This is a genomic window from Rhodospirillales bacterium (assembly GCA_023898785.1).
Classification (GTDB): Bacteria; Pseudomonadota; Alphaproteobacteria; order Micavibrionales; family Micavibrionaceae; genus TMED27.
The window spans coordinates 1,323,648-1,381,318 of the sequence record CP060239.1 but is presented as its reverse complement, the minus strand read 5'-3'; the positions used below and the strand labels follow the sequence as shown (position 1 = coordinate 1,381,318).

Here is a 57,671-nt window from a genome sequence, read left to right as displayed (position 1 = left end):
ATTGGGCCTGTTTTGTTTTTGTAAATGGTAGACAGCGTTGAGCGCATAGCCTGCCTCTTCCAGAGCGGCAATTAACCACCGTTCTTTCCTGGTTCGCTTGTTTTCATTTTTCGCATAAAGGCGACCGAGCAAAGTTGTTAAAAGCGCCGAGGACTCGGCATAGTCTTGTTCGGATACATAGTGTGGACGCGGTCTTTCACGGGCCTGAATAAAACCGGTTTGGAGCGCGGCATGGTCCCATAAAGCCGTATTGGCAGTAATCAAAGCCCTTAGAACAGTGTTTTCGGCATCAGATAGAGCGCGCTTCTTGGATTCGTATTCAATAACCTTTATGAGGTCGTATAAATGATGCGAGAGATCATATGTCCCGACCATATCTTTGGGCATCATTTGTATTTCAAGTTCGGCACATTTCTGATCTTTCCCGCAAGCAACCTGAACATCGAAATGATATGCGCCGGCATAACCGCTTTTCCGGCATTTTTTAAGGTAATCATCTTGCTTTCCTTCGATGACGGTAATTTTATCCTGCCATGTTTCATGAAACTTTTTGGAGCCTTTCTTTTGCACAAAACGCCTGATGAAAAGCTCGTACTGTTCATAAGAGGTAAATAAAACTCTCCCCCGGTTCAGATCGTGCATATTACGATCTTCGTCGAACATTTTTTCCGCAGCCTTTTCCAGATCTTTGGGGCTGTCGAGGATAACGAAATCAGTGACGTATTTATGGCCTATAAGTCTTGCCAGATCCTCCATGTATTGAAGAAAAGTGCTCCGCGCCATGCTTGTTCGATTAAACGCCGTGGTGAGTTCTTCTCGTTTTTGTGCGGAAAGAGCATTAAAAAAGTTCTTTTGCTGTTTTTGGGGACGAAGTGCGGCAAAAAGTTCGTCCACGACCTCATGGAAGTCGTGGCGGTTGGTCATGGCGTTAAATTTTGTTTTTTCAGACATGTGCTTCACCACTGTACAAAATTTTCCATATTTGTAGAGTTGTTGTTTTGATTTTGCAACATAAAAATCCCCTCTTGCCCTTCATGGCCTGCACAGCTATAACGTGCGAACATTTTGAATTTATAGCCAAAAGGATAAAAACATGGCCACACAGCGCACATTTTCAATCATTAAGCCCGATGCGACCCGCCGCAACCTGACCGGCGCGATTAACGCCAAGCTCGAGGCAGCAGGCCTGCGCATCGTTGGCCAAAAGCGCATTCACATGACCAGACAGCAGGCCGAGGGCTTTTACGCTGTGCACAAGGAGCGCCCGTTTTTTGGTGAGCTGGTGGAATTTATGAGCTCCGAACCGGTCGTTGTGCAGGTTCTTGAAGGCGAGGATGCTGTGGCCAAGAACCGTGAGGTTATGGGCGCGACCAACCCGCAAGAAGCCGCGCCGGGCACAATCCGCAAAGAATATGCTGTATCGATTGGCGAAAACTCCGTCCACGGTTCTGACAGCCTTGAAAATGCTAAGATCGAAATTGAATATTTCTTCAAGCCGGAAGAGATTGTCGGCTAACGACAAAAGCGTAGCTCTAAGAATATGACGAAGCCCAGGCTTTTAATGCAGCCTGGGCTTTTTCATTTATATCTCCCAAACCTTCAATAGCCTTGAGAGCAGCATCCAGATCTGCATTTTTAGCACCCGCTTCAATATTGGCAGCAACCGTACTCACCCCGGTTAGTCCAAAATTAGCGGCCATACCCTTTAACTCATGCGCTCGGTCATAAATGGTCTCTACGCCCATGGCGCTCGCTTTCGCATTTTGCAGGGTTTCAACCAATTCGTCAGTTTTATCCAAAAAACTCTGCAATAACTCATCAAATTGACCTTTAGGAAGACTGTCAATTAACCCCTGTAACAGCGCTGAATCAAAAAGATTACGGTCCTCCGCATTTTCGGAAGAACTATCATATTCTTCATGATTTTGACCAGAAGAGTCATGCGCGATTTGAAAAGAATCAAAATCATCCTCCAGTTCTATCTCCGGATCAAAAGCCAGACCGGTAATCATGTCCTCTATTGGCGCGCGGTCCGAGGAGGAGGACGGGGTTTTTGGGGGTACGACGTTCAAGATAGGAGCGCGTGTCTGTCTTGCTTCGGTTTTCACAGGTACGTCTAATTCATCTTCGCTCACCTTGATGAGCAGAGCCTCCAGCGCTTTCGGATCAAGAGGCTTGGCCAGAAAACCGTTCATGTTGGCGCTAGCGTATTCCTCGCGGTCTTCGGCGCTGACATTGCCCGATAGAGCAATCACTGGCGTACAGGCATGCGCATTTATTTCGAACTGACGCAACGCGCGCGTGAAGTTCATCCCATCCATGCCGCTCAGGCGGATGTCGGTAATGACGACATCAAAGCGCTGGTCTTCAGGTGTTTTTTCAAGGATATCTAAGGCTTCTTCGGCGTTCTCTGCCATAATTATCTGATGCTTGCCTTTGTTCAAAAAGCCTTCCAGCACTCGCCGGTTCATCTCGTTATCTTCAATCACCATAATACGCAAAGGTTCAATGATGCGCTGTGGGAGGGAGCCTTGTTCCATATCATGGGCGTTCTCGCTAAAAGCTTTTTGTCCGCCCCTCATTGTCAAGACAAAGGAAAAAGTGCTGCCTTCGCCCGGTTTGCTATCAAGCTGTATTGTACTGCCCATGGACTCAATAAGACGGCGGCAAATAGCCAACCCCAAACCTGTTCCGCCGTATTTGCGTGAAGTGCTTTTTTCGGCTTGAATAAAAGGATTAAAGAGACTCTTTTGCACCTCTTCGGCTATGCCAATTCCGGTATCTCGCACGGAACAACTAATGGCATAGATGCGGCGGTTTTCTTCATCATCCTTTGGTTCAAATCCCAATTGAATGGTGATATGTCCTTGATCGGTAAATTTAACCGCATTACTGACTAAATTAAGTAAAACCTGACGCAAGCGGGTTGGGTCGCCCTTTAGGCTTTCAGGAAATCCATCCTGAATTTGGGCCTTTATCTTAATGCCTTTTCCTGCGGCGTGGCCTGACATTAACGTGACAACGTCATCAACAAGCTGCACCATGTCGAAATCAATGATTTCAAGATGCATATTGCCGCTTTCAATTTTTTCGAAGTCGAGAATATCATTGAGCAGCGCCATCATTGTATCGCCTGAATTTTGAATGGCCTGCGTATATTCAGTTTGTTCTTTCGTCATGTTCGTATCCATAAGCAGGCGCAACATACCCACAATCCCGTTCATGGGGGTACGAATTTCATGGCTAACCAATGCCAGGAAAGCAGACTTGGCGCGGTTTGCTTCATCGGCGGCCTCTTTGGCCTTACGCATCTCCTGTGTACGCTGCATTTCCCGTTCACGCAGCTCAGCCATCAATTCGCGTTCACGCTCAATCACGCGCAGTAGCCGGGCCTGATCTGCTGATTCTTGTGATTGCTTGATGCGCGCAAGCGATTGCGCCGCCCGGTTCTCTCGCGCCACATTTGAAAACTCTTCGCGTTGGTTCATTTGAATATTTTGCAGCGTAGCCAGAACAAAGAGCAAAGCTTGGGGTGCTAATAGGCCCCAATATATCGAAAGAAGAAATCCTGTGTTACCTGCTCCCATTGCCGCAAGAAACAGAGAAAGTAAGCCTGCAAAGCTGGCGGCAAAGCCAGCCGCTAAAAACAGTGCGCCGTATCGCCCCTGCTGGGCTTGCGCCATGCTCACCGCGCACAAAAAAAGCATGGTGACGAGCGAGGGCATAAGGAGTAAATATTCGTCCAGAACACTGGAGAAACCAGCCAAGAGCAGACAAAGTCCGGCTCCGACCCCGACACTGAGCGCATCAATCAGGCTCAGCAAATTAGCCAGATCTTGCCCGATATGAAGCTCTAAAAACCGCTTGGCAATAAAAACCGCCGCAATGGTAGGCAAAACCACCATTGCGTTGAGTGATGTTGCGATAAGAGCTGAAGGCGTATAAAAAGCCGACCCGTAAGCGTAAAATAAAAGCCCTCCAAAAATAAAATACGAACTGAAAAAGACAAAACCTTCACTTTTCTGCAGGCTATAAAACGCAAGGAAAAACCCGGCGACGCCAAGGAGAAAGGCCCAGAAAACCATAACCAGGAGTGAAGGGCTGACAATATGCATTTGATAGGATTTTGTGCTCATAATAGAAGGCGCAATGCTGTTCACAACGCCAGGAGCGGCTTCCAGATACAAAGTGAAAAGCTGGGTTTTCCCGGCAGGAATGTTCAGCGCAACAGTATTGGCTTGTAAACGCTCGAAATGCACTGCCTCAGTATTAGCTGTTGATGATTTAATAATCGTCTCGCCGCTGCTGGCATTATAAAGCGCAATGGAGCGGATCAGCCCAAAACGCCCGTCAAACAAATCCCCAAAATGTAAAACCCAATCATCATATCGTGATTTATTAGTCACAGAAAAAATCATCCACATAGGCTGTGGCGCCGCACCCATATGTACGACATTACTTGTCTGGCGCGTACCTTTCAGGTTGTTGATATGGCGTTTAGCCAAAGTTTCAAAGTTGAATTTTCTTTCAGGATCAGGCGTCACATATATGTTTTTGCCAATGAAAACGCGCTCATGATCATTAATCAGCTCTACCCGTGAGGAAGGGGTAATTTGCGCCTGCGCATCGTTGAAAGAGCAGTAAACTGGCACACCGAATGCCAGCGCAAAAAGCACAAAACATATCAACGCCTTAGCGGCAGTTAGTTTTAGTTTTGATGCAGCCTGAACAATGATCATATCCATCCGAAATTTTTTTAAAACCCCACCCACCAGATACTATACGTCAATTTACGCTGGAAAAGGTTAAGCTTTTGATAAAAATGCGGAATATTTTACTTCTAAGAGCTTGCAGGCACGAACGCCAGAGCCAATCCAATGATAACCAGAACAATCAGTAAAATGCTGATTTTGCTTTTGTGTAAGAAACTGCGCCATAAATCGTTAGCATGCTGCAATTGCTGGGGGTCGTCTTCTATGGGGGAATTATGATTCATACTGATCCTCTTTTAAGGCTTGTAGTCTCTTTCCTGAAAATTAGACGGGAAAATGAAATCGATTTCAAGTATGGTTTTTTAAAGTTGCTTTTCAGCAATCATCCTCACAGCTTCGGGGTATGCGATATGCTCCTGCGCAATCACGCGCGCCGCCAGCGTTTCCACGCTATCGCCTGCCTGAACCGGCACGGCCTTTTGTACAATCACCGGACCCTGATCAACCTCAGGAATGACATAGTGAATACTGCAACCGCTCTGCGGCTCGCCAGCGTCCAGAACAGCTCTATGAACATGTTCGCCATACATCCCCTTACCGCCGAATTTCGGCAGCAGGGCCGGGTGCGTATTGATGATTTTGTTCGTCCAGCGATTGACAAAACCCGCGCTTAAAATACGCATAAACCCGGCCAGACAGATCAAATCCACCGGATAATCTTTGAGCGTATCCTGGAGCGCATTTTCAAATTCGCTACGGCTCGTATAGTTTTTATGATCGATTGTAATAGCAGGGATTTCAGCCTTTTTCGCGCGCTCCAAACCATACGCTCCGGGCCGGTTCGAAACCACTAGCGCAATGCGGGCCGGAAAGTCAGGGTCCTTGCACGCATCGATCAGGGCTTGCAGATTGCTGCCATTACCGGAAATAAAAACGGCGAGATTGAGTTTATCTGCGCTCATCCTAGCCCCAGCACTCCTCAGCATTCCGCAAGACTATAGGCGCACCGCCTTTCGTAACCCGCCCAATCTCATAAACACGCTCGCCGTTCTCCTCAAAACTTGTGCGCACAGCGTCTTTATAGGCCTTTGGGACGGCCACAACCATGCCTATGCCGGCATTCAGGGTCGTGCCCATATCATTAGCATTCAGATTGCCCGCCTCCATTAACCACTTGAACACAGACGGCAATTCCCACGCTGTACAATCAATTTCCGCACACAAGCCCTTCGGCATCATCCGCGGCACATTTTCCAGCAGCCCTCCGCCTGTAATATGCGCCATCCCCTTAATCGCAGGTTTGCCCACATCATCACGGATTGTGAGCGCCGCCAAAATCGATTTCACATACAGCCGCGTCGGCGTGAGCAAGGCTTCGGCCATGGTTTGGCCCTTTGCAAACGGCGCAGACGCCTCATAATCAAACCCTTGTGTACTTTCGATAATCTTACGCACCAGCGAAAACCCGTTCGAATGCAGCCCCGAAGATGCCAACCCCAAGAGAGTGTCACCATCGCCAATATCCGCGCCGGTGATTATATCTTCACGCTCAACCGCACCCACTGTAAAACCCGCCAGATCGTAATCCCCGTCTGCATACAGACCCGGCATCTCGGCTGTCTCCCCGCCAATCAACGCGCAGCCTGAAAGCTCACAGCCCTTGGCAACGCCTTTAATCACATCTTCCGCAACGCCGGTATCAAGCTTGCCTGTTGCAAAATAATCGAGGAAAAACAGCGGCTCCGCGCCCTGCACAACAATATCATTAACGCACATTGCCACCGCATCAATCCCGATTGTGTCGTGAACACCCGAATCAATCGCGATTTTGATCTTCGTCCCGACGCCATCTGTGCCCGAAACCAAAACAGGGTCGGTATAGCCCGTATCTTTCAAATCGAACAGCGCGCCAAAACCGCCAATGCCGCTCATCACCCCGGATCTCTTGGTCTTGGCGATATGCGGCTTGATGTTTTCAACCAGCTTGGCTGCTGCTTCAATATCCACCCCGGCCTGCTTATATGCGCTTTCACTCATGACTTTATCTCTTAATACTTCCAATAATTCTTGCAGCCCGTTATAACAAAAGGCACTCTCACGTGAGAATCCCAAAATAAACAAGGGGCTTGCCCATGGTCATACTCTATAAGACTTTTGCGAAGGCTCGTACAGCCTTAAGCGTACTTGGCACATGTTTTTTTATGCTGCTCACAGTGCCTTCCACTGCGCAGGCCTTTGTTGAATCCTTGTTTGCCGTTGACAATGTGACGGTCGATATTACGGCTGAGAACGCTTTGAAAGCCCGCGAGCAAGCCTTCGAAGAGGCACAGGTTAAGGCCTTCGATATACTGGCCGCACGCATGCTCTCGGAAAACGAGCTTAAGACATTCGAGCGCCCGCCGGTTATGAGCATATCGACCATGATTAAAGATTACGAGGTCAGCAACGAAAAACTGTCCTCCAAGCGCTATATCGGGACCTATAAATTTCGCTTCGAAGATCGTAGCGTAAAGCGCTATTTCTCCGGCCAGGGCGCGCAATATACTGACGTGGTGAGCAAACCAGTGCTGATTTTACCATTTCTCGAAACCGGGCAGGGCACAATTCTCTGGTCTTATCAAAATGTTTGGATGCAGGCATGGTCTACTGTGCCGGATTTGAGCAGCGGGCTTGTGCCTCTCGTCGTGCCTCTCGGCGATCTCGGCGACGTATCCGATATTGGCGATGATGAAGCGCTGACTTATTCGCGGCGCGCGCTGGATAATATGCTCCGGCGTTATGACGCAAGTGAAGCTGTCATCGCCATTGCGAAGGCTGAAGGCACAGCGCTGAATGTTCAGCTTTATCGCACCGATCGTACGCAGCCTGAATATGTGCACCAGATTTTCGAACGGGCTTTACCAGGTCAGGATCCAAACCAGATATATATTCGCGCCGTGCAGAGTGTTAAACAAGTCCTGCGCAGTGATTGGAAGAAAAAGACAGTGGTCGATGCCCGTCAGCACGGCACGATTGAAGCGCGTGTGAGCTTTGCCTCACTGCAGGAATGGTCGGATCTTCAACGCAGGCTGCAGCGTGTCAATGGGGTTTCCAATATTGCCCTGAAGGCGCTTTCCCTCAAAGAAGCCTGTGTCGAGATTACATTTGATGGAACGATAGAACGTCTAAAGCTGGCTTTGGAACAAGCTGATCTATATCTAAATGAGCGGCGCATGCAAAATAACACCGGGAGCATGAACACAGACTATTCGCAAGGCATGCACGGTGGGTTTTTAGACGGTAATGATAAAAAGGTGCAAACGGTATACGAACTCACGACTCGACACATGCCGCAAGCTGCGCCTTATCAAGAACCCTCCTATCAAACGCCGCTACGCCCCAATACCCCTTATCCGCGCCCCGATAATAACGCTGGACAAAATCAGGGCCAGCCGTACTATCAATCGCAATTTTAAAAAGGTCGTAAAATGAACCCGCGCAATCATGCCCTGTTTTGGTCTTTGGCTTTTGCCGCATTTCTCGGCCTTGTCTTTATTTTTAAAGCGGTGCTTTTACCTTTTGTGCTCGGTCTTGCCATCGCCTATTTTCTGAACCCGCTTGTGGGTGCCTTGGGCCGTATCAAGCTGGGCCGAGGCCTCGCAGCGATGGTTATCCTGATTCTGTTTTTCATTGTCGTTGGCACCTTTTTAGCGTTGCTTGCCCCTGTTCTTTACAAACAAAGCCTGCAATTGATAGAAGATTTACCTAGCTACATTGATATGGTGCTTGTCTATCTAGAGCCGCATATGCAGCGTGTTTCTGAAGTGTTGGGGCAGGAAAACGGTGCCGACCTCAAAGCCCTGCTTAGTAAACATAGCGGTAGCGTCGCACAGGTTACAAAGCAACTCTTACAAGGAATGCTCGCCGGTGGCCAGGCGGTCCTCGACATGATCTCTGTGCTTGTGTTTACCCCGATCATTGCCTATTTCATGATGAAAGAATGGATGCATATAACCGCTTGGGTGGAGGATCTCTTGCCGCAGCAGCAAAAAAATACAATTCTCGATTTGCTCAAACAAATTGATGTCAAAATATCCGGGTTTGTACGCGGACAAATCAGCGTTGCGGTAATTTTAGGACTCTCCTACGCAATCGCCCTAACGACTGCTGGCCTCAAATATGGTTTTCTTATTGGCCTTGCCTCTGGTTTGCTCTCAATAATTCCTATGGTTGGCTCTGCTTTTGGCCTCGTAATCAGTGTTGCAGTCGCATGGTTCCAGACCGGGGACCTAACCTTTGTTGCCATCATCGCCGCAATATTCCTGATTGGGCAGATTATTGAAGGCAATATTCTTAGCCCAAAAATTGTTGGCGAAAGCGTCGGCATGCACCCGCTTTGGGTCTTTTTTGCATTGCTGGCAGGCGGCAGCCTGTTCGGCATTTTGGGTATGTTGCTGGCTGTGCCGGTTGCCGCGGTAGCAGGCGTATTGCTGGCTTTCGCCATCACGCAATACAAAACCAGCCCCTATTACGGCCAGAGCAAAGAGCCGGAAAAACAACCCGCAAAAAAGCCCAAAAAATCTTCTAAAAAGTCCTCCAAAAAGAAAGAGGCATAAATGGTCAAGAACGGCGCGGCTCAGCAAATACCGCTCGATCTGGCCTTGCGCCCTGCGCACGGCATGGAGGATTTTCTAATCGGCTCCAGCAATGCTGAGGCCATAGCCTGGATCGACCGCTGGCCTGACTGGCCAGCGCCTTTGCTGGTGATTAGCGGTCCGGCGGCAAGCGGGAAAACACACCTCGCTGCTGTGTGGGGCGAAAAAACCGGTGCAACGCTGATTAATCCCGATATGCTCGCTCGGCATAGCGCTGAAGATCTTGCCGCGAAGGGGGAGCGTCTTGTTATAGACGGCATTGACCTGTGGATCGGCGACCTGGAAGCTGAAACAACCCTGTTCCACCTTTATAACATTATCCGCGAGGAACGCCGCAGCCTACTTGTCACCAGCCGCATGAACCCGACCCAAAGCGATTTTGTGATTGCCGATTTGGCCTCGCGTTTCCGCGCTGCGCCGCTCGCCACCATTAAAGCGCCGGATGATCTGTTGCTCGGCTCTGTGCTCATAAAATTATTTAGCGATCGTCAATTGCTTGTCGGCAACGAGGTGATTAGCTATATCCTGCCGCGCATGGAACGCTCATTTCTTGCGGCAAGAGACATTGTAGAAAATGCAGACAAAATGGCATATGCACGAAAAAGAGGCGTATCCATTCCCTTGATTCGTCAGGTTCTGACGGATCTGCAAAGCGACTTGTCGTGACGTAAACGCAAGGCCCAAAAACCTATGTCCAGCGTGTCGGCCGCGCCGGGGCGTTATAATCCAGCGGATCAAGCAAATCGACAATCTGGCATTTATCCGGGTCAAGCGCCGCCCAATCATCAATCGGCGCTTCAATAATGCTTAAAGAGGCAGGTTGATACCCGTTACTAAGCCGCGCCAGCACCGCGTCATTACCAGCAGCAGCGAGCATAACAGCCAACTCATAGATTGCCGGATTGTGCCCAATAAGCATTAAGGTTGCAGGATTGTCCCTCACATTTTGGATTAGGTGAAACAAATCTCCGCGGCTGGCGCTATAAATGTCTTTGCTAAAGCTGCTGTGAATTTTGTGCTCATCGGTTTGAAATAACGACTCTTTGCAGGTTTGCTGCGTACGTTTGGCCGAAGAGCATAAAATATAATCCGGGATCAATCCGCGTTGACGAAGCGCCTGCCCTAAAGCGCGCGCATCTTCAAGCCCTTTCGGACTTAAGGCGCGATCAAAGTCTTGCCCGCCATTGGCGGGCAGCGCTTGAGCATGGCGAAGTAAAAGCAGACGTTTCAAAACGTTTCAATCCTTTATTTCAGGTCCTGACTCTAATCCCACAAATCCGTTTGCGCGTCGACCTTATATTTAACAATCTTAGAGCCTTTGAGCCCCACTGCCAACGCTCCTTTTTTAACCGCCAGAGCTTCGCGCCCAAACACCTCGTAACGCCAGCCTTTTAGCGCCGGAACGTCTGCGTCATCCTCCATTGCGATAGCCTCTAGGTCTTCAGTAGAAGATAGCAACTTTGTAGCAACATCATGCTGTGCCGCCTGAATTTTGAGCAGCATGCGCAAAATATCAACTGTTGCCGAGACTCTCGGTGGTACGGGTTTTTTCTTCTTCGGTTGCGGCCAGTTTTTAGGGTTGCTGTTAAGGGCAACATTAATAAGATATAGCAACATTTTACCATGTCGGCTTTCGGCCAGATCGCCGGGCATATTCCTGATTTTTTTCAGGTGCTTAACATCTTTTGGCATTTGTGCCGCCATATCCGCCAGCGTTTCATCGCGCATTACCCAGCTTTTCGGTAAATCCTTTTCTTGAGCGCGGCGTTCTCGCCAAGCGGCAAGCTCGCGCAGCACCGCCAATGTCTTCGGTTTTGGAGATTTCACCTTCACACGCTGCCAGGCTTCATACGGATCATTCGCATAAGTTGCCGGATCGGCCAGAATATCCTCCTCCTGAAACACCCACGCGGTGCGCCCGCGCTTCTCTAGCTCCACCGCCAGTTTTTCATACACTTCAACCAGATAGGTCACGTCGCCAAGCGCGTAAGCGATTTGCTTTTCGCTTAGCGGGCGGTTCGACCAATTGGTGTATTGCACACTCTTATCAAGACTATGTCCAGTAATGCTACGCACCAGATTTTCATAGCCGACAGAATCACCGTATCCGCATACCATCGCCGCGATTTGTGTATCAAACAAAGGCGCCACGACTGTGCCCGTCAGATTAAAAAAAATCTCCAGGTCCTGTCGTCCCGCGTGAAAAACCTTGAGAATTTTCTCATCTCTCAAGAGATCGTATACGGGGGCGAGATCAAGATCATGGTCCAGCGGATCAATCGCCGCAGCCTCCCCATTCGGATGCCCGATCTGGATCAGGCAAAGCTTCGGATAATAGGTTTTTTCGCGCAGAAATTCGGTATCGACAGTGATAAAGTCACAGGTCTTCAGGGACGCACAAAACTCTTCGAGGGGTCTTTGTTCGGTAATAAGCATGCACTGTGTTTACTACCTTCAATAAAAAATGCAATAAAACCTTTGCGTCTTCGGCATTGTAAGGTTAAAAAACGGCTGGGAATTAAAGGATTAAGACAATTATGCACCAATACAGAACACACACCTGCGCGGCTTTGCGCAAAACCAGTGTCGGCGAAACGGTTAGGCTTTCCGGCTGGATTCACCGTATCTATGACTTAGGCGGGGTTTTATTTATCATCCTGCGCGACACTTACGGCATTACGCAATGCGTAGTAGAGGAAGGCTCGCCCCTGATGGCTGAGCTTGAAAAATGGCGCGTTGAAAGCGTTATCACCATCGAAGGGGCAGTCGCCGCCCGTACGCAAGAGACCATTAATTCGAAAATGCCCACCGGTGAAATTGAAATTCGCATTGAAAAGGCGGAGTTGCAAAGCGCGGCAGATGTGCTGCCGTTTCAGGTTCACGAAGACGATGGGGCCGGTGAGGATATCCGCCTGCGCTACCGCTATATCGATTTGCGCCGCGAGAAAATGCAAAAGAATATTCGCCTGCGCAACGCCGTAACCGCCTCTATGCGCAAACGGATGTGGGATCAAGGCTTTCAGGAATTCCAAACCCCCATCCTGACCGCCTCCAGCCCCGAAGGCGCGCGCGACTATCTCGTCCCCTCACGCTTGCATCCGGGGAAATTCTACGCCTTGCCGCAAGCCCCGCAGCAGTTCAAACAGCTTCTCATGATGAGCGGCTTTGATAAATATTTCCAGATCGCCCCATGTTTCCGTGATGAAGATGGCCGCGCCGACCGTCTGGCCGAATTTTACCAGCTTGACGTGGAAATGAGCTTTGTTACGCAAGATGACGTTCATGGTGCCATCCAGCCTGTGATCGAAGGCGTGTTCGAGGAATTCGCTGATTTCACTGGTGAGAAACGTAAAGTCCAGTGGCTTCCCTCTTTGCCGTATAAAGAAGCCATGCTCAAATACGGCACCGATAAGCCCGACCTGCGCAACCCGCTCGAAATTGTCGATGTCACCGAAGTCTTCGCCCGCGATGACGTTGAGTTTAAAGCCTTCAAAGGCACGATTGCAAAAGGCGGCGTTGTCCGCGCCATCCGCGCCCCCAAAGTCGCCGACCAGCCGCGCAGCTTCTTTGACAAGCTCAATAGCTGGGCGCAGGGCCAGGGCGCACCGGGCCTCGGTTATGTCCTGTTTGAAGCCGGAGAGGGCCCCATAGAGGGTAAGGGCCCGATCGCCAAATTCATCCCCGCTGCCGCACAGGATGAGCTGCGCAAAATTGCCGGGCTGGAAGATGGCGATGCCATATTCTTTGTCTGCAACCTCGAAGGCCCGGCGGCCAAATTCGCCGGCGCCGCGCGCGATGCGATTTGCGATGCTCTGCCCGAAGGTCACGCCGCCGCACGAGAACAAGGCGTTTATAAATTCTGCTGGATCGTCGATTTCCCGATGTATGAACTTGACGAACACACCGCCAAAATTGAATTCTCGCACAACCCGTTCTCCATGCCGCAAGGGGGCTTAAAAGCGCTCAATACGCAGGACCCGCAGGACATTCTGGCCTATCAGTATGACTGTGTGTGCAACGGCTTCGAACTGGCCTCCGGCGCGATCCGCAACCACAGCCCCGAGATCATGGAAAAAGCCTTCGGCCTCGCCGGGTACGACCGCGCCTTCCTCGAAGCCAAATTCGGCGGGATGCTCGGCGCCATGCGCTACGGCGCGCCGCCACACGGCGGGCTGGCCTTTGGCCTCGATCGCATTGTCATGCTGCTGGCCGATGAACCGAACCTGCGCGAAGTTTATGCGTTTGTGATGAACGGTCAGTATGAAGACCAGATGATGGCCGCGCCATCTCCGGTTGATGAGGCCCAGCTCAAAGACTTACATCTGAAACTGGCCTTGCCGAAAAAGGCCGTCGAAGCAGACGACAAAGCGGCCTAAGCCATCGGCCCGGGATCAAAATCTTTAATATGCTGCGGGATGAGTTCCGGTTTTTCGTCAGGCTTTCCTGTCAAGTTGACATTGACCGCTAGGTCTCTGGATGGTTGCCACTGCGCAGCCAGTTTTTGTTCGTTTGCAACAATTTCCTGTTCGAGTTCTTGCAGGGTTGAATATTCGCTCAGCGTATGTTGAGGAATCTGCATATTTTCAGACGGCTTCTGCCCTTCTTCGACGAGATCATTATAATAAGATAGCCCCGCATCCCATCCCGAGGGGTCAAAATTAAAATCGAGCATTTTCTCAGGGCCAAGAGTTTGTGCTGCCGCTTCAACCAAGGACCTCAGCCCTGCATGCATGGTATTGCCATTAACATTTGCACCATCAACAGGAATGTTTCTGTCGTTGTAGTCGGTTCCGCCTTTCAGCGCGACATTATAAATCCCCATGGCTTCGCGTTTTGTCAGGTTTTGCGCAACGATTTTGGTTGCGCCTTCCCCAAACAGAAAATCATCGTCAGCGCTTTGTAGCTGACCGGCTTTTGTTTTGTGATGGTCCATGACATAGATCGGATCTTCATGGAAAGGAATAATCCCACCTGAAGCAAGAGTAAAAAGCGTTCCATCATTCTCTGTGGCGATGATCTTGTTGCCCTCGCCATCGTCGGCAATAGTAAAGCTGTGAATTCTTCTTTGAACTTCAAATTCACCATCGTCGTTCAATGTCCCAAATTCCATGTAGAGATGATTACCAAAAGCGGCGAAGCCACCGTGAAAAATGTCGTTTCCAACGTCATTAAGCTTATCAAGAGTCTCGGATCCAACCAATCTGTTGATCTTGGTGAAAACATGAGCATCAAAAGGCTCTGCGCCGTAACGAATAGCCCAGTTTTTCTCACCCTCAGCGGCGTTCGAAAACGCATCACCTGCGGAAGCGGGAGAAGAGGAAGTTTGCCGTTCTGAAGAGGTACCCATTTCCGCTTTGGCACCGGATTCACCGTTAAAACCGTTTGTCAATGCCGCAGCAGATGCGGACTGCTCAACTGGCGGCTTCGCAGCAGCCGAGATTTCGACAGTCTCAACAACAGGAGGTTCGACAAACTGTTCCTCAGAAGAAGCGGACGCTTCAGGCGCTGCTGTTTGCTCCGGCTCCGGCTCAACCTCCGGCAATTTCAGCGTATCACCTGCACGAATATAATCAGGGTTTTTTATCTCGTTGAGTTCAACCAATTCGTCAACAGTTGTGCCAAACCTGTCGGCCAACTCTGATAACGTATCGCCCCAGACAATTTCATGTATTTGATGTTCAGGTTTTCCTTCGGCCATAACACACCCTTTTTTGTTTTTCTTTATTCTAAAGAGGGTGTGTTAAAAATATGTTAATTTAAGGGGGGACGGTCTCGTCTCCGGAGGAGGGCTGATTGGGAGCGGGTTTCGACTCTTCGTCCTGAATTTCGAAGGCCGGTTCCTCTGCCGGTTGACGGCGCGCTTCATCCGCCTTGAAGTTAAACGGGATATCTTGTTCATGGCGCTCCAGAGAGCGGCGAATACTTTCTACGAGATTTTTCAGGCTGACTCTTGCGTTTTCAATCTGTTCAGGTTCTGTGGCCTGGATGCGCCTGTCATCAATAGTTTCAATATTCTGTTGTGCTTCTTGTAAGGCTTTTCGGTCCTTGCGCAGGTGTACGGCTCCGGGATCACCGCTTTCCAGAGCGTTCATTTTCTTGTCAATCACGCGCAGACTTTCGGCGATGTCGTTCTGCACACGGATAATATCCTGTCCCAGTTCAAAAGACATCTGCGCCAGCGCCTTGAGCGCCCGGTCCCTGGCCTCTCTGATTTTTCTGAATTTCTCTTCAAGCTCTTCACAGGTAAGAATATTAAGCGGCAGGGAAAAGCTCGCACGTGACAAGCCGCCCACATCGCCCATCAGGAGGATTTGTTGCAGCGTAAAGTGAAAATCGCGAACGCTAATTTTGTTCGCAAGTCCGACATGCACGGGACTCGTAGCAAAGGCGTCAGGATTATCCAAATCGATCTCCATTCTTTATTTTGATTTTTGTAAAATACCTGATTTGCGGGCTTTTTGTCAAAAAAGGAAAAGCCCGGCTCATTTTAAGGGGTACAGAGCCGGGCTTTGGGGGTGTTGCCTGCATTTTAGGGTTCACGGTTGGGGGAGGAGCTGCAGGCATTGAAAATTCAAAAATAGTTACGCACGTTTAACCTCCGCTGAATATTTTCGATTACGGTGAAGGTCGTCGCTGGCGCCTTCAAAAATGGCATCGGCACGTGCGCCTTTCTCATAACTTTTGAGGCCGAGGCTAAGGCTTAAACGAATTTCAGCCTCATCCCAAATCAGTGAAAGCCGATTAAGTCGCAGGGCCATATTTTGTAAACGGCTCAGGGCCTGACTCATTGTCGTATCTGTAAAAAGCAGGATGAACTCATCATCTTCCGTTCGCGCCGCCAGATCCATGTCACGAATTTCACTTTCTAGCGCACTGGCGATGAGTCTCACCGCCAGATCCGCCGTATGCATACCGTGCATACTGCGTATTTTTTGCAAATTCTCCAGATTAAACATGACCAACAGCCCGCCGACGCTATGCCCGCGATTTGTACGGGCGACTTCGCGGGCCAGCAGAACCGAAAAGCCTTTGCGGTTCAAAAGCCCGCTGAGTTGATCACGTTCATTCAAGCTTTGCAACGCCTGTAAGCTTCGGTCTTGCTCGGAAATCTTTTGCTCGGCACTGCGCAGCACATGTTTTGTGAGTTCCAGAAAATGAGCAGTTTCACTCAAATTTTGGTTTAACAACTCTTTGCTATTCTGATGAGAGGCCAAAATATCGAATATGTCGTGTTGACCATCCAAAAACGATTGCTCGCGCGTAAGCTCAAGCCGGTTAGCTTTACCGGCGGGCACTTTATCGCGCTGCACATATTCATTCTGGATCATATCCGAAGCCATCAAGCTCTCCTTCTGCCGTGTTGGGTCAATAAAACCGCAAATGTCATATAAATCTTATGGTTGCGAATCTTGTGCCAGTTTTGTTTCTGCTAAATTTGTTTTAAATCAATTGCTTGCGTTAAGGTCTGTTTTGAGGAAAAGCACCGGATAATAAGATTCTGTAAAAAATGGATTATTTTTCCGCCTGTCATAGGGTAGAGTTTGCCGCGCAAAAAGTGCCTGTATCACGCATGATTAGCTCTTTGCCCATACGCATCCCTTTGCTATGATTGCGCTGCACTGTCAAGAAAGCTTCCCCATGCGCATATTGTCCCTGATATTCACATTTCTGATTGTTTCCACGTCTGCCCACGCGACTGAAATCCAGGATAAGGCGCAAGCCTTAGGTTTTCAGCCGCACAAGGCACTGTACGATATTAAACTGGCAGGGGTGCGTAGCGGTTCGCAAATTCTCAACATCTCTGGTCAAATGTTTTATGAATGGCAGCCATCCTGCGATGCCTGGACCACCAACCACCGTTTTAATCTCCTTTATGAATATGCTGATAGCGCACCGATGCGCATTACCAGCAATTTTTCAACCTATGAACCCTATGATGGCGCAAGCTTGAATTTTACCTCGCAGCGCAAGCGCGATGGCAATATTTTTGAAGAAATTCGCGGAAGCGCTGAAGTGAAGGAAGATGGCATGGGCAATGCGGTCTTTACCATGCCGGAGAATCTGGAATTCAAGCTGCCGACAGGCACAGTGTTCCCAATAGCCCACAGCATGGGTTTGGCGCAGAAAATTCGTGAAGGTGCAAAATTCTATACGGCCACGATATTTGACGGCAGTGACGAGGACGGTCCGGTAAGTGTAACAGCCTTTATCGGGAAGTCCGCAGCGCCCAGTCAATTAGGAGACGAATTTCCGGCGATCGATAAAACCCTGCTGGGTTCTCCTGCACATGACGTGCGTTTGGCCTTTTTCCCGCTTCAGGATCAGGAGGAAATATCCGATTATGAAATGAATTTGGTATTCCATGAAAACAGTCTGATTAGCGATATGCTTATCGAATATGATGATTTTACCGTCTCACAGACCCTCGTAGCGGTGGAGCCTGTAACTGACACCTGCAGGCACACTAAATTCAACGACTAGGCAAGAAACAAAGCGGCTTCTCAAACACACTAAAAACCGATAGAATCCATAAGCAGATAATAATATTAATCTTTAAATTAATACTTTGGAAACAAAGAACTTCTATTCTTGAATATAGGGCACCCGCATCGCCTTGCCGATCGGGGTATAAGGGCAAAAAAACAATGAGTAAACAAGTTTTAATCGTTGAAGATAACGAGCTGAATATGAAGCTCTTTCAGGATCTTCTCGAGGCGCATGACATAGAAACACTCAAAACCAGTGATGGACATGATGTTTTGGCCCTTGCACGTAAGCACAAGCCGGATCTGATCCTTATGGACATACAGTTACCGGAAATTTCCGGTTTGGAAGTGACAAAGCAGTTAAAAAGCGATGACGAGCTTAAAGATATTCCGGTAATCGCCGTCACCGCGTTTGCCATGAAAGGCGATGAACAAAAAATCCGTGAAGGTGGCTGTGAAGATTATATTTCAAAGCCAATATCGGTTGGAAATTTCATTGAAGTCATACAAAGCTATTTATAAAAACAGGGGAAGCAATGTCCGCACGTGTGTTGGTGGTTGATGATATTTTGCCGAACGTCAAGCTTTTGGAAGCAAAACTGACGAGCGAATATTACGAAGTTCTCACAGCCATGAACGGCGAGGAAGCTCTGCGTAAAGTGGCGGAGGAAAGCCCCGATTTAGTTCTGCTTGACGTTATGATGCCGGGTATGGACGGCTTTGAGGTTTGCACCAAAATAAAGCAAAACTCAGCCAGTGCGCATATTCCCGTCGTGATGGTGACGGCGCTTACCGATGTGCACGACAAAGTCCGCGGCTTGGAAGCCGGCGCTGATGATTTCTTGAGTAAACCCATTAACGATACCGCTCTTATGGCGCGCGTACGCTCGCTTGTTCGGTTAAAAATGTCTACCGATGAATGGCGCATTCGTGAAAATACGGCCAATCAGCTCGGCGTGATGGATGAAACCACCAACGCGATGAGTGAATGTCCGGAAAAAGCAAATATACTGATCATTGAGGACAAAGATTTCGATCTGCAAAAAATGTCCGAAACACTTGAGAAAGACAGCAACACAAGTCGCGGTGTACAAAGCGGCGCACAAGCCATAGAGATGATCTCTGCCCATGATTTTGATTTGGTGATCATCAGCCTGAATCTTAAAAATGAAGATGGCTTGCGGCTATGCTCCCACTTAAAGTCGAACGAACGCACTCGCGCAGTGCCGCTTTTGATGGTTGGTGGCGACGAGGATATGGAGCGCATTGCTCACGGGCTGGAAATAGGCGCGCATGACTATATCTTGCGTCCGGTTGAACGTTCCGAACTGTTGGCGCGTGTACGCACACAAATTCGGCGCAAACGTTTCCAGGAACGCCTGCGTGCGACTTACGAAATCAGCCTTTCTATGGCTCTGACCGACAGCTTGACCGGTCTGTATAATCGTCGCTATCTGGAAGTTCATCTCGATAAGCTGCTTGAAAAAAACAAGGACAGTAAAAAATCACTGGCCGTTTTGATGCTCGATATTGACCATTTCAAACCGGTGAATGACACATACGGCCATAAGGCCGGCGATGAGACGCTCAAGATTTTTGCCAAACGCATTCAGGATAACTTGCGGAGTTTTGATCTCGTCGCACGGCTGGGCGGTGAAGAGTTTGTTGCCATTTTGCCGGATATTTCAGAGCGCCGTACCTATATAGTGGCCGAACGGCTGCGCCGCTCCATTGCTGACGAACCTTTTGACGTTGGCCTCGAAAGTGGCCCGATCAATATTACCACCTCAATCGGCGGCACGATTGTCGATTTTGAAAAACACACGGTTGAAGAAGTACTGGAACGTGCCGATAAAGCGCTTTACGAAGCCAAGGAAGGCGGGCGTAACTGCGTCGTGTTTGAGGGCAAGGGCAAGCTGATCCCCGAAGAGCACGAAAGCGAAGAGCGTAAGACGATCACATAGCCACCATTGCTACTCCGGCAAAAACCCGCCCGATTGCATCGCCCAGAGCTTCTGATAAACTCCGCCGCCGGCCAGCAATGCTCCATGCGCGCCGTCTTCGATAATCCGGCCTTCTTTCATGACCAAAAGCCGATCAAGATTCTGGATTGTCGAAAGCCGGTGGGCAATCGCGATCACAGTTTTATCCGCCATCAGATTTTGTAGCGCCGCCTGAATTTCCTGTTCGCTTTCACTATCCAGAGCGGACGTGGCCTCATCCAGAATTAAGATCGGCGCATCTTTCAAAATCGCCCGTGCAATCGCAATGCGTTGGCGCTGGCCGCCCGATAGCTTGACGCCGCGCTCCCCGACATGGGTTTCAAACCCCTCCGGCAGTTCTTCAATAAAACCATGCGCATGGGCTTTCTTCGCTGCCTCTAAAACCTCTTCATCACTGGCATCCAGCCGTCCATAGCGGATATTATCCATGATGCTGCGGTGAAACAGCGATGTATCCTGCGGAATAACAGCGATATTCCGGCGCAACGAACTTTGCGTGACGCGGGCAATATTCTGCCCATCAATCAGGATTTCACCGCTTTGAATATCGTAAAAACGCTGGATCAAATTGATCAGCGTACTTTTCCCTGCGCCGGAATGCCCGACCAGCCCAACGCGCTGCCCAGCTTTAATCTGAAGATTGAGATCGGTAAATACGGCCTTATTCTCATATTCGAAATGAACATGGCGAAATTCGATTGCGCCTTGTTCGACACACAACGCAGGCGCATCTGGCGCATCACTGACGCTGTGCGGCTTGATCAACGTCTTCAAAGAATCGTTGAGATAACCCAGCGATTCCATCACATGAATAATCCCAAAGCTTAAGTTCCACGCATTGGCGGTAAAGTTAAAACTCAGGCCCATAATGGTTGCAATATCGCCCAGCGTGATCAGCCCCTTCTGCCAGCCAAGAACGCAAGCAACCATCATTCCGCTGCCAAAGACAACCAGACTCATCCGCCGGTAATTATCCAGCAGCAAGAACGCACGCAGCATCTTATGCCACGCCTTCATCTGCGTCTCACTCACGCGGGTGTGTTCTTCCAGTTCCCGCGCCTCGTGGGCATAGGATTTGACAGAGGCCATATTGGTCAGGCTGTCAACGATCTGTCCGGAAACATCCGAGCAGCTATCGGCAAAGATACGGGACTTCTCTCGCAATTTTCCGAGTTTTAGGAATACCGGTAGCAGCAAAATAAATAAAAACGCAACGACCAGCGCGCCATAAAGCGGAGAAACTTTTAGCAAAACAAGGCCAGAGGTCCCCATGCTGACCACTGGCAGTAGAATTTGCCAGCGGATTTGCTCTTGCAAATTCAAAGCTTTCTCTATCCCTTCCGAGACTTTCCGCGCCAGCGATCCTGCAAAATGGTCCTGAAAGAAAGTATATGAATGCTGTAAAGTATACGCAAATAAATCACTGCGCAGCTCCGCGCGGGCGCGTTTCCACCAGTCGAACGCAAAATAATGCGGGATGGCATGTGTCAGCTCGCCGATAAACAGCACAGCAAACAAGGCCGCTGTATACAGCCAGACAGCATCAGGCAGGGCGCTGCCAGCAGGCAGTTCTGTAATCATGTCGATGATCAAGCCAACCAGCAAATAGGCAATCGGATAGCGGACCCCATGGATGATGTCCATCAGGATAAATACTGCCCACATCACCGGGTTACGCCGCACGACCATCCAGACATAGCCCGGCAACCGCGCCGGAATATTGGTATCCGGCGTGTAATCCAGTCTGTATTTATTGGCTTTTTTTAAAACCATTTTCATCTTTCCTTGTCATTGCGAGGAGGAACGAAGTTCCGACGCGGCAATCCAAATTTGTATGGATTGCTTCACCTGCTACGCAGGTTCGCAATGACGCATTAAACCCAAAAACAAAAAAGCGCCATAAAGGCGCTTTTCAAAAAATCTTAAAAAACAGCTCTTTATTTCTTATGCGGCGGCAGCTTTTTCTCAACAAAAAATACGTGCATACCCTTTTTCCCTGTCTCTTCATTCAGAGCCCACGGGTCATATTTTTTCTTACGAATTTTGTACTCTGCGCGCGTTGAGCGTTTTGCATAATAACGGTATCCCGTTCCTGCTTCGCTTTCCAATCTCACTTTGACGTAGCCGGCTTTTGCCATCACTCATCTCCTAAATTCTTATTCGAGAGGCGTTTATGCGTAAAATTGCCCGAAATGTCAAGCATTACGCTTGTCCTTTTTTCCTTTTTTGAAAGCTTTCGACTTTTTTCCTCTGGGGCCACGCCCTTTGGACGGCGGTTTGCGCCCCAGTCCGCCGGTTTTTGACTTGAACGTGACGCCGGGAATATCTGCGCCATTCATGCTTTCACCGCACAGCTCCAGAACCGTTGAACCTGTTAGCCCATCCGCTTCTTTTAAGCGCGCACTGACAGCGGCTCCCAGCCGATATACCTGCCCTGAGCGCCGCCCGATAAGCGCATGCTGAGCCTCATCATGGATATAAAAATCATTTTTAAGCGATTTCATCGGCACCAGCCCGTCCGCGCCGCTTTCATCCAGTGTGACGAACAGCCCAAACCGTGTCACCCCGCTGATCTTCCCCGAAAATTCAGCCCCGATCTGCTCCGACAAATACGCCGCCGTGAACCGGTCTATAGCACTGCGTTCGGCCATCATAGAATTGCGCTCTGTCGTGGAGATATGATCGGCCAGCTCATCAATGCGCGCAATTTCCTCTTCGCTAATCCCGCCCGGCCCAAGCCCATAGGCACTGATCAGGCTACGATGCACCAGAAGGTCGGCATAACGCCGGATGGGTGAGGTAAAATGCGCATATTTGTGAAGCGCCAGCCCGAAATGTCCGATATTACACGGATGATAGACAGCCTGAGCTTGTGAACGCAAAAGCACCGTCGAGATCAAATGCGAGTAGGGCAGTTTTTCCGCTCGCTTCAAAATGCCGTTAATCTGCGCGGGCCGCGTCACTTGTCCCTTGGGCAAAGACAGATCAAAGCTTTCCAGAAACTCCCGTACGCTATCAAGCTTGTCCGCACTGGGCTGGTCATGAATGCGGTAAACGCACGGGAAACGCTTCGGGTCTTTCTTATCCTCCAGAGCGCTGGCCGCCGCCACATTGGCCAGAATCATAAATTCCTCGATCATCTTATGCGCCTCGAGCCGGTCACGGATCTTTACGCCCGTCATCTCGTTCTTGTCATTAATCAGAATTTGCTTTTCCGGCAAATCAAGATCCAGCGCCCCGCGCTTTTGCCGCGCTTTATCAAGAATGGCATAAGCCTCATACAGTGGTTTGATCGCGGTGTTCATAAGCGGACCGGTCATATCATCAACCACCCCGTCTTGCGCTGCCTGCACCTGTTCGTACACTAGCCGCGCCGCTGAGCGCATCAGGCCCCGCACGAATTTATACTTCTTGAGCTGACCATGCGCATCGATCCACATATGTACGGCCATACAGGCCCGCGGCTCATGCGGACGTAAAGAGCACAGATCATTCGACAAAGCCTCAGGCAGCATCGGCACCACCCGGTCGGGGAAATAGGTTGAATTGCCCCGCCGCTGGGCTTCTGTGTCCAGTGCGCTTCCCGCACGCACGTAATAGGCCACATCCGCAATCGCTACGATCAGATGAAACCCGCCATCCTCAAGAGGCTCCGCAAAAACCGCATCGTCAAAATCCCGCGCATCGCTTCCGTCAATGGTGACCAGTGGAATATCCCGCAAATCCTCGCGGCCCTTAAGATCAGGAACCTTAAGACCTTCCGCATCCTTTAAAACCGCTTCCGGCCAGTCTTCGCGCAAGCCCGCCTCATGCAGGGAAATGATGCTGATTGCTTTCGGATCGCTCTGCTTGCCAACCACCTCAACGATCTTGACCTTCTTCCGGCGCGCCCCCCGGGCGGGCAGGATTTCACCAATCACCAGATCGCCTTCCTGCGCGCCGTTCAAATCGCCGGGCTTGATATCAAAATCGTACTTTGCCTTTTTATCCGTCGGCACCAGCGCCGGACCGTGCTTGTGATAACGCACCTGACCTAATACGCGCCCCTCATAGCTGTCCAGCGTCTTAATTGTATGCGCTTCATACAGATTGTCGCCAATGCGTTTAAGCCGCGCCAGCACCCGGTCGCCCTCTTTCGCCGCCGGATGCCCCTTGCCTCCGGGGCGCAGCTCAATACGCGGACATTCGCCTTGCAGCTCCGCGTTCCAGCTCTGAGGCCGCGCAAACACATCACCGTCAACGTCGATCTCATACACGTGCAAGACGCAAACACTCGGCAGGCCGTCAGGCACGCTATAAGCTCCGCCTGGATGTTTGGCAACCGCGCCCTCGGCCTCCAGAGTTTTGAGGATTTGTTTGAGAGTAATGCGGTTTTCCCCGCCTTTGACATTAAATGCGCGCGCAATTTCCCGCTTCGTTAACGGGGAAGGGGAGTTTTCAATAAACTCAAGAATGTCTGATTGATTTAATTCCATATTTTAAAAAACCACAGATAAACACGGATGCCCACAGATGTTTGAACATCAAAGAATAATCCGTGTATATCTGTGTCCATCTGTGGCTAGAAAATTAAGCGCTTTTCTTTTTCGCAGCTGTTTTTTTCTTCGCAGGTTTTTTCTTAGCCGCTTTCTTTTTCTTCTCAGCCGGCGCTTTCTTTTTGTCTTCGTCTCCGGCGGCTTTCGCCGCTTTTGCCGCGTCCTTGGCTGCATCACGTTCCAGCTTTTGGGCGATCAGATCAACTGCGCGGTTCATGCCGATGGTCATCACATCCTCATCCTTCGGGATTGAGGCAAATTTTCCGTCATGCTGCACAAACGGGCCAAAACGTCCAATTCCAGCCTTGATCATTTTACCGGTTTCCGGGTGCTCGCCGACATCACGAGGTAATGCTAATAGAGACAATGCCGCTTCTAGCGTCACATCGCCAACCGCCAGCCCTTTCGGCAGCCCCTGACGCTTCGGTTTCGGCGCTTTCGGCTTGGTCGGTTTTTTCGGCGCTTTCTTACCCTCTTCCTTCGTGACCTTTTTAGCCTCTTCCCAAACCTTTATCGCAGCATCATATTCCGTGTAATCCACCGCTTCTTCAGGGGCCGGGTCGATCTGCACATACGGGCCATATGGCCCGCGGCGTAAGGATACAGTGCGGCCCGTGCCCGGCTCTGTCCCTAACTCTTTCGGCTCATTCGCCAGCGCGGCCAGCTCACCGTCTTCTTCGCCATCCGGCACGACCAAAGGCTTGGTAAACTTACATTCCGGATAATTTGAACACCCGATAAACGCGCCGAACTTCCCGAGCTTTAAGCCTAAACGTCCATCACCACAGGCCTGACATTTGCGGCTTTTATCACCTTCAGGAAAGAAGTGCGGCCCCAATTCTCCGTCCAGATGGTCAATCACATTCGTAATCGTCAGCTCTTTAGTCTCATCAACGGCGGCCTTGAAATCGATCCAGAACAGACGCAAGGCCTCTTTCCAGTCCACATGCCCGCCGGCAATCGCATCCAGCTCTTCTTCCAGATTGGCGGTAAAATCATAATCAACATATTTAGTAAAGAAATTGGTCAGGAATGTCGTAACCACGCGGCCCCGGTCTTGTGGAACAAAGCGCCGCGATTGCATCTCAACATAGTTACGATCGCGCAGCACCTGCATGATCGAGGCATAGGTTGACGGACGGCCAATCCCCATTTCTTCCATCGCTTTAACCAGCGAGGCTTCGGAATAGCGCGGCGGCGGTTGCGTGAAGTGTTGATTAGGCATCACATCGACCAGCTTCGAAGTCTCTCCCTCATTCATAGGCGGCAGGCGTCTATCTTTGTCATCGCCTTTGTCGTCATCAGAATCTTTATCTTCTGTTTCCGTGCTTTCCTGATACAGTGTCAGGAAACCGTCAAAGGTGACGACCGAGCCATTGGCTCGCAAAATCGCATCATCCGTGCCGTCCGAAATATCGACCTTCATCTGGTCCATCACCGCATTTTCCATCTGCGAAGCCATTGTGCGTTTCCAGATCAACTCATACAAACGGCGTTCTTTTTCGTCTCCCATAGGGCTGCCGGATTTACCGGGAATTTTCGAAAGATCCGTCGGGCGAATCGCCTCGTGCGCTTCTTGCGCATTTTTAGCTTTGGATTTATACAGCCGCGGCGCATCCGGCAAATACGGTGCGCCATATTCGCTTTTAATCACGTCGCGGGCTTGCGCAACCGCCTCATTCGACAGTGTCGTGCCGTCCGTACGCATATAAGTAATAAACCCGGCTTCATACAGGCTCTGCGCGCAGCGCATTGTTTGCGAAGCGCTCATCCCCAATTTGCGCGAGGCTTCCATCTGCAATGATGAAGTAATAAACGGCGCGGGCGGATTGCGCCGCACCTGCTTTTTCTCAATTTTTTGAACGCGCAGGTTCTTATTTTCAATCCGCTCGACCGCCGCTTTCGCCGCGCCCTCATCGCCAATATCGAGCTTGTCGAGTTTATTGCCCGCCAGATGCGTGAGCTTCGCAGTAAAAGGCGCGCCATCTTGAGTATGCAGCCGCGCTTCAATCGACCAGTACTCTTGCGCTTTGAAAATCTCAATCTCTGCTTCGCGCTCGCAAATGAGGCGTAGCGCCACCGACTGCACACGGCCCGCCGAGCGCGATCCCGGCAGCTTGCGCCACAGCACGGGTGAAAGGTTAAATCCAACTAGGTAATCCAGCGCCCGGCGCGCCAGATAGGCTTCCACCAGGGGGCTGTCAATAGTGCGCGCATGATTAAAGGCATCCTGCACCGCTGATTTTGTAATCTCGTTAAAGGTCACGCGGTAAAGAGCCTTACCTTCCAGCAGATTCTCCTCACTCAAAATTTCCTGCACATGCCAGGCAATGGCTTCCCCTTCCCGGTCCGGGTCAGGCGCAAGCCAGATGGCGTCGGCATTTTTCACCGCGCGTTTGATATCATTGACATGCTTGGCCGAGCGCTCACCCAGCTCCCACTTCATTGCGAAATTATCCTCCGGCAGGACCGAACCGTCCTTATTCACCAGATCGCGCACATGCCCGAACGAGGCCAGCACCTCATAATCGGGCCCAAGATATTTCCCGATCGTTTTGGCCTTCGCCGGGGACTCTACAATGACAAGATTGGTGGTCAAAATTTACTATCCTTAATTCATAAACCGCGAATAAACACGAATTCACACGAATAAAAAACTAAAATTATCAAAGCGCGGGGGTATTAATTTTTTATATTTATTCTTCCTCGTATCTTGGTGACTTGGCAGTTAAAAATTCGTGTTCATTTGTGTCCATTCGTGGTTTAAATTTCTCTAATCCAACAAACTCACCCGCCCGCCGGCTTCGCGTTTTATGCGCCCGGCCAGATCCAGTTCGAGCAGCACGGTTTGCAATACTGGAATCGTCATATGACAGGATCGGAGCAATTCGTCAACCGTAACAGGGGTAAAGGATAAATTCTCCAACACGCGATCTCTTGCCTTTTCCGTTATATCTTCCGGCTCATCTTCGTCATTGGCCGCAGGCTGTGTAAAACTTGGGAGCGGGTGAAAAGGCTCGCGTAAACTGTTGCCCGAAAAGCTACGAATGATCTCCAGAACGTCGTCGGCATTGCGCACCAGCGTCGCCCCCTCACGGATCAGATGATTAGACCCTTGCGCGCGCGGGTCCAAAGGATGCCCCGGCACCGCCATCACATCGCGCCCCTGTTCCCCGGCCATGCGCGCAGTGATGAGAGAGCCTGAGCGCATCGTTGCTTCAATCACAACGCAAGCGCGCGAGAGGCCCGAAACAATCCGATTGCGCTTGGGGAAATGCCGCGCGATAGGCTGTGTGCCCAGCGGGCTTTCTGCCAGAATAAGGCCGCGTTCTTTAATCTCTTCAAACAGCGCCAAATTTTCCTGCGGATAAATGACATCAATCCCGCCTGCGACCACGGCAATTGTCCCGGTGCTCAAAGACCCTTTATGAGCCGCCGTATCAATCCCGCGTGCCAGCCCGCTGACAATTGTTTGATCGAGCCTGCCCAGATCACCAGCAAGTTTTTGCGCAAATTTCCGCCCGTTCAGCGAAGCGTTGCGCGCCCCGACAATCGCAATGCAATTTTTATTCGCCATCTGAATATTGCCGAAACAGGACAGCACCGGCGCAGCGTCGTCAGTAGCGCCTAAAGCAAGCGGATATGCAGGGCAGGCGGCTGTGACAATATCCCCGCCCATCTCGCGCAAGGATTCATATTCTTTTTCTATTGTGGACAGGTCCGGCGCTTTGAGCGGCTTGGTCCGTCCACCGCGCCTGGAAAGTTCAGGCAATGCGTCTAAAGCTTTTTCCGCCGATCCAAAACGTTCGATCAATCGGTAAAACGTAATCGGCCCGACATTCTCGGTTCGCGACAGCCGCAGCCAGTCGAGCTTGTCAGATTCGGATAAAGGGTGGTTTTTGAGTTTTTGCTCTTGCATGGTTTTTCTTTCTCGTCATTGCGAGGAGGCCTGAAAGGCCGACGCGGCAATCCATCTCCCGTACACGCTTTAGAGATGGATTGCTTCGCTGCGCTCGCAATGACATCAATCTTTATTCCTGCTCTTTTTCTTCTTTCTTTTGTCCGATCTTCGGCTCGGTTCCGGCCATCAGGCGTTTGATATTGTCTTTATGCCGCCAGATCACCAGCGCAGCAATGAGCGCAGTTATCGCGGCAGGCATCGGCCCGTAATAGATAAATGTAACCAGCGGTGAAATCGCCACGGCGCTGAGGGCCGAAAGCGATGAATAGCGCGAAAACCCGGCGACAATCCCCCAAGTCACCGCGGCAATAAACCCGGTCCACGGCACCGCGGCGAAAAGAACGCCGAACGTCGTCGCCACCCCCTTGCCACCTTTGAATTTCAACCAAACCGGGAAACAATGCCCGAGGATGGCGAAAAGGCCAAATAAAAGACTATCTTCCACACTAAAGTCAGAAGTATTAGGGACAGGTTTATTATCTATGACAAATAGTAATGAAACCATCAAATAAAAATGTAATGCAGCTATATAACCTTTTGCAGAATCAAGTATAAGGGTAAAAACGGCTAGAAATTTGTTTCCTGTTCTTAAAACATTGGTTGCCCCGATATTTCCGGAACCTGTTTTTCGAATATCCCCATACCCTGCCAGCTTTGCCAAAAGAAAGCCGAAAGGGATTGAACCAATTAAATAAGGTACCAAAAATATTTCCAATTCCGACATCATGCTAGCCTCTTACCCGTCATCACCCGGCTACGCTCGGGATGACATTAAAAAAACTTTGCGTCTTTGCGTCTTCGCGGTTCATTTTTATTCCCCCACCAGCATATCCAGCACCGCCATGCGCGTCGGAATGCCGTTGGCGACCTGACGCAAAATCAGGCTGCGCTGCGGGTCTTCGGCCACCACGTCTTCCATCTGCACCCCGCGCACCAGCGGTCCCGGCTCCATAATCATCGCCTTCGGGCAGAGCTTTTCCAGCCGCTCGAACGTCAGGCCGAATTCATTAAAATACGCCGCATCGGAAATCAACGCTTTGTCCATGCGCTCTTTTTGCAGGCGCAGCGTCATCACCACATCCGCCCCCGGCAGCCCGTCCTCCAGAGAATCATAAGCTTTGATCTCTTTAAACGGCAGGCTTTCGGGCATCAAAACTTTCGGCGCGACAATGCTGACCTGCGCCCCCATCTTGGTCAAAAGCTGCATATTCGATGAGGCGACCCGGCTATGGGCAATATCCCCAACGATGGTAACCTTTAAGCCTTCAATTTTGCCAAAATGCTGGCGCATCGTCAGCGCATCCAATAAAGCCTGCGTTGGATGCTCGCGCCAGCTATCCCCGCCATTGATCACCGGGCATCCCGCCCGATTGGCGACAAATTTCGGCGCGCCGAACTCAGCATGGCGCATCACGATCGCATCCGGCTTCATCGACACCAGCGTGTCGACCGTGTCGATAAAATTTTCACCCTTGGCCAGCGAGCTGGTCTCCGGGTTCCAGTTCACCACATCCGCGCCCAGACGCTTGGCCGCAATCTCGAATGAGGTCAGCGTCCGCGTCGAATTTTCAAAAAACAGATGCAGGATCACCTTGTTCTTCAGCCGTTCCGTATCCCACGATCCGGACTTAAGCGCATCGGAATATTCCTGCGCCCGGCTCAAAAACACAGCGATTTGCTCGGCATCCAGCTCATCAATCCCTAATAAATGGCGCATAATTGTATCCCCGTATGAAAAAAACACATCACATAAAGCAAAACCATAGAACCTTATCCGATGTCCAGAGGGAAAATTTTTGCTATACTCAGGAAAGGCAATTCTGTCGCTTTTCTTCTTTTTTCTCTTTTTCTTTCATTCAAAAGGCAAAAAAATGTTCAATATTATAAGAATATTAATAGATTTCCTGCATAAAATAGGGTTAAGCTTTGGGACAAAATCAGAGCAAAGTGCACGGCCCATGCCGGTTGAGACGCAAACGGACCCAAAACGCGGGATCATTCATAAAGATCCGCTTTTGGCGTTTGAAGACGGCAAACTGGTCATGGTGGTCGAGCACCACTTTGAAAATGTCCCGAGCTGGGTTGAATGGGATAAGGACAGGCAGATTGTCACCATTACCCAAATGAATGGTGACCTTGATGAAGCCAAGCTGGAAATCAAGGAAGATTGCATCGGGCGTTTGGAAATGGCACGCAACTTGCTTTTGGTAAGTCTCGATGTCAGTAACGATAATGATGAAAGGATTATGCACTCTGTTCCCATCCTTATAAGGACGTAAAAACAGGCAGGGTGTGTTAAAGGAGAAAAGAGATGGAAATTTTAAACAAAAACGAAGCAAGCTTTGCCGGGTATGAAGCCATTGTCGCCGCCGCCGTTGCGATTGAAAACCCGCAAGAAGGTGAGACCTATAATCTTGGCGTAATCAAGGTTGCCACCAGTAATACTGTGGCATCAGTAGGCCTTCAAAATGAGCCGGACGGCCCGAAACTTAACTAACAATCTGGATAATCTGTTCAGCCGCCAGCGCATCAATCTCCGCATCGGAGAGCCTGAGCTGCTGGCTTAAAATCTCGCGCGTATGCTGCCCGCATACGGGAGGAGCATATTTGTAAGTGACCGGCGTTCCTGAGAGCTTCAGCGGACTGCCGACCAGATGAACGGGCGCATTCGTTAGCGGGTGCTCCATTTCAATCTTCATATCGCGCGCACTGATCTGCGGATCTCCAAAAACCTTATCCATAGTATTGACCGGCCCGCAGGGCACATCGGCATCATGCAGTCCGTCAATCCAGTGCGCAATATCATGCCGGGCAATCAGCGTTTCAATCATCGGTACAAGAGTTTCACGATGGAGAACCCGCGCGCTGTTGGTGGCAAAGCGTTCATCTTCAGCCCATTCGCTATGCCCGGCAAAATCGCAAAATCGTTGGAACTGCTCATTATTGCCGACCGCCAAAATGACGTAACCATCCGCGGCTTTGAAAGCCTGATACGGCACAATCGTCGAATGCGCATTGCCCACGCGCGGGGCAGGGCGGCCTGAAGTAAGATAATATTGAGCAATATTGGTTAGTGCCGCCAAAGTGCAATCGCCCAGCGCCAGATCGATATATTGTCCCTGGCCTGTTTCACGGCGATGATAAAGCGCCGCCAGAATGCCCACCGCCGCGTTCAGCCCCGTCATAACATCACCCAATGCGACGCCGACTTTCATCGGGGCGCCGTCAGGATCGCCCGTACAGGCCATCAATCCCGTCATCGCCTGCGCAAGAAAATCGTATCCCGGCTCACGGGCCAGCGGCCCCGTCTGGCCAAACCCGGTAATCGAACAATATATAAGGGCCGGATGGTCTTTTTTCAGGCTCTCGTAATCCAGCCCGTATTTCTTCAGCCCTCCGACCTTGAAATTCTCAATCACAATGTCGCACTGCGCAATCAGGGATTTAACGATCTCTTGTCCTTTGGGTGTGGTCAAATCAATCGCAATCGATTTTTTATTCCGGTTGCACGACAGGTAATAGGCGCTCTCGCTTGTATTGCTACCTTGGCCGTTCTGTAAGAAAGGTGGTCCCCATTTACGCGTGTCATCGCCGCTTCCGGGTTTTTCGACCTTAAGTATCTCCGCGCCAAGATCCCCAAGCATTTGTGTGCAATACGGCCCCGCCAGAACGCGGGAAAGATCGAGAATGCGAATATTGTGAAGCGCTTTATTCATGATAGACCAAGATGGGTAAGAGGAAAGAATTTTTCAAGAGCCGCGATAAACAGCCCGGCGGCAAATCCTGGTCCGGCGGGTAGCGAAAATGTTGAGAGCGATTCAATCCTGCGCGTTTTGATCCATTGCCGCACGATCAGCATAAGCCCATGCACAAGCCCGGCAACAGCTCCGGCCATCAAGGCTATCAGTATGAAATACGAGCCCAGCCACAACCCACCCACCGCCATCAGCTTCACATCGCCTAGCCCCAGCGTATCGGTTTTATAAAACGCATTGCCAAGAGCGCGAATCAGATAAAGCGTTCCACCGCCAATAAACCCGCCCAGTACCATATCGCTCACCGGCATATAGAAAAACAGCGTACTGGCATGAAACATAAATCCGGCCAGTGCGAGGCTCAGCACCAGAATATTCGGCAGCAACAAGGTGCGCAGATCAATGATAATCAGGGCGGCGAGAAGCCCCGTGCCGATCAACAGACAAAGAATGGAAACGATTTCGAGCATAGATACCAGGCCGCTGCGTGAAACAGATTGCAACAGTCTAACAGTTTTTATCAGGCGGCTAAATGAGTTTTGACCCTAAAACTGTGTACAGTCCTGATAAGGGTTCTGTTCTGATGCGTTATTTTGCTTTAAAGTGATTCGAAACGTGTATTTTTCAAACACTCTTGACGTGTGGTTTTGTCCTAACCTTTTATTTATTCTAACTTTTAGAGTTCTATGACTGAATCTGCCAAAATTTTAGTTGTTGAAGACAATGACTTTGTCCGCATGCAAATTGCCAAATTTTTGCAGGATGAAGGCTATGAAGTTATCGAAGGAACAGACGGAAGCGATGCGCTTGAGAAAATGGCACCCGATGTTGCAATGGCCATTGTGGATGTGCGCATGGAACCGATTGATGGTTTTGAGTTTATTAAGACTCTGCGGAGTGAGGATAATGAGACGCCCGTTGTTTTGGTGACGGGGGATCAGAATCCCGATCTTTTGGCTGAGGCTGGGAAGTGGCACGTTGCTGCAGTCTTAATGAAACCGGTTCAGCGCGACAGGCTTGTTAAAACGGTGTCCAGAACGCTTCAATCTTTATCGCGGGCAAGTGCGCAATGACGGATGGTAAAACGAATAAGGTCAGTATGAAACGTTTTTGCAGCCGAAGTTCGATGTTGCTTGTGCTCGGTGCTGTGTCTCTGGTGTTTTTAGGAAGCTGCGCCGATGTGAATACGCCAGGTGCGCGTAACGCAAACATTCCGTCTCCGGCAATGGCCGATCCTCGGCCTGAGGCGATTAACGAGCAGCCCGATAGTGTGATTTACCTGCCGCTAGGAAGTGATGTTCTCGTGCCTGAGGTTATTCGTGGAGCGGCCTTACCTGATGAGGTTGTTGGTCCGTTTGAGCTACGCTCAGAAACTCTTGCCGGAGCTTTACAGCTCATTCTGGCTGATTATCAAATTCCGCTGGCTTTCGAAACAGACGAGGGGTTAACGCGGACAATCACGGTGGCCAATTTACGCGGGCCGCTCAGCAATGTTGTTGATAAGGTCTGTGGTCTTGCGGATCTGTATTGTTCTTTTGAGGATGGCTTGCTGGTCATTAAGGACATGCAGACATTCACAGTCTCTATCCCGCCGATTGGTGGAAATACAGATATGTTATCATCGCTTGCAACGGGCTTGCAGGCGATTACAGGAAAGACGCCCATCACAGAAACGGCAACGCGCACAATCATTTATGAGGCGACAAGCCGTACCGCCCAGCAGGCGGAGCGCTATTTTCAGCGTATTCGTTCCAATACGGCCCTGATTGTTTTTGAAGTTTATATCTGGGAAGTGGGTCTGAATTCTGATAACGCAACCGGTATCGACTGGCAGAAAATTGACGTCTTTGGTAAATATGCAACCGGAATTAATATTCCTGGCGGTGTCGGCGCAGGCTTTACGCCAATCAGTATAGGCTTGCCAACAGTCACCGGAACGCCGTCCTTTGATGGCAATGATGTGCTTGAGTTTATTTCCAATTACGGGTCGGTGAAAACTATATCTCAGCCGCAAATCACGGTTTTGTCTGGTTCGGAGGCAACGCTGCGCGCTGCTGATACAGTGAACTATGTCTCCTCTCTTAGTCGTTCTGTCGATAATGGGGAGGTGACAGTTTCGACGGAAACCGATTCGGTAGACACGGGCTTTACACTGACCATTTCCAGTGCCTGGGACAAAGCTACAATTTACGGTAATATTGATATTGAGCTGCAGGAATTTCGCCGCTTTCAGAATTTTGATGCCGATGGCACCACGCTGCAATTGCCGGAAACAACCGAGCGAGAACTTTCAACGCAGATTCGCATTCGTCCCGGTGATTCGTTGCTGATTGCCGGTTTGGTACGAGAGAATGACCAATATGATACCGCTGGCCCGGGTTTTAACAAGCCGCTCTTCCCAACATCGCGTTCGGCAACTGTGTCCAATACCGAATTGGTCTTCCTGCTGAAGCCGCGCGTGATAGTGTATACATCAGAAGGGAAGGCTGAAAACTACGCGCAAAAAACGATTGTGCAGCAAGGTAATGGTGTGTTTGGACAGGATTCCGTTTCATCTGAACAGTTGCCCCAACCAATAATCTTTCCAACAAGCACGATTCCTGCTGATTTGCTGAACCCATCCGGGCATTAATCTTTGGGTTGAAGATGCGTTTTTATCCGGGGATGCTAAAACTGAATAAAAGTCGAAAAAACGGTATTTAATGCTGTTTCAGTGAATTTTTATGTTATGATTCAACATCAGTCATGCGTGTGAGTACGCTATGGCAGTCCTTTATTTTGATCAGATATTCATCATTATTATGCGTTTGCATCTTTTTATTTTAATGGCTTCAATGTTGTGTTTCTCGGTATTTATATCGGGGAATGCGCTGGCGCAATATCCGGGATTTGATGACCCCGGTAAGACGGTATCGGGTGGGGGGTCGGCAGGCTTGGTGCCGGTTACCCCAAGTATAGATGGTGGGGCCATTCCAATTGGAGCGACAGCTCAGGTTGTGGTGCTGTTCCGGAATGAGGGCGGTCAGCCCGTTGAAACCGGCACAATCCGTCTTTATCCCTCTTCAACGGTTTCTGCAATTGTTTCTCTGAATCAGTGCGAGAATGAGCCGCTTCCTTCTGGCGCCGAATGTGCAATCGCCTTGTCTGTAAAAGGTTTGCAGGCCGGGCCTTGGCGTGTTGAAATGCTGATGGCGCACAGTGGCCGTACGCGCCTGGTCACGGCAACGGTGATGGGGAGCGTGGAGACAACCGAAGGCGCTGGAGATAAGCTTACAAGCGATATTGAAATGATCCCTGACACAGTCGATTTTGGATCTCTCAATGCGGCGCAAACTCTTATCGAGCCTGTGATTTTGCGCAATATCACCTCAAACGAGATTAGCATTAATGACATCTATATTGATACCAGCGAACAAGCCGGTTACGCCCTTAAAACCGAGTGTAGTAAATTGGCCGCCGGGCAATCCTGTATCGCGACAATTACGTGGTCCCCAAAGCTAAAAGGGCGCTCTTCAGGTGTATTGGTGGTTAAGCATACGGGGCCTGCAGCCCTTTCCAGCGTACCGTTGAAGGGCGAGTATGCCCCGGAAAATGTGAGCAGTGCACAGGTTTTCCCTCAGGCTGTCCCGGGTAAAGGGTTGTTGGTTTCCTCGGCGGAGGACATTGATTTTGGCTCGGGGATTGAAACTGCTTCAAGCATTACTGTCTCGCTGGTGAATTCCGGCGATGCTGATTTGATGCTACGCGATATTCGTATTTCTGGCTCTGATAACGGTGTAGGGTTTAAGGAAGACGGGTGTCTGCCCGGTACGGTGCTTGAGCCTGTCGAGGCTTGCCCGTTAACAGTGACATGGTCTCCAACCCGCGTGGGCGATATTCTGGATGATATTCAAATATTGCACGATGGCGCGCGCGGTGTGTTGGTGTTGCCGGTGCGTGGTAATGCCCTTTCAACGGTAAGTCAGGACCAAAAAGCAATTGTTTTAAGTGAAGGGGCGATTGAGCTTGATGGCGAAGCGCCCGAACGTTCCGAAGAAGCCCTTGAGGCGGGTGTGCCGGAAACGCAAGAAGAAGCTGCGCAGAAAAACGCTGCGCGTGTCGGGGCTAAGCCGTCCTACGCCGCATCATCGTCTGCAAATATCTCCGGCGCTTTGGACGGATATAAGATCACCTCATTTTCTCCAACGCGCGCCATTATTAACGGTCCGGGCGGAAGTCGCCTTGTTTTCGATAATGAAGAAGTCGTTTTGGGCGGAGTGCCTTGGATGGTACTGATTCAGCCCAGCGGCATTGAATTTATGCATAGAGGAAAGCGCGTTTTGCTGCTTTTTGACAGATCTTTATCTTCTATTAACCGTGTTAATGCATCATCAAGCGAGAGTGGGAGCAGTTCTGGATCTTCCTCATCAAGTGATGCAAGTGATGGTTAAATATGGACGATACAACGCAAAATGATGATAAGCGCAAACAAGGCGGGGACGGCCCACCACAAGGTGTAGAGCGCCGTAAGGCCGATTCTCGTAAGCGTATGCGCTCCAGTGAGGGGCGTGAACGCTATCTGGATATGGTTCAGCGCGAACGCGCTTTGTTGCTCGATCAGGGGATTGCCCGCTCTACCGAACAGCTGTTGGATATGGCAGGCGCTGCCGTGCCGTCCGATATTGAAGACGAAGGTGTTAAAGACCGCGCCACCGGCGACCAGCTTCGTGCAATCCTGCCTGTTCAATCCTGGCTACCTTTAAGTATCCACCTGATCGGCCTGCGTGATGGCATCATGCGCATTGCACCGTTGCACGACATGAATGATCGCCAGATCAATTCTCTAATCTCAACCGCGCAACGAAGCGGTTTCCACGTTGAAAAGATTGAAATCGAGGTTTGGGACCGTAAAGAACTTATCGACACGCTACGATCTGTGCACGATTTGTCTGCCGATCGTTGCGAAAAAACATTGGCGCTGTGGCTGACAGACCCCGATAATGGCTTGCTTTTGAACCAGTTTCAGCGCGATATGATGGCCGAAGCACTGCAAATGCGCGCCTCCGATATTCACCTGGTACAAGATAACAACCCCGATGCGCCAAACTGGATTCAATATCGCATCGATGGCGATATGATTCCGATGCATCTGCTTCCTGCTGATGCAATGGCGCGTCTGACAACCTTGCTGAAACGCGATGCGGGCCTGAACTTCGGGGACAGAACGACGCCCAAAGATGGCCGCTTTGGCTTTACCTGGCAGGGCCGAGCGATTGACGTGCGTGTGGCGGCCGGTCCTCAGGCGCAAGACGGTGAAAAGCTGACATTGCGTTTGCTTGACCGCGCCGCGCTCAAAGGTTTTGACGAATTATTCAGCCGTCATGAAGACGTGGCGGACTATTTAGCTCAACTTCTCTCGCCCGATATTAAGGGTGGCGGGGGGATGATTTTGCTCTCCGGTCCGACTGGTTCTGGTAAAACCACAACACTCTACGCTTGTGTGCAGCAGATCGACCGCCGCCGTCGCCACGTTCTGACCATCGAAGATCCGATTGAATACGAACTGCGTTATGCAACGCAATGGCAGGTCCGTCCTGGTATGGAAGGCGGGGGGTTTGCCGATCTGATTCGCGCCTCAATGCGTCATGATCCGGACTATATTATCATCGGGGAGATGCGTGATGCTGATACGGTGGAAACGTCTCTTAAGGCCGCTGAATCCGGTCACACCGTGATTTCAACCATTCACGCCGACACCGCACTGCAAACCTTTGAGCGCTTGCGCTCTTTGATGCCATCCGAACGCGAGCGCTCCTCGACCTATACATTGGCCCAGCAGGTTAAGTGCATTTTGAATCAGCGTTTGGTCCGCACGCTTTGCCAAGGTTGTGCACATAAAGAGGAAGCGGGTAAGGTACTAAAAGAACATGAATTAAAACTCTTCGATCTCGCTCCGGAAGCAAGGGTGCGCCGTCACAATACTTCGGGGTGCGATTTATGTAACCGCACCGGTATTTCAGGGCGAACGCTGCTTTTGGATGCGCTTTTGATTACATTGGGCCCGGCGCACCGTAATGAAATTTACGAAGCTTTAATCGGAAACGTGAATAATGTAGTGAACGAGGAAGGTGTTGTAGTGCACACGAGGCGCGAGGGACTCATTGACCTCGTTCTGAGCGGTCTTGTCGATCCGAAAGCCGCAATATCCTACCTTGAGCAGTAATAACCCCTATGTCATCCCGGCGCAGGCCGGGATCTCATACCGGTAACAGCAAGATTCCTGCTTTCGCAGGAATGACAGGTAAAGAATGTTTTGTCGCTTCGCTTTTCTTTTACACAAGGCAGGAGAAGCGATGCGTGTAATTGATACGCGAGCGACGAGTAACGCTGTGTAAAAGAAAAGCGAAGTGACAAAATGCAGCAATGGGTTGCGGAAATTGCATATGAAACGCCGTCGGGGCCGAAAAAGGTCAGCGAATCGTTCTACCTGCCATCTGTTGATGATGTTCGCGTCGCCGTAACCAAAAAAGGTGGCTTTGTGCTGAGCATTCGCCCGCACGCACGTTCGCCTTTGGAACGCCTGCTGGCACGTTCGACCTGGTGGCAGGTTCAGCTTTTGCGCGGTATTCAGTTTCGCTCAACATCAACATCACCAGGCGTTGCTCTATGGAAGATTATCCAGGCTGAAACAAACCCGCGCAGGCAAAATATAATGGCCCCGGCCCGCGAAGCCTTGGCCAGAGGGCTGGGCGTAATTGACGCGCTCAAAGCGCTCAATACTTTCGATCATGGAACATTGGCGATTCTTGCCGGTTCGGAAAGAGCTAACCGCTTGGTAGAGGGGATTCCACACGCCATCCACTCCATTACTCAAAAGAAGAAAAACGCCGCCGCCATCATGGGAACCATGGGTTGGCTGGCTTTCGATGTGTTTTCAATTGTGTCATCCTTGTGGGCTGGTAAAGACATGGTTTTAGGGTGGTTTCGCGATAATACGCCAACTGACCCCGAGGAACTTGAAAAATTCCTGACTGTTGTTGGGCGTCTGGAACTAACCTGGGACGTTTTGATTTTCACATCTGTAGGGTTTGGAGCCTTTATGGCATGGTGCGTGTTTTCCTATTGGATAAACCGCGGAAAAAGGGACTTTCCAACCGCGCGCATTGTCCGCAAAATCCCGCTTATTGGCGGCTATCTGCGCGATTTGGCTTTCGCTGATTCAATGTCGGCAGCCGCCCGTATGCTGCGTGGACTGGTGCCGATCAACGATACGCTTGATCAATCTTCAGAAGCTTCATCCGCACCGGATGTAACAGAGTATTGGAAGGAGTCGTTAAAGGACCTTGGGCGCGGGGTTTCATTGGGAGCCGCCTTGGACCGCGCGCCGTTAACTCGCAGTGAACGTCTTGAAGTTGCAGGCTTGTCTGATCTCGGCCAAGTTGCTACAGTAATGGAGTCTATCGCCGAAATGCGTTCGCAGGCGGCGCGGACAAAACACAAGTTGATCGTTTGGATCGCATTTCTTCTAACCGGCATATTCCTTGCCATCGCTTTCGGGAGCGCCATTTACGCATTGACAGTTATGAATATGAGTATGGATTCAATGATGGGCGGTCTGATGGAAGGCGCAATTTAGGGAAAAAGATTTGGCTCTAATTTCTAAAGAAGATAAAGGCTTGCCAGGTAAACGCATTCAGGAGAATGCGTCCGGCGTTTCGCGCGCGGCGCCCGGTATAAGCGATTATCTGGCCGGTGAAGCCGCAAGTGTACCCACAGACTTGAAGCCTTACTTGCCTCAGGAACTCGTCGGCGGCGTTATTCCCCATATCCCCGGCACGGAAGAAGAGGCCGTCTGGAATGCAGCGTCGCAAGCCTGTGGGACGGAAAAGGTGCATTATTGCTATTCCGTCGATGAAAATAAAATCTGGTATTTAGCCTGCCCGTCTGCATCATTGGCCTCAAACCCTGACAGCTGGTGCCCTCTGGCCGCCGCGCTTCCGGGAAATAGCGAATATTGGGATCGTGAAACGGTCTATCTCTATGAACAAGAAGGACTAGCCTCAGCCCTGCGCTGGGACCCGGAAACTGGCCGCATGCAGGTGTTTTTGGGGGCTGCCAGAACGATTTTACCGCGCGTACAAAGCATGGATGCGAATTTCGTAACGATTAATCCGGATGTGGCAGATCTGGTGCCATGGAAAAATCGTATGCTTAAAACAGAAAAACTTTCTCGCGCTACGGTACGAATGTTGCTGTTTATTGGCATGATAGTGAATTTTATAGCAATTATAATCCTGCTGATTAGCTACGTATCAGTCAATATGATAGAACGAAACTTGTCAAAGGTTCAGGAAGAAACACAATTGGCTTCAAATCAATTGGTCCAGCAAGCTAAAGATGCGATGCAAAGCGATACAATCAAGCATATGGTGCGTGTTCAGGAAATTCTCGACGGTCTGGGTAGGCTGGACAGCACTCTGGTTCGGTATGAAATTAAAGGCGCACAGGTCGAATGGCAGGCATTGGTGCCGCCAGCCTATATTCAAACAGTGATGACAAAATATCCGGTGCGGGTCGATGATACGGTAAAGGAAAAAGATGGGCGTATTCGCGTTATAGGAAATCGCTAAAAATACAAAAAGACTATACCTTTGATAGGGGGGCTGTGTACTGTTTTTAAAAGGAATTTAACCTCTTTATTTTATACTAAATATAACTATAATTTTACGAATGAACAAGATCGGGGAATAGAAGTTGGATTTTAGTAAGCTACAGCAGTCTTTTAAGGAATTTGATTGGCGCTCGCTTAAAAAATATACCAGTCCGCAAGCTGCGGACGATCTTAATGCATTTCTGGAAAAAATGCCGCAAAACGCCGGTCAGACGATGTTGATTATTGCCGGTCTTATGTGGGCTATGGGCGGGGCGATTGGTTTGTTCACTACAGTTCAGCTGCAAAAACTCACGGAAACGCGTGCGCAATTGCAAGAGGCGCAAGCGCTAAAGCCCAGTGTACCACAGGTCAGAGATGTTCCTGTAAATCCTAATGAAGTGGACGAATTTGTTACCAAGGTCAAAGATATTTATACGGGACTGAAAATCAGTGCCAGTGGACCATCTATTTCAATAACAGCAACAACTTTAGGTTCATTTGGACAATTTCGTGAGGCTATCGGGCACGTTCAAAACGGGGGTGCAGGATGGAACGTGAATATTCAGAACTTTTGCGTAGGGCGCGAGTGTGAAAGATATCCACTTTCGGCATCTTTGAAGATAAACAAGGTTTCCGTGAAGTGATTGGGATGATATACTTAAAGTTACAAGGTGGAGAATAAAAATATGTTGAAGACACTTAAACGTTTTTATAAAAACAAAAAAACCTTAGGAAGAGCGGCTGAACGTGGGAATGTGCTGTTCCTGATCCTGATCGCTGTGGCGCTGTTTGCCGCCCTTTCATACGCTGTGACGCAATCCTCGCGCTCCGGCGGTGGTGCTTCTGATGGAGAAAGTAATCTTGTGAATTCAGCGCAGATCACCCAGTATCCGGCCTCTGTGCGCACGGCCATTGTCCGTATGATTATTGGAGGCACAGATGTCGGTCAGCTCAATTTTGATCCTCCATCTGCTTTTAGTATTGCGGTCACCGGCTGTGACGTGGCTTCTGTTTCTTCAACATGTGTGTTCCACCCTGACGGTGGTGGTGCCACGCGTGTAACCGCGCCGCCCGAGGTTATGGCCAGTGGATCGCAAGGAGATTGGATTTTCACCAGTGATTTTGCTATTGAAAACATTGGTCGGACCACGGCCTCTAACAACTCGAACGATGTCATTGCGTTTTTGCCCGGAGTTGGGCAATCCTTGTGTGAGCGTCTGAACACCGAGCTTGGTGTGCCGACCTCGACAGATGCTGATGGCGATAGTGTGCCCGATGCAGGTATTGTAATAGGCAACGTTCCAACGGCCGCTGACGAAATGGACAACAACAACCTGGGCATTGGCCCGGCTGCTGCTGGCGCTGGTAAACGCCTGACCAACGACCTGTCTGGCCAGCCTTTTGGCTGTGCCGACTTTGATGCCACGACCAATCAGGCGGATGACAGTGACCTTGTATACTTCCACGTTCTTGTCGAACGTTAAGGCGGGAAATGAATTTGCAGCCTTATAAGATAGTAACAAAGCGCGCTTCTGAAGCTGGAAGCGCGCTTGTCTATATCCTGATTGCAATCGCGCTGCTCGCGGCTCTGACGATCAGCTTCATGGAGCCGTCTTCCCAGCAAACCTCGTCACAAAACACATTTAAAACCGTATCCGCTCTGCAAGGGCAAATTGACATTATTCGCTCCGCCATTCAGGAATGCGTTTTGATATATCCGAACGGCGATCCGACAATTAACACCGCGCCCGCCGGAAGCGATCCAAACCCCTATGTGAAATTCCCGATCAATCCGGATTCCACGCACTACACGTCTGCGACGCCTGGCCGCTCCGGTGATCGCTTGGTTCGTAACATGCGTTGTCCCGGTAATCCTACAACAGCCAATGTCTACGATCATGGTCTGATTTTTACCGGCTCCAGCGGAAAATTCTTGGGGCCGGCCCCGGATCTGTTTGATGACTGGCAGATTTATAACGGTGAGGATGGCGTATTTTACTGGACCGAAACCGACAAAACTGACGCCTTTGTTAAGGCGGCCTTGGAAAAACTGGATGAAAAATTCTCCGAATGCGAAGCCGATGTCATTGATACTTCCGATGCACCCGCCGGAGCCAAAGATCTTGACAGCAACGCTCTGCTGACCTGTCCAGCTAATCATCTGTGCTTCCGTGTCTGGATAATCCAGAATGAGGCCACAAATGTCTATAATGGCGATGCCGCCGGCGATGAGGGCGGGTGTCCTTAAAACGTTTAGGCTCGAAATATTGATTATTTCTGTAGCGCTGAAATCTCTGCTTCGACTCGTTTAAATTCTTTTAAAATTTCTGCCACCAAATCTGCAACCGGCTTTTGTACATCCGCATCATCCTGCAGTTGCGATGCCAGATCCCCGAGCGCCGGGCAGCACGCGCTGCGCGCCGCGCCTTTCAAGCTGTGCCCCAACTCACATAAATCCTTAAAGTCTTCTGCGGCCAGTGCGCTTTTAATCTTGTCAATTTGCGGGCGTGTCATGTCAACAAACATTCCCAGCATTTCAACGGCCATCTCATCAAACTCCCCCATCTGCTCGATCATGGCGTCTTTATCAATCGCGGGAGGTAAGCCGCCCTCATCTTCTTTGGGGGCGTTCACCGGAACAGCGCCGAGAGAATCATCCCCGGTTTCTTCGTTTAAAAGCCCCCAACGAATAAGCAGCCGCTTAAACTGTCCCAATGAAACGGGCTTGAGCAAACATTCGTCAAACCCGTGACGCATATAAGTCTCGCGCTGCGCCATCTGCACATCGGCCGTAAGCACCATCACAGGGAAATGAGTGCCGTCCCCGGCCTCTTTTTCCTGCTTGCGAATATGCTCCACAACGCCATAGCCATCTATTTCCGGCATATGCAAATCGGTGATCAGAAGGCCGTATTCGCCGGTTTCTAAAGCCTCCAACGCCAGCCTTCCGTTTTCAACAAAACTTGCCTCAACGCCCAGCTTGTCAAGCTGACGGCCCAGAATGTCGCGTACACTTTCCGTGTCCTCGGCGATCAACAGCTTTGTCGGCCCGGTAATTTCAATATGCTCGAGCCGACTGGCCGCATCGCGCACCGCCTCTCCCAGCCCGATTCGGCTGGCCGGCTTGGTCAGATATGTTACGCCCAAAGCTTTCAGTGAATGCGACAGCCCCACATCATCGCGCACCGTATACATTACAAGCCCCGTATTCGGGCGCAGTTTGGTAATCTCTTTGATGAGGTCCAGCCCCAACCCGTCGGGCAGCCCTTGGTCAATCACTGCCACATCAAACGGACGCCGGGTAATGAGCTCTAGCCCTTCCTTATAGGTTGGGCAGTTTTCGACGCTCGCCCCCATAGAGCGCAGCGAATTAACAATTTCCTTGGCACCTTGCGGGTGGTCTTCAACCGAAAGCACGGAAACCCCATCCAGTGAAGGCAACTCCACCGTGCTGTCATCCGTACTCACTTCCTGCGTTGGAATCTCAAACCAGAAGGTCGAGCCTTTCCCGGGGGCGCTGTTCACACCGATTCGCCCGCCCATCAACTCCACCAGCTTTTTCGAAATCGACAGCCCCAGCCCCGTGCCGCCATATTTTCGGCTGGTCGAATTATCCGCCTGCACGAACGATCCAAACAACCGCGCGCAGACCTCCTGGCTCATACCGATTCCGGTATCAATCACCTCAAAACGCAAGCCCACACCGCCCTCGGGAACATCAATCGCCTGAACCTGCGACGTAACCCGCACAGTGACGCTGCCTTGATGCGTGAATTTAAGCGCATTGCCGCACAAATTCATAATGATCTGGCGCAGCCGTTTCGGATCGCCCACCACCACAAACGGCACGTCTTGTTCAATATCATCAATGAGCTCAATATCCACGCCATGGACTTTCACAGCCAGCGCTTCGAGCAATCCGCGTACCAAGAGCCGCACCGGCACCTCGAACATATCGAGCTCCATCTTGTCGGCATCCATCTTCGCCAGATCAAGAATGTCATCGAGAATTTCCAGCAAGCCCGCAGCCGCGCCTTGCGCGGTTCTCACCATCTCGGAAATATTTTCCGAAGGTTTCTCGTCGGAAATCAGTTCCAGCAAACCGAAGATCGCCTGCATCGGCGTACGGATCTCATGGCTCATCGTCGCCAGAAAATTCGACTTCATCTCCGCCAAAGCATCGGCTTCGGCGATTTTTTGTTCGAGTTCAGAACGGGATAATTTTGAAGAATCAATCATGAAAAACCTTGCATTTGAATGCCCACATATCATATCAATGAAATCCTCTAAAATGAAGGCTCAAAGCAGGAAGAAACAAAAATGGGATATAAAGTTGCAGTTGTAGGCGCCACAGGTAATGTCGGGCTTGAAATGTTAAAAATATTGGATGAACGCGACTTTCCTGCTGACGACGTTGTAGCGCTGGCCTCCGAGCGGTCTGTAGGGCGCGAAGTGTCCTATGGTGATACGGATTTGCGCGTACAGAATCTGGCTGATTTTGACTTCAAAGGTGTGGATATCGTGCTGTCCTCACCCGGTGCTAAAGTCTCGGCTGAATATTCGCCTAAGGCTGCTGCTGCCGGAGCGACAGTCATCGATAACACGTCCTACTGGCGTATGGACCCGGATGTGCCGCTGATCGTGCCGGAGGTCAATCCTCACGCGATCAACGAGATTAAAAAAGGCATCATCGCCAACCCGAACTGTTCCACCATTCAAATGGTTGTCGCGCTCAAGCCTTTGCATGAAGCCGCGACCATCAAACGCGTCGTGGTCAGTACCTATCAATCCACCTCCGGTTCCGGCAAGGCGGCGATGGATGAGCTGTTCAACCAGACTAAAGGCATCTACGCCAACCAGACGCCAACCCCGTCTGTCTATCCGAAACAGATAGCCTTTAACGCCATCCCGCAGATCGACGTGTTCATGGATGACGGCATGACCAAGGAAGAATGGAAAATGGTGGTTGAGACCAAAAAGATACTCGATCCCGCGATCAAGGTTTGCGCCTCTTGTGTACGCATCCCTGTGTTTATCGGCCACGCCGAAATGATCAATGTCGAGCTGGAAAAGGAAATTTCCGCCATTGAGGCCAAGGAACTCTTCCATAATGCTGAAGGGGTTACGTTGGTCGATCTGGAGCAGGAAGACCTCGAATATGTCACCCCGGCTGAAATTCAGGGCGAAGACGATGTGTTCGTCAGCCGCGTTCGCGAAGACATCACGGTCGAAAACGGCCTCAATTTCTGGTGCGTGGCGGATAATTTGCGCAAAGGCGCAGCGCTCAACACCGTGCAAATCGCTGAATTACTGGTGAAAAACGAAGCGCAAAAGGCGGCTTAAGACCTGTAACCTTTTTGCTTTAAAATGCGAATACCCCTGTATGAACAATAGGGAATGTTTAAGCATGCACAGACGAGCGTTTTTAGCCGGGGTGGCCTGTGCCGCCCTGATGACGGGAGCAAGCAAAGCGATGGCCTTTGACATTTTTTCAAAAAACAAGTCTTTGCCACACTCAAGCAGGAAAGGTGATTTCCCCTTTCAACTTACTGATGAGGAGTGGCGCGCGCGCCTCAGCCCCGAACAATACGAGATCCTGCGCGGCGAAGGCACGGAAAAATCCTGCTCGTCGCCGCTAAACGGCATCGAAGGCCACGGCAAGTTCTATTGCGCCGGTTGCGGCCACCACCTGTTCAGTACCGATGCAAAATACGATAGTAAAACCGGCTGGCCGAGTTTTTACCAGCCCGCCGATGAATACGCGGTCGGCACCTCCACGGATTACAAGCTTGGCTATGCCCGTACCGAGGTTCATTGCGCCAATTGCGGCTCTCACCTCGGCCATGTTTTCAAGGACGGTCCGCCGCCAACCGGCCTACGTTACTGCATTAACGGTCTGGCGCTGGAGTATCAGCAAGAGCAATAACCTTTGTCTCTGTCTGGGGATACTTAGTTTTTGCCCTAAAAGTAAGTGTTCCCAGATGGCACCTCTGGGTGAGGGGATTTGGGTGTGATTAAACCATTGCAAAACCCGCCCGGCGTTTTATGATGTTTCTTGACCTGTTCGAAGAATTCAAAAGGAAACATCATGTCACAGAGCGCCCCCACCAAAACTCAGCGCCCATTATCCCCGCACCTTCAGGTTTATAAACCGCAAATGACCTCTGTTTTATCGATTCTGCACCGGATGACAGGGGTCGGTCTTACGGTTGGTCTGATGCTGTTTGCCTGGTGGCTGGTCGCCGCAGCAATCGGCCCCGGAGCCTACGCTGTATTCATGAACTTCGCAGGCTCGCCCGTTGGCATGCTCTTGCTGTTCGGCTTCACGCTCGCATTTTTCTACCATCTGGCCAACGGCATCCGCCATCTTTTCTGGGACTCAGGATTGCTGTTTAAAATCGAAAACGCCTATGCCGCTGGATATTTTGTATTGTTTGTCACGGTGCTGCTGACATTTGTGACGTGGGAATATGTACTGTTTAGTCATCCGTTTGGTGAATATTATTTTGGAGAAACGCCATGAATATGAAATGGGACAATCACGGTATGAAAACCCCGCTCGCCCGCGCCCGCGGTCTGGGCGCATCGCACGCGGCTGTGCCGGGATGGATCAGGCTGCGCGTCACGGCTATCGGCACCGCAGTGCTCTCATTGTGGTTCCTGTGGTTTCTCAGCCAGACCATCGGCACCAGCCATGCAGAGTTTACAGCCAAGCTTGCCGATCCGCGCAACGCGATTTGCATGCTGCTGCTGATCATTGCCGCTTTTACCCACGCCGTGCTGGGAAATCGTGAAATCGTCGAGGATTACATCCACAATGAATTTTTCAAGCTATCCAAGCTGGTTGGCATGTATCTGTTCTTTTTCGCCCTCGCCACCGCCTGCATTTTTTCAATTCTAAAAATAGCGTTGTAAAAAAAATTAAACGCGGAGATTCGGAGTTTCAGAGTTTTGTGTATTATAAAAAATAAACCTCCGTTCCTCCGTTTCTCCGCGTAAAAAGGGAAAGAAATGACTGAATTTTACAACCCGATTGAAAAATATAATAAACAAGATCGAAAAATTTTCGGGTTTCTTGATAAGGCTGACAATATCCTTAACTATATAACTTTTATGGTCACAGGTGTAATAGCCGGCGCAATACTGGGCCTGTTTATAGGAAAGATCTCTATATATTGGTATTTGGCAGGTGGCCTGATCGCAGGGGTTGGTTTTGGCAAAGGTAATATCTGGATGAAAAAAACATTCGATGATGATATTCCCATTATTCCGGTTTTACTGCTGATCTGTCTGATTATAGTAGGGTGTCTTTACGTTGTTTCATGGATGGTAATATAAAATGACAAATGAATACGAAATCATTGATCACGAATATGATGTCGTGGTGGTCGGCGCCGGTGGTGCGGGGCTGCGCGCCGGCTTTGGCTGCGCAGAAAAAGGTTTGAACACCGCGATCATTTCAAAGGTCTTTCCAACCCGCTCGCACACGGTCGCGGCGCAAGGCGGCATCTCCGCAGCGCTGGGCAATATGGGCGAAGACGACTGGCGCTTCCATATGTATGACACTGTTAAAGGCTCAGATTGGCTCGGAGATCAGGACGCGATTGAATATATGTGCCGCGAGGCGATCCCCGCGATTATCGAGCTTGAACACTATGGTGTACCGTTTTCCCGTACCGCCGCCGGGAAAATTTACCAGCGTGCTTTTGGCGGCATGACGACGCATTACGGCAAGGGCACCGCCCAACGCACCTGCGCCGCCGCGGACCGCACAGGTCACGCCATCCTCCACACGCTTTACACGCAGGCCCTCAAACACAAGGCCGAATTCTTTATCGAATATTTTGCCCTCGACCTGATCATGAGCGATGACGGCCAGTGCCTCGGTGTCATGGCCTGGAACCTCGATGACGGCACCATTCACCGCTTCCGCGCGCATCAGGTTATTCTCGCCACCGGCGGTTATGGCCGCACCTATTTCTCCTGCACCTCCGCCCACACCTGTACGGGCGATGGCAATGCGATGGCCTTGCGCGCCGGCATTCCGTTGCAGGACATGGAATTCATCCAGTTCCACCCGACCGGAATTTACGGCGCGGGTTGCCTGATTACCGAAGGTGTGCGCGGGGAAGGGGGCTATCTGACCAATTCCGAAGGCGAACGCTTTATGGAACGTTATGCCCCAAGCGCAAAAGACCTCGCTTCGCGCGACGTTGTTTCACGCTCGATGACCATCGAAATCCGCGAAGGGCGCGGCGTCGGTGAGCATAAAGACCACATCCACCTCCACCTCGAACATCTGGACAGCGACATTATCCACGAACGCCTGCCGGGTATCGCCGAAAGCGCCCGCATCTTCGCTGGCGTAGATGTGACCAAAGAGCCGATCCCTGTTCTGCCGACTGTGCATTACAATATGGGCGGCATCCCAACCAATTACATGGCCGAGGTCATTAACCCGACCAAAAAAGATCCCAATGCCATTGTGTCGGGCTTGATGGCGATCGGCGAAGCCGCGTGCGTCTCCGTCCATGGCGCCAACCGTCTGGGCTCAAACTCACTGCTCGACCTCGTCGTCTTTGGCCGGGCTGCAGCCAATCGCTGCGCCGAAACCGTTGTGCCGGGCGCAAAGCACCGCCCGTTTGGCACGGATGACGGCTCGAAAGCGCTGGCACGCCTTGATCATTATCGGAGCGCTAAAGGTTCAACGACGACAGCCGCGCTGCGCGACCGCATGCAGCGCACGATGCAGACGCATGCGCCCGTATTCCGCACCGGAGAAACCCTGAATGAGGGCATCACCAAGATTGATGAATGCTTCGCCGGGAAGGCTGATCTGAAAGTCACCGACCGCTCGTTGATCTTTAACACCGATCTCGTTGAAACGCTGGAGCTGGATAACCTCTTGTCCCAAGCCGTCGCCGCAATGCATGCTGCCGCTAATCGCGAAGAATCCCGCGGTGCGCAGGCCCGTGAGGACTTCCCCGACCGCGATGATAAAAAATGGATGAAACACACCGTTATCTGGGTGGATGAGGCCGGGAAAACCAAGATTGACTACCGCCCGGTGATCATGACCACCCTGACCGACGAAGTGCAGCCCATCCCGCCCAAGGCCCGGGTTTATTAAGTTATTGGGGCTTCAAAGGAACAAAACTGCCTGGGGCAGGGGTTGGAACATGGCCTGTATAGCAGAAAATCTTGCCGCGTGTGCGCAGGGCTTCGATTCGTTCATCTGGAGAAGGAAGGTTGGCCTGCCCCCGACTAAATCCAAAAGCTTCTTTGAACGGTGCGGTTCTAGGGTTGCCGCCGGTGCCTACTGATCGTGTTCCGGCTGAAGAGCTCCTGCTTTGAAAGTTGGCTAGGGTTTCCGATGAAATATTTTGTCTATTTTGATGATAATAACCAGTAATCTGACCATTATTCTCCGTAATTTCAAAGCTACGACCATCTTTCGCGCAAACCTGTTCGCTTGCTGCCACCCCTTGCGCGTAAACCGCTGAAGCTGCGCTGAGCGCCAAAACACCAAATGCCTGTGAAACTTTACTCATCATACCCCCTGCATAAACTTGAATGTGACAATACAATACATGAATCAAGCTACGCACACAAGAAAATTATGTAAAATGCAGTGGTTGCCCAGAGTGAATTTCCCGTAAGGACTCTTTGACCCAACATAAACAGGAATAAACATTTATGGCGCTTAACGCTGAAAAGCTTGATTTTATATGTAAATTACTATAATGTTTCGGCCATGAGTTTGAAAAATGAATTAGCCAAGAAGCAGGCTCTAAAAGAATTCCGCCGTAAGAACGGTTTGGGGCGGGGTAAGGGCGACCTCACCCCTGATGAAATTACAAAACTCCAAGAAGATGGAAACAAAGCTCAAGGTGAAAAGACACTCATCCAACAGTTGGAACAGGCAAATCAGCGAGCATCAGTTGATCGAAATACCTCTATTAGAGACTCTTTAACCGGGCTTTATAATCGCCGCTATTTCGATGATGCCCTGCCTAAAACGCTGACGAAACTGAGGCGGTCCGGTGGACGCATAGCGTTGATTATGGTCGATATCGATCATTTTAAAAAATTTAACGACACATACGGTCATCAGGTTGGGGACGCGGTCTTAAGAAAAGCCGCAGAGCATCTGCAGGAGTCTGTCCGTGCAGACGATATTGTCGCTCGTTATGGCGGCGAGGAAATGGCCGTCATCATGGAAGTGAATAATGGCAATGACGTTGACCCGGCGTTTACCAGGCTCGCTGGTGAAATGTGCGCATTCACAATTGAGCACAAAGGCGAAGAATATAAAATTGGCTCAAGCATAGGGATCGGAATATCTGGACCGGCTATAACGCCTGAAAATATAATAGATGCCGCTGACAAAGCGCTCTACAGAGTAAAGCAAACAACGCGCGGGCGTATGGAGATTTACGATTTGTCAGTATTTGAGAGACGGCAAACATTAGACGTGAAACCTGATGCTCCCGAATAATTTCAACAGCACTGTCTCCTTCTAACATGTGAAGGATTGCCCCTTCACATTTTGCCCTTAAGCGCTTATTCTGATTGGCAGATAGAACCAACGCATAAAGAGCGCACAGATGGCCCAATTCACACTTCCCGCAAATTCAAAAATCACTGCCGGTCAAACCCACGATGTGGCCGGAGATGCCAAACGCAAGAAAACCTTCAAAATCTATCGCTGGAACCCGGATGATGAAGCCAATCCGCGTCTCGATTCCTTCACCATCGATCTCGATAAATGCGGTCCGATGGTGCTCGACGCGCTGCTTTACATCAAAAATAATATCGACTCTGGCCTGACCTTGCGCCGCTCTTGCCGCGAGGGGATTTGCGGGTCCTGCGCGATGAATATCGACGGCACGAATACACTGGCATGCACCAAGGCGATTGACGATTGCTCCGGCGATATCAAGGTCACGCCGCTGCCGCATATGCCTGTGGTTAAGGACCTTGTGCCCGACCTCAACCACGTTTATGCGCAATATACCTCAATTGAGCCTTGGCTGAAGGCCGACAGCCCCGCCCCAGGGCGCGAGCGTCTGCAAAGCCCCGAAGATGCCAATATTCTCAACGGTGATGATGGCCGAGGTCCCGCCGGCTGCATCCTGTGCTTTTGCTGTTCGACCAGCTGCCCCAGCTATTGGTGGAATGGCGACCGTTTCATGGGCCCGGCGATCCTCCTGCAAGCCTATCGCTGGATCGCCGATACGCGCGATGAAGCCACCGGCGATCGTCTTGATAATCTCGAAGACCCGTTTCGTCTCTATCGCTGTCATACAATTATGAATTGCACCAACACATGCCCTAAAGGCCTCAACCCGGCCAAAGCCATCGCCGAGATCAAAAAACTGATGGTGATGCGTCGCTAGCTTTTAATATTCCATAAACTCAATATTGGTCACGCAATTAGCATTATACATCATAATGACACCTTTTTTGAGCAGCAGGATTTGCGTACATTCAGAAACACCTTCCATAGGCACATTCTCAACACTACCGGTTTCTGTCGCTACAGGCATGGTGGCATATTCAGTATTTTGGGTTTTCACAAAGGCTTTTTCGCCATCTGAAGAAATCTTAATATCCGTGATTTCAACAAGTGTTTCATAGCCATCAACGGCCTCGGCACCTTGAACAACAGATTTCATAAACTCTTCTTTATCAAGGCTTAAGGCGGCCTCTTGCGGCGGCATGCCCGGTATATTGTATTTCATAACGCTTTTAAAACGCGCCTTTTTATCAAGATGTGTTTCAAGATATTGCTGAATTTTTTCAGGAGACAGCGCTTGCGTATTCGTCGTGGTAATATCCGTAGTATCTTCAATAAATTCTTTAACATTCTGCTTTGTGAGCGTTTCTATGTTTCCAGCCGCCCGGCACGCCGAGCCATGCGCAAAAAACATAAACGCACCCAATCCCGTTATCAAAGCATGGTTTTTGAAAACTCTTAAAGTCATAAGCCTAAATTTGCCTGCCCGTCCCAAAGATAGTTGTCATATAATTATACCATTAAAAAGTGAAGGGAAAGCTAAAATTTATCATCTTTTGAAGGCTATATTAGAAATACCTTCAATGTCTTGTATTTCAATAATTTTTATACGCGATTTTTCTCCATGTAAAAGTGAAAGTCGTCTCTTGGGAATGCCATAATGTGTAGCCAGTAAAGAGATTAAAGCGTTGTTCGCTTTACCCTTCTCAGGTGCAGCCGTGACGCAGCATTTAAGGACCTTTTCGCCATCTGCTCCGTCTTCCCAGCCCAAAACAGCATTTTTCGTAGAATTAGGGGTGAGTTTAACCTGAAGGATAGTCTTACACATCTATATCCAGCGCGATATCCAGCGCCGGGGCGCTATGGGTCAAAGCGCCAATCGAGATATAATCAACCCCGGTTTCGGCGATTGTGCGTACAGTTTCAAGGTTTACACTCCCAGAGGCCTCGCTGGTAATTTGCTTCTTGCAAAGCTGCACGGCTTTTTTGAGATCTTTCAGCCCAAAATTATCAAGCATCACAATATCGGCTTTGCCGTTAGCCAAAACATCTTCAAGCTGCGCCAGAGTATCAACCTCAATCTCTATTTTCTTGGTATGCCCGGCCAGCATATGAGCCTGATTTAGCGCCTCATCAATGCTGCCAACCGCCGCGATATGGTTGTCTTTAATCAAAATGGCATCATCCAGCCCGAAACGGTGGTTCGCCCCACCACCGATCTCCACGGCGTATTTCTGCAGCAAGCGCAGCCCCGGCAAAGTTTTACGCGTATCACAAATCTCAACGCCCGTATCTTTTACCTTTTCGACATAGCGGGCCGTCAGCGTCGCCACGCCGCTCATATGGCTCATAAAATTCAATGCGACCCGCTCAGCTGTAAGAAGGCTGCGCACCGGCCCTTCAATTTCGGCGATCACGTCCCCGGCGCTCAAATCCGCCCCGTCCTCGGTCATGACCGTCATGTCAAAATCAATATCGGTGAGAGAGAAAGTGGAAAGCGCAACAATCAGCCCCGCCAGCCGCCCATCTTGCCGCGCCCGCAAAACCCCGCGCGCCGATTGTCCAGCCGGGATCAGCAGGTTTGACGTAATATCAAACCCATGTCCCAAATCTTCCTTCAGGGCTGTTTTGACAATATCTTCGATGATGATGGGGGATAAAGTCATAAATATTTTTACCTTTCGTCATTGCGAGCGTAAGCGAAGCAATCCAGGGTCACAAGTACAAATATTATGGATTGCTTCGTGGCCGTGCCTCCTCACAATGACACTGTGCTAACTCAACTCCAGCATCCGCTCAATCGGTGCCTTGGCGCGCTCGGCTATCTCCGCATCAATCTCAACTTCCGGGCCTTCATCTTGCAGCGCATTAAGGATTTTCGGCAAGGTAATGCGCTTCATATGCGGACACATCTGGCAGGTGCCGATCATCTCAACGCCCGGATTGGCCGCGGCGATATTGTCACTCATCGAACATTCCGTATACAGCACTGCCATTTTAGGTTGGTGCTCCTTAATATAATCATCCATCTGCGCAGTGGAGCCCGCATAATCGGCCTCCGCCATCACTTCTGGTGGGCATTCAGGATGCGCCAGCACAAAAATCCCCGGGTGATCGGCGCGCATTTTCTTGACGTCTTCGGCGGTGAAACGCTCATGCACCATGCAGGTTCCGTCCCAGATGATAATCTTTACATCCGTCTCGGCGGCCACATTTTGTGCCAAAAACTTATCCGGCGTCATAATCACTGTGTCATGCCCTTGTTCGCCCAGCGCATTGACGATCTTCAATGCATTCGAAGACGTGCAGCACACATCGCTCTCCGCCTTTACATCGGCGCTCGTGTTCACATACGATACGACCGGAATGCCTGGATGCTGTTCTTTCAGCCTGCGCACATCCTCGCCGGTGATGCTTTCAGCCAGTGAGCATCCGGCTTTCATATCCGGAATAATGACTTTTTTATCAGGGCACAGGATCTTCGAGGTCTCAGCCATGAAATGCACACCGCATTGGATAATAATATCAGCCGTGCTCTGCGCCGCTTTTTGCGCCAGCATCAGGGAATCGCCCATCACGTCGCCAACCCCGTAAAACACATCCGGCGTCATATAGTTATGCGCCAGAATGACCGCATTCTTTTCTTTTTTTAGCCGGTTGATCTCGTGAATATAGGGAGCAAGAGTTTGCCAGCGCTCAGGACTGTACTGCTTTTTCAGTCGCTCATAAAGCGGCGTGGTCGCTTTCGCAACTTCACCCGTATAGTCTAACCGTTCTGCTGACATAAGTTTGTTCTTTAAATGTTCGCGCCTGATGATATAAAAAGATATCTCACATATTTAAACGGTCAAGGTCAAGCGTAAGGGGTATAAAAAATGGGGGATTTATTCGCAGTAGATCAGGAAGGTGCCGCTCTCGACGAGCGTAGGCCGCTGGCCGATCGACTGCGCCCGCATTGCATAGAAGATGTTGTCGGGCAAGATCATATCGTTGGCAAAGGTGCCCCTTTGCGTAAAATGCTGGACGGTGGGCACCTGTCGTCTCTGATTTTCTGGGGGCCGCCGGGCTGCGGTAAAACCACGCTGGCGCGGATTTTAGCCCATCATACCGATCTGCATTTTGAGCAGCTCTCAGCGATTTTCTCTGGCGTTGGAGATTTGCGTAAAGTTTTCGATGCAGCGAAAATCCGAAAACAAAACGGGCGGAGCACATTGCTATTCGTAGACGAAATCCACCGTTTTAATAAATCGCAGCAAGATGCCTTTCTGCCCGTTATGGAAGATGGCACCATCACCCTGATTGGCGCGACCACAGAAAACCCGTCTTTTGAACTCAATGCCGCGCTGCTCAGCCGTGCGCAGGTTTTTGTGCTTAAACGCTTGGATGATGAAGCTCTTGAAGCTTTGTTGCAAAAGGCGGAAAAAGACGCGCCGCTACCTCTTGCACCCGAAGCGCGCGCACTTCTTAAAACCATGGCTGATGGCGATGGCCGCTATGCGCTCTCCATGGCCGAACAAATCATCGCCCAAGGTGAAATACTGGACGAAGAAGGTTTATTGGCTTTGGTTCAGCGCCGCGCCCCACTTTACGATAAAGGTAACGAAGCGCATTATAACCTCTTGAGCGCCTTTCATAAATCGCTGCGTGCCTCGGACGTTGATGGAGCGCTGTATTGGATGGCCCGTATGCTTGTTGGTGGGGAAGATCCGGCGACCATTCTGCGCCGTATGACCTGCATGGCCAGCGAGGATATTTCTAACGCCGATCCGCAAGCCCTTGTAATTGCAAACAATGCATGGACAGCTTATGAGCGCCTCGGCTTGCCGGAAGGGGAGCTGGCAATGGCTCAGGCCTGCACTTATCTCGCATGTGCCCCCAAATCCAACGCCAGCTATATGGCTCTGAAGACTGCCAAACGTGCCGCTCAGGAAACAGGCTCATTGATGCCGCCCAAACACGCGATGAACGCACCGACCAAGTTGATGAAAAGCGAAGGTTACGGTTTGGGTTATCAATATGACCACGACACCCTCGAAGGTTTTTCCGGCCAAAGCTATTTCCCAGACGGTTTGAAACGTCATGAATTTTACCAGCCCGCCGAACGCGGTTTTGAACGCGAAATCAAAAAGAGGCTGGAGTATTGGGAAAAACGCCGTAAGTCTTAACCTCTATGCCCGCGCGGCTTTTCTCTTTTCACTTCTTTTTTGAGCGAGCAGGGTTAACGATTCTACACCGAGAGAGAAGGCAATCGCAAAATACAGATAACCGCGCGGAATGTGGAAATGCATCGCATCGGCGATCAGGGCCACCCCAACCAGCAGCAGGAAACTGAGGGCGAGCATCTTGATGGATAAATTTTCCTGAACGAAACGGCTGGCAGGCTCTGCGGCAAACATCATCATCACGATTGCGATGGCTACAGCCGCGATCATGACCGGGACATGATCTGTCATCCCCACGGCCGTAATCACGGAATCAAGGGAAAAAACCATATCGATGATGACAATCTGGGTGATCACACTGCCGAAAGTTGCGGCTTTAGAGATGTTCGCCGTATCATGGTCGTCGCCCTCTACAGTGCTATGAATCTCGCGTGTGCCTTTGTAAAGCAGAAACAATCCGCCAAGTCCTAAAACAAGATCGCGCCACGAGACATCATGACCGGCAATACTAAGTACAATGACCGTGATGTGGGTCAGCCATGAAATGCTGAGTAACAGCGCGATGCGCATGAGAAGGGCGAACGCTAGGCCGATCAATCGGGCTGCTTTTTGTTTTTCTGCAGGGAGTCTGGATGCAACAATGGAAAGAAAAATGATGTTATCGATACCCAAAATGATTTCAAGTACGACCAGCGTAAGAAAACTCATCCATAAATCGACACTAAACAGCCAGTCCATTTTGTTGTCTTTCTAAAATACTCAAAGAGCAACTATAACTCTTTACTAAGGTATTTTCTACGGTTTAATACAGGCTCAGCAAGGCTTACAATCAATACGAAACATATCGTATTGATTTATAAAAAAGCAATTATTAAGATTTTACTTTAATATTGCTGCGGCCATTCCGCCGCTCTGTTTCGACAAGATAAATCCCGCTTAAAATGATAATCCCCGCGCCGACCATCATCATAAGATCGGGCGCATCTCCAAAAATCAGAAAACCAAACAACAGCGCCCAGATCATTTCTGTATACAAAATCGGTGAAACGGCGGCCGCAGGGGCAATCCGAAAGGCCTGCGAAACGCAAACAAGCCCGGTTGCAATACAAAGCCCGGTAAACAGATGCATGGCAAAATGCGTAAAGTTCAGCATTTCAAAACTGCTGATGCTGAGCAGTCCTGCAAGCGGCGCAGACACCAGCAAAGGCCAAAGGCCCAACAGTAAGGTGTTTTCCCCCTCCAAAGATCTGGAAATTGTAAATTTCAGGGCAA

Annotated in this window: 55 protein-coding genes (2 of these 55 cut by a window edge); 28 read left to right on the top strand and 27 right to left on the bottom strand. The window is 50.3% G+C overall.

Features of this window, described 5'->3' with window-relative positions; genetic code table 11:
* On the bottom strand, positions 1 to 951 hold the 5' portion of the coding sequence (locus tag H6859_06950) for a hypothetical protein (protein ID USO04896.1). 36 nt of this gene lie to the left of the window's left edge; the window shows 951 of its 987 coding nt (coding positions 1-951); it begins with the start codon at positions 949 to 951; its stop codon lies off the left edge, out of view.
* A 142-nt stretch (positions 952 to 1,093) separates the two neighbouring features.
* Here H6859_06950 and ndk point away from each other — a divergent pair, with 142 nt between their 5' ends.
* Positions 1,094 to 1,516: a nucleoside-diphosphate kinase gene (gene ndk / locus H6859_06945; GenBank protein ID USO04895.1), complete on the top strand. Its 423-nt coding sequence runs from the start codon at positions 1,094 to 1,096 to the stop codon at positions 1,514 to 1,516.
* A gap of 16 nt (positions 1,517 to 1,532) precedes the next feature.
* On the opposite strand, the gene H6859_06940 is transcribed toward ndk, so the two are convergent.
* From H6859_06940 to H6859_06925, 4 genes are all read right to left on the bottom strand, one after another.
* Positions 1,533 to 4,745, bottom strand: a complete 3,213-nt coding sequence (locus H6859_06940) for a response regulator (protein ID USO04894.1) — start codon at positions 4,743 to 4,745, stop codon at positions 1,533 to 1,535.
* A gap of 95 nt (positions 4,746 to 4,840) precedes the next feature.
* The gene (locus H6859_06935) at positions 4,841 to 4,996 is read right to left on the bottom strand and encodes a hypothetical protein (GenBank protein ID USO04893.1); all 156 of its coding nucleotides are present in this window, start codon (positions 4,994 to 4,996) and stop codon (positions 4,841 to 4,843) included.
* Between the two features lie 78 nt (positions 4,997 to 5,074).
* Positions 5,075 to 5,674, bottom strand: a complete 600-nt coding sequence (locus tag H6859_06930) for a phosphoribosylglycinamide formyltransferase (GenBank protein ID USO04892.1) — start codon at positions 5,672 to 5,674, stop codon at positions 5,075 to 5,077.
* Position 5,675: 1 nt separating this feature from the next.
* A complete protein-coding gene (locus H6859_06925) occupies positions 5,676 to 6,749 on the bottom strand; it encodes a phosphoribosylformylglycinamidine cyclo-ligase (protein ID USO04891.1) in 1,074 nt (357 codons plus the stop codon).
* 95 nt (positions 6,750 to 6,844) lie between these two features.
* Here H6859_06925 and H6859_06920 point away from each other — a divergent pair, with 95 nt between their 5' ends.
* From H6859_06920 to H6859_06910, 3 genes are read left to right on the top strand one after another with little or no spacing between them, the layout of a single operon-like run.
* On the top strand, positions 6,845 to 8,167 hold the full coding sequence (locus H6859_06920; protein USO04890.1) for a DUF2066 domain-containing protein: 1,323 nt from the start codon (positions 6,845 to 6,847) through the stop codon (positions 8,165 to 8,167).
* A gap of 12 nt (positions 8,168 to 8,179) precedes the next feature.
* Complete coding sequence (locus H6859_06915; GenBank protein ID USO04889.1) at positions 8,180 to 9,307, top strand: AI-2E family transporter; 1,128 nt, start codon at positions 8,180 to 8,182, stop codon at positions 9,305 to 9,307.
* A complete protein-coding gene (locus tag H6859_06910) occupies positions 9,308 to 10,012 on the top strand; it encodes a DNA replication protein (GenBank protein ID USO04888.1) in 705 nt (234 codons plus the stop codon). It begins immediately after the preceding gene.
* Between the two features lie 22 nt (positions 10,013 to 10,034).
* Here the strand turns inward: H6859_06910 and H6859_06905 are convergent, their stop codons facing one another.
* The gene (locus tag H6859_06905) at positions 10,035 to 10,577 is read right to left on the bottom strand and encodes a histidine phosphatase family protein (protein ID USO04887.1); all 543 of its coding nucleotides are present in this window, start codon (positions 10,575 to 10,577) and stop codon (positions 10,035 to 10,037) included.
* Positions 10,578 to 10,609: 32 nt separating this feature from the next.
* On the bottom strand, positions 10,610 to 11,782 hold the full coding sequence (rnd, locus tag H6859_06900; protein ID USO04886.1) for a ribonuclease D: 1,173 nt from the start codon (positions 11,780 to 11,782) through the stop codon (positions 10,610 to 10,612).
* 101 nt (positions 11,783 to 11,883) lie between these two features.
* On the opposite strand from rnd, the gene aspS reads away from it, so the two are divergent.
* A complete protein-coding gene (aspS, locus tag H6859_06895) occupies positions 11,884 to 13,722 on the top strand; it encodes an aspartate--tRNA ligase (protein USO04885.1) in 1,839 nt (612 codons plus the stop codon).
* On the opposite strand, the gene H6859_06890 is transcribed toward aspS, so the two are convergent.
* The 3 genes from H6859_06890 to H6859_06880 form a co-directional block, all read right to left on the bottom strand.
* On the bottom strand, positions 13,719 to 15,044 hold the full coding sequence (locus H6859_06890; protein USO04884.1) for a LysM peptidoglycan-binding domain-containing protein: 1,326 nt from the start codon (positions 15,042 to 15,044) through the stop codon (positions 13,719 to 13,721). The genes aspS and H6859_06890 overlap by 4 nt on opposite strands.
* Positions 15,045 to 15,102: 58 nt before the next feature.
* Positions 15,103 to 15,762 carry a hypothetical protein gene (locus H6859_06885; GenBank protein ID USO04883.1) on the bottom strand — a complete coding sequence of 220 codons (660 nt, stop codon included), beginning with the start codon at positions 15,760 to 15,762 and terminating at the stop codon, positions 15,103 to 15,105.
* 165 nt (positions 15,763 to 15,927) lie between these two features.
* Positions 15,928 to 16,686: a GGDEF domain-containing protein gene (locus H6859_06880; GenBank protein ID USO04882.1), complete on the bottom strand. Its 759-nt coding sequence runs from the start codon at positions 16,684 to 16,686 to the stop codon at positions 15,928 to 15,930.
* A 298-nt stretch (positions 16,687 to 16,984) separates the two neighbouring features.
* Between H6859_06880 and H6859_06875 the strand changes: the two genes are divergently transcribed.
* The 3 genes from H6859_06875 to H6859_06865 all read left to right on the top strand — a co-directional run bounded on the left by H6859_06875 (position 16,985) and on the right by H6859_06865 (position 19,796).
* Positions 16,985 to 17,827, top strand: coding sequence for a DUF1849 family protein (locus tag H6859_06875; protein ID USO04881.1), 843 nt, complete (start codon positions 16,985 to 16,987; stop codon positions 17,825 to 17,827).
* A gap of 164 nt (positions 17,828 to 17,991) precedes the next feature.
* Positions 17,992 to 18,354 (top strand): response regulator, encoded by a 363-nt coding sequence (locus tag H6859_06870; protein ID USO04880.1) that lies wholly within the window; start codon positions 17,992 to 17,994, stop codon positions 18,352 to 18,354.
* A 14-nt stretch (positions 18,355 to 18,368) separates the two neighbouring features.
* Complete coding sequence (locus H6859_06865) at positions 18,369 to 19,796, top strand: PleD family two-component system response regulator (GenBank protein USO04879.1); 1,428 nt, start codon at positions 18,369 to 18,371, stop codon at positions 19,794 to 19,796.
* A gap of 9 nt (positions 19,797 to 19,805) precedes the next feature.
* On the opposite strand, the gene H6859_06860 is transcribed toward H6859_06865, so the two are convergent.
* From H6859_06860 to H6859_06830, 7 genes are all read right to left on the bottom strand, one after another.
* Positions 19,806 to 21,608: an ABC transporter ATP-binding protein gene (locus tag H6859_06860; GenBank protein USO04878.1), complete on the bottom strand. Its 1,803-nt coding sequence runs from the start codon at positions 21,606 to 21,608 to the stop codon at positions 19,806 to 19,808.
* A gap of 164 nt (positions 21,609 to 21,772) precedes the next feature.
* A complete protein-coding gene (locus H6859_06855) occupies positions 21,773 to 21,973 on the bottom strand; it encodes a 50S ribosomal protein L33 (protein ID USO04877.1) in 201 nt (66 codons plus the stop codon).
* Between the two features lie 57 nt (positions 21,974 to 22,030).
* The gene (gene rnr, locus H6859_06850) at positions 22,031 to 24,310 is read right to left on the bottom strand and encodes a ribonuclease R (GenBank protein ID USO04876.1); all 2,280 of its coding nucleotides are present in this window, start codon (positions 24,308 to 24,310) and stop codon (positions 22,031 to 22,033) included.
* A gap of 94 nt (positions 24,311 to 24,404) precedes the next feature.
* Positions 24,405 to 26,972 carry a type I DNA topoisomerase gene (gene topA, locus H6859_06845; GenBank protein USO06724.1) on the bottom strand — a complete coding sequence of 856 codons (2,568 nt, stop codon included), beginning with the start codon at positions 26,970 to 26,972 and terminating at the stop codon, positions 24,405 to 24,407.
* Between the two features lie 171 nt (positions 26,973 to 27,143).
* On the bottom strand, positions 27,144 to 28,289 hold the full coding sequence (gene dprA / locus H6859_06840) for a DNA-protecting protein DprA (protein ID USO04875.1): 1,146 nt from the start codon (positions 28,287 to 28,289) through the stop codon (positions 27,144 to 27,146).
* A 112-nt stretch (positions 28,290 to 28,401) separates the two neighbouring features.
* Positions 28,402 to 29,058 carry a glycerol-3-phosphate 1-O-acyltransferase PlsY gene (gene plsY, locus H6859_06835; protein ID USO04874.1) on the bottom strand — a complete coding sequence of 219 codons (657 nt, stop codon included), beginning with the start codon at positions 29,056 to 29,058 and terminating at the stop codon, positions 28,402 to 28,404.
* An 84-nt stretch (positions 29,059 to 29,142) separates the two neighbouring features.
* Complete coding sequence (locus tag H6859_06830) at positions 29,143 to 30,048, bottom strand: aspartate carbamoyltransferase catalytic subunit (protein USO04873.1); 906 nt, start codon at positions 30,046 to 30,048, stop codon at positions 29,143 to 29,145.
* Positions 30,049 to 30,289: 241 nt separating this feature from the next.
* On the opposite strand from H6859_06830, the gene H6859_06825 reads away from it, so the two are divergent.
* Together H6859_06825 and H6859_06820 are read left to right on the top strand one after the other, a co-directional pair.
* Complete coding sequence (locus tag H6859_06825) at positions 30,290 to 30,610, top strand: hypothetical protein (GenBank protein ID USO04872.1); 321 nt, start codon at positions 30,290 to 30,292, stop codon at positions 30,608 to 30,610.
* Between the two features lie 32 nt (positions 30,611 to 30,642).
* Positions 30,643 to 30,828, top strand: coding sequence for a hypothetical protein (locus H6859_06820; GenBank protein ID USO04871.1), 186 nt, complete (start codon positions 30,643 to 30,645; stop codon positions 30,826 to 30,828).
* Here H6859_06820 and H6859_06815 read toward each other — a convergent pair.
* Together H6859_06815 and H6859_06810 are read right to left on the bottom strand one after the other, a co-directional pair.
* Positions 30,821 to 32,047, bottom strand: coding sequence for a CoA transferase (locus H6859_06815; protein ID USO04870.1), 1,227 nt, complete (start codon positions 32,045 to 32,047; stop codon positions 30,821 to 30,823). The genes H6859_06820 and H6859_06815 overlap by 8 nt on opposite strands.
* A complete protein-coding gene (locus H6859_06810) occupies positions 32,044 to 32,556 on the bottom strand; it encodes a prepilin peptidase (GenBank protein USO04869.1) in 513 nt (170 codons plus the stop codon). The genes H6859_06815 and H6859_06810 overlap by 4 nt, the downstream gene beginning before the upstream one ends.
* A gap of 216 nt (positions 32,557 to 32,772) precedes the next feature.
* On the opposite strand from H6859_06810, the gene H6859_06805 reads away from it, so the two are divergent.
* The 9 genes from H6859_06805 to H6859_06765 all read left to right on the top strand — a co-directional run bounded on the left by H6859_06805 (position 32,773) and on the right by H6859_06765 (position 42,966).
* Positions 32,773 to 33,159, top strand: coding sequence for a response regulator (locus tag H6859_06805; protein ID USO04868.1), 387 nt, complete (start codon positions 32,773 to 32,775; stop codon positions 33,157 to 33,159).
* A 26-nt stretch (positions 33,160 to 33,185) separates the two neighbouring features.
* Positions 33,186 to 34,718: a type II and III secretion system family protein gene (locus tag H6859_06800; protein USO04867.1), complete on the top strand. Its 1,533-nt coding sequence runs from the start codon at positions 33,186 to 33,188 to the stop codon at positions 34,716 to 34,718.
* Between the two features lie 130 nt (positions 34,719 to 34,848).
* Positions 34,849 to 36,516 carry a choice-of-anchor D domain-containing protein gene (locus H6859_06795; GenBank protein ID USO04866.1) on the top strand — a complete coding sequence of 556 codons (1,668 nt, stop codon included), beginning with the start codon at positions 34,849 to 34,851 and terminating at the stop codon, positions 36,514 to 36,516.
* Between the two features lie 2 nt (positions 36,517 to 36,518).
* Positions 36,519 to 38,288 carry a Flp pilus assembly complex ATPase component TadA gene (gene tadA, locus H6859_06790; GenBank protein USO04865.1) on the top strand — a complete coding sequence of 590 codons (1,770 nt, stop codon included), beginning with the start codon at positions 36,519 to 36,521 and terminating at the stop codon, positions 38,286 to 38,288.
* A gap of 192 nt (positions 38,289 to 38,480) precedes the next feature.
* Positions 38,481 to 39,701: a type II secretion system F family protein gene (locus H6859_06785; GenBank protein USO04864.1), complete on the top strand. Its 1,221-nt coding sequence runs from the start codon at positions 38,481 to 38,483 to the stop codon at positions 39,699 to 39,701.
* Positions 39,702 to 39,711: 10 nt separating this feature from the next.
* Positions 39,712 to 40,695 carry a hypothetical protein gene (locus tag H6859_06780; GenBank protein USO04863.1) on the top strand — a complete coding sequence of 328 codons (984 nt, stop codon included), beginning with the start codon at positions 39,712 to 39,714 and terminating at the stop codon, positions 40,693 to 40,695.
* Positions 40,696 to 40,819: 124 nt separating this feature from the next.
* Positions 40,820 to 41,362: a hypothetical protein gene (locus H6859_06775; protein ID USO04862.1), complete on the top strand. Its 543-nt coding sequence runs from the start codon at positions 40,820 to 40,822 to the stop codon at positions 41,360 to 41,362.
* A gap of 42 nt (positions 41,363 to 41,404) precedes the next feature.
* A complete protein-coding gene (locus H6859_06770; protein USO04861.1) occupies positions 41,405 to 42,202 on the top strand; it encodes a hypothetical protein in 798 nt (265 codons plus the stop codon).
* Positions 42,203 to 42,210: 8 nt separating this feature from the next.
* Positions 42,211 to 42,966 carry a hypothetical protein gene (locus tag H6859_06765; GenBank protein USO04860.1) on the top strand — a complete coding sequence of 252 codons (756 nt, stop codon included), beginning with the start codon at positions 42,211 to 42,213 and terminating at the stop codon, positions 42,964 to 42,966.
* 23 nt (positions 42,967 to 42,989) lie between these two features.
* On the opposite strand, the gene H6859_06760 is transcribed toward H6859_06765, so the two are convergent.
* Entirely contained in the window at positions 42,990 to 44,990 is a 2,001-nt protein-coding gene (locus H6859_06760) for a response regulator (GenBank protein USO04859.1), read from the bottom strand.
* 48 nt (positions 44,991 to 45,038) lie between these two features.
* On the opposite strand from H6859_06760, the gene H6859_06755 reads away from it, so the two are divergent.
* The 6 genes from H6859_06755 to H6859_06730 all read left to right on the top strand — a co-directional run bounded on the left by H6859_06755 (position 45,039) and on the right by H6859_06730 (position 49,848).
* Entirely contained in the window at positions 45,039 to 46,061 is a 1,023-nt protein-coding gene (locus H6859_06755; GenBank protein ID USO04858.1) for an aspartate-semialdehyde dehydrogenase, read from the top strand.
* 64 nt (positions 46,062 to 46,125) lie between these two features.
* Positions 46,126 to 46,644: a peptide-methionine (R)-S-oxide reductase MsrB gene (msrB, locus tag H6859_06750; protein USO04857.1), complete on the top strand. Its 519-nt coding sequence runs from the start codon at positions 46,126 to 46,128 to the stop codon at positions 46,642 to 46,644.
* 162 nt (positions 46,645 to 46,806) lie between these two features.
* A complete protein-coding gene (sdhC, locus tag H6859_06745; protein ID USO04856.1) occupies positions 46,807 to 47,241 on the top strand; it encodes a succinate dehydrogenase, cytochrome b556 subunit in 435 nt (144 codons plus the stop codon).
* The gene (gene sdhD, locus H6859_06740; GenBank protein ID USO04855.1) at positions 47,238 to 47,633 is read left to right on the top strand and encodes a succinate dehydrogenase, hydrophobic membrane anchor protein; all 396 of its coding nucleotides are present in this window, start codon (positions 47,238 to 47,240) and stop codon (positions 47,631 to 47,633) included. Before sdhC ends, sdhD begins: the two co-directional genes overlap by 4 nt.
* Positions 47,634 to 47,729: 96 nt before the next feature.
* Positions 47,730 to 48,056 carry a hypothetical protein gene (locus tag H6859_06735; protein USO04854.1) on the top strand — a complete coding sequence of 109 codons (327 nt, stop codon included), beginning with the start codon at positions 47,730 to 47,732 and terminating at the stop codon, positions 48,054 to 48,056.
* Between the two features lies 1 nt (position 48,057).
* Positions 48,058 to 49,848 carry a succinate dehydrogenase flavoprotein subunit gene (locus H6859_06730; protein USO04853.1) on the top strand — a complete coding sequence of 597 codons (1,791 nt, stop codon included), beginning with the start codon at positions 48,058 to 48,060 and terminating at the stop codon, positions 49,846 to 49,848.
* 1 nt (position 49,849) lies between these two features.
* Here the strand turns inward: H6859_06730 and H6859_06725 are convergent, their stop codons facing one another.
* Positions 49,850 to 50,272 carry a hypothetical protein gene (locus tag H6859_06725; GenBank protein ID USO04852.1) on the bottom strand — a complete coding sequence of 141 codons (423 nt, stop codon included), beginning with the start codon at positions 50,270 to 50,272 and terminating at the stop codon, positions 49,850 to 49,852.
* A gap of 200 nt (positions 50,273 to 50,472) precedes the next feature.
* Between H6859_06725 and H6859_06720 the strand changes: the two genes are divergently transcribed.
* Together H6859_06720 and H6859_06715 are read left to right on the top strand one after the other, a co-directional pair.
* Positions 50,473 to 51,216: a GGDEF domain-containing protein gene (locus H6859_06720; protein ID USO04851.1), complete on the top strand. Its 744-nt coding sequence runs from the start codon at positions 50,473 to 50,475 to the stop codon at positions 51,214 to 51,216.
* 109 nt (positions 51,217 to 51,325) lie between these two features.
* Positions 51,326 to 52,117 carry a succinate dehydrogenase iron-sulfur subunit gene (locus H6859_06715; GenBank protein ID USO04850.1) on the top strand — a complete coding sequence of 264 codons (792 nt, stop codon included), beginning with the start codon at positions 51,326 to 51,328 and terminating at the stop codon, positions 52,115 to 52,117.
* A 3-nt stretch (positions 52,118 to 52,120) separates the two neighbouring features.
* Here the strand turns inward: H6859_06715 and H6859_06710 are convergent, their stop codons facing one another.
* The 4 genes from H6859_06710 to nadA all read right to left on the bottom strand — a co-directional run bounded on the left by H6859_06710 (position 52,121) and on the right by nadA (position 55,022).
* A complete protein-coding gene (locus tag H6859_06710) occupies positions 52,121 to 52,705 on the bottom strand; it encodes a hypothetical protein (GenBank protein ID USO04849.1) in 585 nt (194 codons plus the stop codon).
* 81 nt (positions 52,706 to 52,786) lie between these two features.
* Positions 52,787 to 53,065, bottom strand: coding sequence for a DUF167 domain-containing protein (locus H6859_06705; protein USO04848.1), 279 nt, complete (start codon positions 53,063 to 53,065; stop codon positions 52,787 to 52,789).
* Positions 53,058 to 53,903, bottom strand: a complete 846-nt coding sequence (gene nadC, locus H6859_06700) for a carboxylating nicotinate-nucleotide diphosphorylase (GenBank protein USO04847.1) — start codon at positions 53,901 to 53,903, stop codon at positions 53,058 to 53,060. The genes H6859_06705 and nadC overlap by 8 nt, the downstream gene beginning before the upstream one ends.
* A gap of 108 nt (positions 53,904 to 54,011) precedes the next feature.
* Positions 54,012 to 55,022 (bottom strand): quinolinate synthase NadA, encoded by a 1,011-nt coding sequence (gene nadA / locus H6859_06695; protein USO04846.1) that lies wholly within the window; start codon positions 55,020 to 55,022, stop codon positions 54,012 to 54,014.
* Positions 55,023 to 55,112: 90 nt separating this feature from the next.
* On the opposite strand from nadA, the gene H6859_06690 reads away from it, so the two are divergent.
* A complete protein-coding gene (locus H6859_06690) occupies positions 55,113 to 56,402 on the top strand; it encodes a replication-associated recombination protein A (protein USO04845.1) in 1,290 nt (429 codons plus the stop codon).
* A 3-nt stretch (positions 56,403 to 56,405) separates the two neighbouring features.
* Here the strand turns inward: H6859_06690 and H6859_06685 are convergent, their stop codons facing one another.
* Together H6859_06685 and H6859_06680 are read right to left on the bottom strand one after the other, a co-directional pair.
* Positions 56,406 to 57,137: a TerC family protein gene (locus H6859_06685; protein USO04844.1), complete on the bottom strand. Its 732-nt coding sequence runs from the start codon at positions 57,135 to 57,137 to the stop codon at positions 56,406 to 56,408.
* Positions 57,138 to 57,270: 133 nt separating this feature from the next.
* Positions 57,271 to 57,671 carry the end of a DMT family transporter gene (locus H6859_06680; GenBank protein USO04843.1) on the bottom strand. It continues 490 nt past the right edge of the window, so the window shows 401 of its 891 coding nt (coding positions 491-891); the start codon falls outside the window, past its right edge — the gene reads right to left on this strand; it ends in the stop codon at positions 57,271 to 57,273.

Excerpts from the sequence above, each read along its gene's own strand:
- ndk (USO04895.1), top strand. The coding sequence starts at position 1,094 with ATGGCCACACAGCGCACATTTTCAATCATTAAGCCCGATGCGACCCGC.
- H6859_06940 (USO04894.1), bottom strand. The coding sequence starts at position 4,745 with ATGGATATGATCATTGTTCAGGCTGCATCAAAACTAAAACTAACTGCC.
- H6859_06935 (USO04893.1), bottom strand. The coding sequence starts at position 4,996 with ATGAATCATAATTCCCCCATAGAAGACGACCCCCAGCAATTGCAGCAT.
- H6859_06930 (USO04892.1), bottom strand. The coding sequence starts at position 5,674 with ATGAGCGCAGATAAACTCAATCTCGCCGTTTTTATTTCCGGTAATGGC.
- H6859_06925 (USO04891.1), bottom strand. The coding sequence starts at position 6,749 with ATGAGTGAAAGCGCATATAAGCAGGCCGGGGTGGATATTGAAGCAGCA.
- H6859_06920 (USO04890.1), top strand. The coding sequence starts at position 6,845 with ATGGTCATACTCTATAAGACTTTTGCGAAGGCTCGTACAGCCTTAAGC.
- H6859_06915 (USO04889.1), top strand. The coding sequence starts at position 8,180 with ATGAACCCGCGCAATCATGCCCTGTTTTGGTCTTTGGCTTTTGCCGCA.
- H6859_06910 (USO04888.1), top strand. The coding sequence starts at position 9,308 with ATGGTCAAGAACGGCGCGGCTCAGCAAATACCGCTCGATCTGGCCTTG.
- rnd (USO04886.1), bottom strand. The coding sequence starts at position 11,782 with ATGCTTATTACCGAACAAAGACCCCTCGAAGAGTTTTGTGCGTCCCTG.
- aspS (USO04885.1), top strand. The coding sequence starts at position 11,884 with ATGCACCAATACAGAACACACACCTGCGCGGCTTTGCGCAAAACCAGT.
- H6859_06890 (USO04884.1), bottom strand. The coding sequence starts at position 15,044 with ATGGCCGAAGGAAAACCTGAACATCAAATACATGAAATTGTCTGGGGC.
- H6859_06885 (USO04883.1), bottom strand. The coding sequence starts at position 15,762 with ATGGAGATCGATTTGGATAATCCTGACGCCTTTGCTACGAGTCCCGTG.
- H6859_06880 (USO04882.1), bottom strand. The coding sequence starts at position 16,686 with ATGGCTTCGGATATGATCCAGAATGAATATGTGCAGCGCGATAAAGTG.
- H6859_06875 (USO04881.1), top strand. The coding sequence starts at position 16,985 with ATGCGCATATTGTCCCTGATATTCACATTTCTGATTGTTTCCACGTCT.
- H6859_06870 (USO04880.1), top strand. The coding sequence starts at position 17,992 with ATGAGTAAACAAGTTTTAATCGTTGAAGATAACGAGCTGAATATGAAG.
- H6859_06865 (USO04879.1), top strand. The coding sequence starts at position 18,369 with ATGTCCGCACGTGTGTTGGTGGTTGATGATATTTTGCCGAACGTCAAG.
- H6859_06860 (USO04878.1), bottom strand. The coding sequence starts at position 21,608 with ATGGTTTTAAAAAAAGCCAATAAATACAGACTGGATTACACGCCGGAT.
- H6859_06855 (USO04877.1), bottom strand. The coding sequence starts at position 21,973 with ATGGCAAAAGCCGGCTACGTCAAAGTGAGATTGGAAAGCGAAGCAGGA.
- rnr (USO04876.1), bottom strand. The coding sequence starts at position 24,310 with ATGGAATTAAATCAATCAGACATTCTTGAGTTTATTGAAAACTCCCCT.
- dprA (USO04875.1), bottom strand. The coding sequence starts at position 28,289 with ATGCAAGAGCAAAAACTCAAAAACCACCCTTTATCCGAATCTGACAAG.
- plsY (USO04874.1), bottom strand. The coding sequence starts at position 29,058 with ATGATGTCGGAATTGGAAATATTTTTGGTACCTTATTTAATTGGTTCA.
- H6859_06830 (USO04873.1), bottom strand. The coding sequence starts at position 30,048 with ATGCGCCATTTATTAGGGATTGATGAGCTGGATGCCGAGCAAATCGCT.
- H6859_06825 (USO04872.1), top strand. The coding sequence starts at position 30,290 with ATGCCGGTTGAGACGCAAACGGACCCAAAACGCGGGATCATTCATAAA.
- H6859_06820 (USO04871.1), top strand. The coding sequence starts at position 30,643 with ATGGAAATTTTAAACAAAAACGAAGCAAGCTTTGCCGGGTATGAAGCC.
- H6859_06815 (USO04870.1), bottom strand. The coding sequence starts at position 32,047 with ATGAATAAAGCGCTTCACAATATTCGCATTCTCGATCTTTCCCGCGTT.
- H6859_06810 (USO04869.1), bottom strand. The coding sequence starts at position 32,556 with ATGCTCGAAATCGTTTCCATTCTTTGTCTGTTGATCGGCACGGGGCTT.
- H6859_06805 (USO04868.1), top strand. The coding sequence starts at position 32,773 with ATGACTGAATCTGCCAAAATTTTAGTTGTTGAAGACAATGACTTTGTC.
- H6859_06800 (USO04867.1), top strand. The coding sequence starts at position 33,186 with ATGAAACGTTTTTGCAGCCGAAGTTCGATGTTGCTTGTGCTCGGTGCT.
- H6859_06795 (USO04866.1), top strand. The coding sequence starts at position 34,849 with ATGGCAGTCCTTTATTTTGATCAGATATTCATCATTATTATGCGTTTG.
- tadA (USO04865.1), top strand. The coding sequence starts at position 36,519 with ATGGACGATACAACGCAAAATGATGATAAGCGCAAACAAGGCGGGGAC.
- H6859_06785 (USO04864.1), top strand. The coding sequence starts at position 38,481 with ATGCAGCAATGGGTTGCGGAAATTGCATATGAAACGCCGTCGGGGCCG.
- H6859_06770 (USO04861.1), top strand. The coding sequence starts at position 41,405 with ATGTTGAAGACACTTAAACGTTTTTATAAAAACAAAAAAACCTTAGGA.
- H6859_06765 (USO04860.1), top strand. The coding sequence starts at position 42,211 with ATGAATTTGCAGCCTTATAAGATAGTAACAAAGCGCGCTTCTGAAGCT.
- H6859_06760 (USO04859.1), bottom strand. The coding sequence starts at position 44,990 with ATGATATGTGGGCATTCAAATGCAAGGTTTTTCATGATTGATTCTTCA.
- H6859_06755 (USO04858.1), top strand. The coding sequence starts at position 45,039 with ATGGGATATAAAGTTGCAGTTGTAGGCGCCACAGGTAATGTCGGGCTT.
- msrB (USO04857.1), top strand. The coding sequence starts at position 46,126 with ATGCACAGACGAGCGTTTTTAGCCGGGGTGGCCTGTGCCGCCCTGATG.
- sdhC (USO04856.1), top strand. The coding sequence starts at position 46,807 with ATGTCACAGAGCGCCCCCACCAAAACTCAGCGCCCATTATCCCCGCAC.
- sdhD (USO04855.1), top strand. The coding sequence starts at position 47,238 with ATGAATATGAAATGGGACAATCACGGTATGAAAACCCCGCTCGCCCGC.
- H6859_06735 (USO04854.1), top strand. The coding sequence starts at position 47,730 with ATGACTGAATTTTACAACCCGATTGAAAAATATAATAAACAAGATCGA.
- H6859_06730 (USO04853.1), top strand. The coding sequence starts at position 48,058 with ATGACAAATGAATACGAAATCATTGATCACGAATATGATGTCGTGGTG.
- H6859_06725 (USO04852.1), bottom strand. The coding sequence starts at position 50,272 with ATGATGAGTAAAGTTTCACAGGCATTTGGTGTTTTGGCGCTCAGCGCA.
- H6859_06720 (USO04851.1), top strand. The coding sequence starts at position 50,473 with ATGAGTTTGAAAAATGAATTAGCCAAGAAGCAGGCTCTAAAAGAATTC.
- H6859_06715 (USO04850.1), top strand. The coding sequence starts at position 51,326 with ATGGCCCAATTCACACTTCCCGCAAATTCAAAAATCACTGCCGGTCAA.
- H6859_06710 (USO04849.1), bottom strand. The coding sequence starts at position 52,705 with ATGACTTTAAGAGTTTTCAAAAACCATGCTTTGATAACGGGATTGGGT.
- H6859_06705 (USO04848.1), bottom strand. The coding sequence starts at position 53,065 with ATGTGTAAGACTATCCTTCAGGTTAAACTCACCCCTAATTCTACGAAA.
- nadC (USO04847.1), bottom strand. The coding sequence starts at position 53,903 with ATGACTTTATCCCCCATCATCATCGAAGATATTGTCAAAACAGCCCTG.
- nadA (USO04846.1), bottom strand. The coding sequence starts at position 55,022 with ATGTCAGCAGAACGGTTAGACTATACGGGTGAAGTTGCGAAAGCGACC.
- H6859_06690 (USO04845.1), top strand. The coding sequence starts at position 55,113 with ATGGGGGATTTATTCGCAGTAGATCAGGAAGGTGCCGCTCTCGACGAG.
- H6859_06685 (USO04844.1), bottom strand. The coding sequence starts at position 57,137 with ATGGACTGGCTGTTTAGTGTCGATTTATGGATGAGTTTTCTTACGCTG.